Genomic DNA, 56,391 nt, shown 5'->3' on the forward strand with positions numbered 1-56,391 from the left:
GTTCTCGCCGCTGTCGTGTCGTCGCACCGGCGGGGTCCTAGGGTCGCGGTGTGGCCGACCTCGCTCTCGCAGCCGACGACACCCTGCACGTGCTCGTTCCCTCGCGCGCGCTCACAGCCGCGGTCGAGGCGGTCTCGCCGCGGGTGCGCGCGCACCGCTGGGCAGCGGCCGACGGGCCGCCCACCGGCGACGCCACCCGTTCGGCGGTCTGGGTGCCGCGGTCCGGTGGCGCACCGTTGCCAGGCGAGGAGTTCTTCGCCGCGCTGCCCGACCTGCGCGTCGTCCAGCTGCTCAGCGCCGGAGCCGAGCGCTTCGCCGGCCAGCTGCCCGAGGGCGTCGTCCTGTGCAACGCCCGCGGCGCGCACACCCCGTCGACGGCGGAGTGGGCGGTGGCCGCGACGCTCGCCGCCCAGCGCGGGCTGCCCTTCTTCGTCCGCGAGCAGGACGCCGGTCGCTGGACGCCGCGCACCCACCACAGCCTCGTCGGCGCGAACGTCCTCATCGTCGGCGCGGGCGACATCGGCCGCCGCATCGGCCGGATGCTCGCCGGCTTCGACGTCGAGCTGACCTACGTCGCGCGCACCGCCCGTGACGACGTCCGCCCGACCAGCGACCTGCCCGAGCTGCTCCCGCGGGCCGACGTCGTGATCGTCATCGTGCCGGTGACCGAGGAGACGATCGGCCTGGTCGACGCCGGCTTCCTCGCCGCCATGCGCGACGGTGCCCTGCTCGTCAACGCCGCGCGCGGTGTCGTCGTCGACACCGACGCGCTGCTCGCCGAGCTGACCGCGGGCCGGCTGCGCGCAGCGGTCGACGTCACCGAGCCGGAGCCGCTGCCCGAGGGGCACCCGCTCTGGTCGGCGCCCGGACTGCTCATCACCCCGCACGTGGGCGGGGACGTGCCCGGCACGAACGAGCGCGCCGCCGCGGCGGTCACCGACCAGCTCCGCCGCATCCTGGCCGGCGAGCCGCTGGAGAACGTCGTCGACGCCTATTGAAGGACCCTCGTCCCCCCACCCCTCGCACGCTCGGGGCGGGACCCTGACGAGGGCCGTTCCAGTCCCTTCAGAGGAGGGGGATGCGGCCGTCGGAGGCGCGTCCGATGGCCGGCAGGTCGCGGGCGCGCACCGCGGGCAGCCGCACCTCCGTGCCGACGGTGGTGACCAGCCAGAGGTCGGCGCGCTCGCCGACGCGGACGCCGGCCACCTCGGTCCACGGCACCCGGCGCCGGCCGAGCAGCGAGCGGACGGTGACCGCCTCGCCGTCGATGTCGAAGCCGGTGCGCAGCACCCAGGCCGCGATCAGGGCCGGCACGACGAGCACGAGCAGGAACCAGGGCGAGGCCGCCGACAGCGTGGTCAGGCAGAGGGCGAACGCGAACACGGCCAGCAGCGTGGTGCGGTTCATGCGGAAGCGGGCCGGGGTGTCCACGACTCCCGATCCTCCCAGACGGCTCAGCCGGCCAGCCGGGCCAGCTTGGCGGCGCTGCCGGCCTGGGCCGCGGTGTAGACCACCAGCTGCAGGCCGGGAGCGTCGGCCGGGGTCAGCTGGTGGTGCTCGAGCACCAGGCTGCCGACCGCCGGGTGCTCGAACCGGCGCTCGGTGGAGGTGAACCGGTCGACGTCGTGGCTGGCCCATCCCGCGCGGAAGGCGGGGCTGGCCGCCTGCAGCCGGGTCACCAGGTCCACCACGGCGGGGTCGGCCAGCCGGGGGCCCACCTCGGCGCGGAACTGGGCGAGGAAGCGCCGGCTGTCGGCGTCCCAGTCCCCGAGCAGGGACCGCACGGCGGGATCGGTGAAGACGACCCAGAGCAGGTTCCGGTCGTCCGGCGCCAGGTCGGCCACCCCCGGGTAGAGCTGCTCGTAGGCCCGGTTCCAGCCGACGATCGACCAGCTGGAGGTGATCGCGTACGCGGGGGAGGAGCCGAGGGCGTCCATCAGCCCCTGCAGGTGCCCGGGCATCGCGTCCGGTGCCTCGACCGCCGCGAGCGGGTCGTTGCCAGAGAGCCGCAGGACGTACTCGCGCTCGGCCGTCGACAGCTGCAGCGTGCGGGCCAGGGCGTCGACCACCTGGCGGGAGGGCCGGATGTCGCGGCCCTGCTCCAGCCACGTGTACCAGGTGTGGCTGACCCCGGCGAGGAGCGCGACCTCCTCCCGTCGCAGCCCGGGCGTGCGGCGGTTGCTGCCGGCGGGGAGCCCGACGGCGGCCGGTGCCAGCTGGCGACGGCGCGAGCTGAGGAAGTCGGCCAGTTCGCGACGTGCGGAGACGGTCATCGGTGTCCTCGGTCGGTGGTGGTGTCGATACCAGTATCAGCACCGTCTCGGACACGTCTTCGGAGCGGCCTAGGCTCCTGTCCCGTGACGATCGGCGAGGACCTCATCCCAGGCAACGACTCCGCCAGCGCGACCCGCAGCTCGATGAAGCCGCGCAGCTACGAGGTGACCGACGGGGATGCCAAGGCCCCCGCCCGCGCGATGCTGCGCGCCGTCGGCATGGGCGACGAGGACATGGTCAAGCCGCAGATCGGCGTCGCCTCGTCGTGGAACGAGATCACCCCGTGCAACCTCTCGCTGGACCGGCTGGCCAAGCGGGCCAAGGACGGCGTCCGCGCCGCCGGGGGCTTCCCGATGGAGTTCGGCACCATCTCGGTCTCCGACGGCATCTCCATGGGCCACGAGGGCATGCGGGCCTCGCTGGTGTCCCGCGAGGTCATCGCCGACTCGGTCGAGACCGTCATGTTCGCCGAGCGCCTCGACGGCTCGGTGCTGTTGGCCGGCTGCGACAAGTCGCTCCCCGGCATGCTCATGGCCGCCGCGCGGCTCGACCTCGCCAGCGTCTTCCTCTACTCCGGCTCCACGATGCCCGGGAAGCTCGACGACCGGGACCTCACGATCATCGACGTCTTCGAGGCCGTCGGCGCCTGCGCCCGCGGGCTCATCAGCCGCGACGAGCTGACCGCGATCGAGAAGGCCGCCTGCCCCGGGCAGGGGTCCTGCGGCGGCATGTACACCGCCAACACCATGGCCAGCGTGGCCGAGGCGTTGGGCATGGCGCTCCCGGGCAGCGCCGCTCCGCCGGCGCCGGACAGCCGGCGCGACGACTACGCCCTGGCCTCCGGCGAGGCGGTCGTGAACCTCCTGCGCCAGGGCATCACCGCCCGGCAGATCATGACCAAGAAGGCGTTCGAGAACGCGATCACCGTCGTCATGGCGCTCGGTGGCTCCACCAACGCGGTGCTCCACCTCATGGCGATCGCGCACGAGGCGCAGGTCGACCTGTCGCTCGAGGACTTCAACCGGATCGGCGACCGCACGCCGCTGCTGGCCGACGTGAAGCCCTTCGGCCGGTTCGTGATGACCGACGTCGACCGCGTCGGTGGCGTGCCCGTCGTCCTCAAGGCGCTGCTGGACGCCGGCCTGCTGCACGGCGACGTGCTCACCGTCACCGGGAAGACGATGGCGGAGAACCTGGCCGAGCTCGGCCCCACGGACCCCGACGGCGCGATCATCCACGCGATGAACGACCCGATCCACCGCACCGGCGGGCTGGACATCCTGCACGGCTCGCTCGCCCCCGAGGGCGCGGTCGTCAAGTCGGCGGGCTTCGAGTCGACCACCTTCGAGGGCACCGCCCGCGTCTTCGACGGCGAGCAGGGCGCGATGGACGCTGTCACCGACGGCACGCTGAAGCCCGGCGACGTCGTCGTCATCAGGTACGAGGGCCCGCGCGGCGGCCCCGGGATGCGGGAGATGCTCGCCGTCACCGGCGCGATCAAGGGCGCCGGGCTGGGCAAGGACGTCCTGCTGCTCACCGACGGCCGCTTCTCCGGCGGCACCACCGGCCTGTGCATCGGCCACGTCGCCCCGGAGGCGACCGACGGCGGACCGATCGCCTTCGTCCGCGACGGCGACCGCATCCGGCTGGACCTCAGCACCCGGACGCTGGACCTGCTGGTCGACGACGACGAGCTCGCCCGCCGCCAGGACGGCTGGGCGCCGCTGCCCCCGCGCTACACCACCGGGGTGCTCGGCAAGTACGCCAAGCTGGTCGGATCGGCCGCGAAGGGGGCGATCTGCGGCTGACGCCGGCGCGGGCGGGCCCCCTCCCAAGGGGTGAGGTCCGCCGCGTCGGGCTTGGCCCTCCCCACCCCCGCTGCCGAGACGATCGGTGTGGACCCGCGTCGCTGGTGGTTGCTCGCGGTGGCCGTGCCGGCGTTCCTCGCCTGCACCGCTGCCGCCGCGACGCCTGCCCTGCAGAAGCTCGGTGACCTCTCCGTCGTCCTCGTCGGACTGACCATCTCGGCCGTCCTCTGGACGGTCGGGAGGCAGTCGGGGCGGTCCGCGGCGTGGCGGTTGTTCGCCGCCGCGCCGCTCTTCCCGGTGATGGGCGCCGTCCTGGAGGCGGCGCTGGCCCCCGGCGAGCCGGCGGACGTGGTCGTGGTCCGCTGGCTGCCCAGCGTGCCGGGCTACGCGATCGCGGCCGTGGCGCTGCTCGCCCTGGTTGGCCGGTCGCGGCTGCGCACCGGCCGCCGAGCGGCCGTCGAGCCGGCCCTGTTCCTCACCGCGAGCCTGGTGACGGTCCGCCTGCTCGTCGGCGGACTCGGTGACGAGTGGTCCGGCATGGCTCCGGGCGAGCGCCTGGTCCTGGGCGCGGCCGTGGTCGCCACCTCGGTCACGATGACCGCGGCCCTCCTGCTGCTCTGCGTGGTGGAGCCCGCCCGACGCTGGATGGCCGCGGTGCTCCTCGTCGGCACGGTGCTGCTCACCAGCGGCCGCGGGCTGGGTACGTCCGGCGTCCTCACCGAAACCGTCGCGCTGTCCGCGGTCGCCCGCTTCCTCGTGGTCGGCGGGCTGCTGCTGCTGGGCCTGGCGGTGCTGCTCGACCCGGGCCGGGAGGCCCCGGCGCCCGCGGCCCGCGGTCCCCGGCGCACCGTCGAGGTGGGCCAGGTGCTGCCGATGGCCGCCCTCCTCGTCGCCGTGACCTCCGCCGGCGTCGTCCGGTTCACCGGCCATCACCTCGACCTGGTCACCTGGACCGGGCTCGTGCTCGCCGTCCTGCTCGCCGCCGCCCAGCGGTGGATCTCGGCGTGCCAGGAGCAGCACCTCTGGGCGCGGCTGCGGCGCAGCGAGGCCTACTTCCGCTCGCTGGTGCACTCCGGCGTCGACGCGGTCGTGATCCTGGACGACGCGCTGCGGGTCACCTGGGCCTCGCCGGCCCTGGAGCGGGTCCTCGGGCCCGCCGCGGCGCAGCTCGTCGGGCGGCCCCTGCTCGCCGCCGTGCACCCGGAGGACCAGGCCCCCCTCGCCGAGGCGCTGGCCGCCGGCGCGGGAACCTCCGCGCTGCTGGGTCTGCGCCTGCGGGACGCCGACGGCGTCTGGCGCGCCCTGGAGGCCGGCATCGCCGACCTCCGGAACGACGGGGACGTCGGTGCCGTCGTCCTCCAGTGCCGCGACATGACCGAGCGGCAGGCGCGCGAGCGCTCGCTGCAGAGCGTCGCGTACACCGACCCCATGACCGGCCTGCCCAACCGCGCCGGCGTGCTCCAGCTCCTCGACGAGCGGCTCGCCGCCGCCGCGTGCGGCGCGGAGCCGGGCACCCTGCTGATGGTCGAGCTCGACGGCATCCTGGCCGCCCGCCGGCACGCCGGCCGGGACGTCGTGAGCACCGTCGTGGCCGAGATCGGGCGTCGGCTGCGCTCCACCGTCCGCGGTGACGACGTCGTCGCCCGCATGGGCGGCGGGGCGTTCGCCGTGCTGGCCGAGGGCCGCGGCGCCGACGCCGACCGGCTCGCCGGCCGGATCCTCTCGGTCGTCGAGCAGCCGATCCTGACCGCCGCCGGCATCGTCGACCTGACCGCCAGCGTGGGCCTCGTCGAGCTCGAGGACGGGCTCGCCGTCGAGGACGTGCTCGTCCGGGCCGACCTGGCGCTGCGCGCGGCCACCGATGCCGGAGCCGGCATGGCCCAGCGCTACCGGCCCGCCCTGGGCGAGGCCGCCGCGCGCCGCGAGCAGCTGCGCGAGGACCTCCGGACCGCGCGGAGCCGCGGGGAGCTGTTCCTGCTGTTCCAGCCCGTCGTGTCCCTCGCCGACCAGCGGATCGCCGGGGTCGAGGCGCTGCTGCGGTGGCGCCACCCGACCCTGGGTGAGGTGCCCCCGGCGGAGTTCCTGCCGATCGCGGAGCAGTCCGGCCTGATCGGGGAGCTCCAGCGGTTCGCCCTGGAGGAGGCCGCGCGTGCCGGCGCCGCCCTGCCCGAGGCCGCGGCCGACGTGCGCATCGGGGTGGACGCACCGGCCGGGTACGTCGCCACCGGCGCGATGATCGCCGACGTCGAGGCCGCCCTGTGCGCCTCCGGGCTCGCCCCGGAGCGGCTGGTGCTCGAGATCGGCGACGGCACCGTGTGCTCCAGCGAGGAGCGCGGCGCGCTCGACGTCTCGACGCTGCGGCTCATGGGCGTGCACGTCTCCCTGGCCGGCTTCGGTGGCGACTCCTCGATGCTCACCCACCTCACCAAGCTGCCCATCGACATGGTCAAGCTCGACCGCGCCTTCGTGTCGCGGATCGACCGGGACCCGAAGACCCGCGCGCTGTGCGAGTCGATCGTCGGCATCGGCCGGGCGCTGGGCATGTCCGTCGTGGCCGAGGGCGTGGAGACCTCCGCGCAGCTCGCCGTCCTGAATGGCTTCGGCTGCCACTACGCGCAGGGCTTCCTGCTGGCCCGCCCGATGCCGCTGGAGCAGCTGAGGGCGCTGCTCTCGGACGGCGCGGGTGCCGCGTGGCCGGTCCTGGTCGGCTCCAGCAGCCGGCGGTGACCGGGCGCGCGGTGGCCACGGCGTCCCGTGCGCCTCGCGCTCGCCGGGCCGGCGCTCGGGGGAGCGGCCGTGCGAATCTGGACACACCCGTCCACACAGTGGGACGGGTCGGTTGACGGCCGCCCGGGTCGAGGCGCACAGTGTGCGGGTGCCCCACGCCCGTCTGCTCGTCGGCGCCTGCTCCCGCAGCGTCCTCGTAGTTCCGTAGCGCGCCGGTCCTCCCGACCGACGCGCTCACCCCTCCGTGCCTGCGGCACGAGGGGTTTTTTGTTGCCCGACTCCGGTCGACGACCCGACGCACCCGCACCGCACGGCCCAGGAGAGACGCCGAGATGACCACCAGCCAGAGCGAGTCCGCCACCCGCGAGGCCGCCGCCGCCCTCACGGGCGTCGAGACCACGGCCCGCTCGATCGAGGAGGCCGCCGTCGAGCCGGCCTCGGGCATCACCGGGGCGCAGAGCCTCGTCCGCTCGCTGGAGGCGATCGGCGTCGACGTGGTGTTCGGCATCCCGGGCGGCGCGATCCTCCCGCTCTACGACCCGCTGTTCGACTCGAAGGTGCGCCACGTCCTGGTGCGGCACGAGCAGGGCGCCGGGCACGCCGCCACCGGCTACGCCCAGGCCACCGGCCGGGTCGGCGTCTGCATGGCGACCTCCGGCCCGGGCGCGACCAACCTGGTCACCCCGCTGGCCGACGCCTACATGGACTCGGTCCCGATGGTGGCCATCACCGGCCAGGTGCCCAGCGGCTCGATCGGCACCGACGCCTTCCAGGAGGCCGACATCCGCGGCATCACGATGCCGATCACCAAGCACAACTTCCTGGTCACCGACGCCGCGGACATCCCGCAGCGCATCGCGGAGGCGTTCCACCTGGCCGCCACCGGGCGCCCGGGACCGGTCCTGGTCGACGTCCCCAAGGACGTGCTGCAGGCGACGACGGACTTCGCCTGGCCGCCGCGGATGGACCTGCCCGGCTACCGGCCCACCACCCGCCCGCACGGCAAGCAGGTCCGCGAGGCCGCCGCGCTGATCGCCGGTGCGAGCCGGCCGGTGCTGTACGTGGGCGGCGGCGTGCTCAAGGCCGGCGCCACCGCGGAGCTGGCCGAGCTGGCCGCGCTCACCGGCGCGCCCGTGGTCACCACGCTGATGGCCCGCGGTGCGTTCCCCGACAGCAGCCCCCAGCACCTGGGCATGCCGGGCATGCACGGCACGGTCGCCGCGGTGACCGCGCTGCAGAAGTCCGACGTGCTCGTCGCCCTCGGCGCCCGGTTCGACGACCGGGTGACCGGCCAGCTGTCGACCTTCGCGCCCGACGCCCTCGTCGTGCACGCGGACATCGACCCGGCCGAGATCGGCAAGAACCGCAAGGCCGACGTCCCGATCGTGGGCGACGCCAAGGAGACCATCGCCCAGCTGGTCACCGCGCTGCGCGCCGAGCACGAGGCCGGGCGCACCCCCGACCTGGCCGACTGGTGGGCGCAGCTGGACGACTGGCGCAACCGCTACCCGCTGGGCTACGACGAGCCCGAGGACGGCGCGCTCTCGCCGCAGTACGTCATCGAGCGGCTGGGCGCGATCGCCGGCCCGGACGCGATCTACACCTCCGGCGTGGGCCAGCACCAGATGTGGGCCGCGCAGTTCATCAAGTACGAGAAGCCCGGCACCTGGCTCAACAGCGGGGGCCTGGGGACGATGGGCTACGCGGTGCCCGCCGCCATGGGCGCCAAGCAGGGCATGCCCGGCACCACGGTGTGGGCGATCGACGGCGACGGCTGCTTCCAGATGACCAACCAGGAGCTGGCCACCTGCGCCATCGAGGGGATCCCGATCAAGGTCGCCGTCATCAACAACGGCAACCTCGGGATGGTCCGGCAGTGGCAGACCCTGTTCTACGAGGGCCGCTACTCCAACACCAAGCTGCACGCGCAGAACGCGGACGGGACGCCCAAGCCGGTGCGGATCCCCGACTTCGTGACCCTCGCGGAGGCGCTGGGCTGCGTCGGCCTGCGGTGCGAGTCCAAGGACGACGTGGACGCCGTCATCGAGAAGGCCATGGCGATCACCGACGCCCCGGTCGTCATCGACTTCGTCGTGGGCTCCGACGCGCAGGTGTGGCCGATGGTGGCCGCCGGCGCGAGCAACGACGACATCCTGGCCGCCCGCGACGTGCGGCCCGTCTTCGGAGAGGGGCAGGTCTGATGCCACGCCACACCTTGTCGGTGCTGGTCGAGAACAAGTCCGGTGTGCTGGCCCGGGTCTCGGCCCTGTTCAGCCGCCGCGCGTTCAACATCGAGTCGCTCGCCGTCGGGCCCACGGAGAACCCGGGGCTGTCGCGCATGACGATCGTCGTGGACGCCGACGCCTCGCCGCTGGAGCAGATCACCAAGCAGCTGAACAAGCTGGTCGAGGTGATCAAGATCGTCGAGCTGGAGTCCGGTGCCGCGGTGCAGCGCGAGCTGCTCCTGGTCAAGGTGCGCGCACCCATGGCCGAGCGCACCCAGGTGCTCCAGACCGCCGAGCTGTTCCGCGCCCGCGTCATCGACGTCAACCCCGAGACGGTGACCCTCGAGGCCACCGGCACCCCCGACAAGCTGCAGGCGCTGCTCGCCGTCCTCGCCCCGCTGGGGATCAAGGAGATGGCGCAGTCGGGCACCGTGGCGCTGGGCCGCGGCCCGAGGTCCATGTCCGGCACGGGTACCTTGCGCCCGGTCGAGCGCACCGCCTGACGAACCCGTTCCACCCTCCCCGTTCCACCCCGCTAGAGCACAACCGAAGGGAACAGCACGCAGATGGCTGCCGAGATCTTCTACGACGACGACGCCGACCTCTCGATCATCCAGGGGCGCACCGTCGCCGTCCTGGGGTACGGCAGCCAGGGGCACGCGCACGCGCTGTCGCTGCGTGACTCGGGCGTCGACGTCCGCGTCGGCCTGCCCGAGGGCAGCAAGAGCCGCGCCAAGGCCGAGGCCGAAGGCCTGCGGGTCGTGACGCCGGCCGAGGCGTCCGCCGAGGCCGACCTGATCATGATCCTGGCGCCCGACCACGTGCAGCGCGGGCTGTACAAGGAGTCGGTCGAGCCGAACCTGCAGGACGGCGACGCGCTGTTCTTCGGCCACGGCTTCAACATCCGGTTCGGCTACATCAAGCCCCCGGCCGGCGTGGACGTCGCCATGGTCGCCCCCAAGGGCCCCGGCCACCTGGTGCGCCGCGAGTTCGAGAACGGCAAGGGCGTGCCCTGCCTCATCGCCGTCGAGCAGGACGCCAGCGGCAACGCCCAGGCCCTCGCCCTGTCCTACGCCAAGGCCATCGGTGGCTCGCGCGCCGGCGTCATCAAGACGACCTTCGCCGAGGAGACCGAGACCGACCTGTTCGGCGAGCAGGCCGTGCTCTGCGGTGGCGCCAGCGCGCTAATCACCGCCGGGTTCGAGACCCTCACCGAGGCCGGGTACCAGCCCGAGGTCGCCTACTTCGAGTGCCTGCACGAGCTGAAGCTGATCGTCGACCTCATGTACGAGGGCGGCATCGCCAAGCAGCGCTGGTCGGTCTCCGACACCGCCGAGTACGGCGACTACACCTCGGGCCCGAAGGTCATCGACGCCCGCGTCAAGCAGTCGATGAAGGAGGTCCTCACCGCGATCCAGGACGGCTCGTGGGCCGCGGCCTTCATCGCCGACCAGGACGCCGGCGCGCCGGACTTCAAGGCCAAGCGCGCCGCCGCCGAGCAGCACCCGATCGAGGAGACCGGGCGCAAGCTGCGCGGCCTCATGAGCTGGGTGTCGGCCTCCGACGACTACACCGGTACCGCCGCCCGCTGAGGAAACACCTCGTTCCCCCCACCCTTCGCAGGCTCAGGGCGGGCCCCTGAACGAGGCCGGGCCCCGTCACCGCGAGGTGACGGGGCCCTTTCCGTTCCGCTCAGTACCCGTAGCCGCCGGCGGCCTGGTACTTCGGCGAGGGACCGTGCTGGTTGGGGCCCGGGTCACTGTCGAGGCACTGGAAGACCAGCGTCACGATGCCGCCGAACGGGATGAGGTTCAGCAGCAGCCACCAACCCGAGCGGCCGGTGTCGTGCAGTCGGCGGACGCTGACCGCGAGGTAGGGGACGATCGTGCCCAGGATGAAGAGGAGGGTGAAGATCGGTGCCCCGATCAGCTGATCGACGACCACTGCGACGACGTACATGAGGGCCCAGGCGAGCACGAACCACCAGAACTCCGACCGCCGCGCGCGACCGCTGAACGTGGCGTACTGGGTGAACACGCTGCGCACCGCCGTGGCGATGTCCACCTGCGGCGCGGCGGGAGGCGGGGCGGAGTAGCCGGGGGCGGCGGGGTAGCCCTGGCCGTACCCGGGCTGCTGGCCGTAACCGGGCGCCTGGCCGTAGTCGGGCTGCTGGCCGTAACCGGGGGCCTGGCCGTACCCAGGCTGCTGGCCGTAGCCGGGGGCCTGGCCGTACCCGGGCTGCTGGCCGTACCCGGGCTGCGGGGGAGTGGCGCCCCAGCCCGGCTGGTCCTCAGGGGGCAGGTTGGAACCGCTGCCGGTCGGGTTCGTCACGAGGCGTCATCCTTCGGGTCAGGTGGCTCCGCCGAGGCGGCGGAGCGCTGGCGCGCGGAGTCTAGGGCGCCGGGGTGGCCGGCGAGGGCGATAGCGCGAAATCGCAACCCTTCGAGGGCGGCGCAGTCCCTAGGCTGCTTCTCCGTGACAGCCACCGTGCCGCACAGCCCGCCCGTCGTCCTGATCACTGAGGAGCTGGCCCCGAGCGTGCTGAAGGTGCTGGGCGACGACGTGGAGGTCCGGCATGTCGACGGGACCGACCGGTCCGCGCTGCTGCCCGCCCTCGCCGGGGCGGCCGCCGTCCTGATCCGCAGCGCCACCCGGATCGATGCCGAGGCCCTCGCCGCGGCCCCGAACCTCACGGTGGTGGCCCGCGCCGGCATCGGCCTGGACAACGTCGACGTCGAGGCCGCCACCGCCCGCGGCGTGATGGTGGTCAACGCCCCGACGTCGAACGTCGTCAGCGCCGCCGAGCACGCCGTCGCCCTGCTGCTGGCCGCCGCGCGCCAGATCCCCGCCGCCGACGCCACGCTGCGCGCGGGCCGGTGGGAGCGGTCGTCGTTCATGGGTGTCGAGCTCGCCGGGAAGACCGTCGGCGTCGTCGGCCTCGGGCGCATCGGCGTCCTCGTCGCGCAGCGGCTGGCGGCCTTCGGCGTCGAGCTCGTCGCCCACGACCCCTACATCCAGCCCGGCCGGGCTGCCCAGCTCGGCGTCCGGCTGGTGTCGCTGGAGGAGCTGCTCCGGGAGTCGCACGTCATCTCCATCTACCTGCCCAGGACCCCCGAGACGCTGGGCCTGATCGGGGCGGAGCAGCTGGCCATGACCCGGCGCGGCGTGATCGTCGTCAACGCGGCCCGCGGCGGTCTGGTGGACGAGGAGGCGCTCGCCGACGCCGTGAAGTCGGGGCAGGTGGGGGCCGCCGCCCTGGACGTCTACGCGACCGAGCCCACCACCGACAGCCCGCTGTTCGGTCTGCCCAACACCGTGGTCACCCCGCACCTGGGCGCCTCGACCACCGAGGCCCAGGACAAGGCCGGCACCGCCGTGGCCCACTCGGTGCGGCTGGCGCTGCGGGGTGAGTTCGTCCCCGACGCGGTCAACGTCCAGGCCGGCGGCGTCGTCGCCGAGGAGGTCCGCCCGGGCCTTCCGCTGGCCGAGAAGCTCGGCCTGGTGTTCACCGCCGTCGCCGGGGGGCTGGCCCAGTCGGTCACCGTGGACGTCCGCGGCGAGCTCGCCGAGTTCGACGTCGCCGTGCTGCAGCTGGCCGTGCTCAAGGGCGTCTTCTCCGACGTCGTCGAGGAGCAGGTCACCTACGTCAACGCCCCGCTGTTCGCCGAGCAGCGGGGCCTGGAGGTGGCGCTGACCAGCGATCCGGAGAGCCCGACCTACCGCAACCTCGTCACGGTGCGGGGCGCCATGGCCGACGGCCGCCCGGTCACCGTGTCCGGCACGCTGTACGGCAAGAACAGGGTCGCCCGCCTCACCGAGGTCGCCGGCTTCGAGATCGACCTCGCCGCCAGCGGCCGGCTGCTGTTCTTCACCTACGCCGACCGTCCCGGCGTCGTCGGTGCCGTCGGCGCAGCGCTGGGGGAGGCCGCCGTCAACATCGCCGGTGCCCAGGTCAGCCGCACGACCGACGGCGGCGAGGCGCTCATGGCCGTCACCGTCGACAGCCCGGTGAGCGCGGAGCTGCTCGAGGAGATCGCGGGCCGCATCGGCGCGCGGGAGGCCCGCGCCGCGGACCTCGACACCCTCTGACCTAGGGTCGTTGCCCATGCGCCTGGCAGTGATCCCCGGAGACGGCATCGGCCCCGAGGTCGTGGCGGAGGGCCTGAAGGTCCTCCGCGAGGTCGCCCCCGACCTCGAGACGACGTCCTACGACCTGGGCGCGGCCCGCTGGCAGCGGACCGGGGAGCTGCTGCCGGACACCGTGCTCGACGAGCTGCGCGGGCACGACGCGATCCTGCTGGGCGCCATCGGCGACCCGAGCGTGCCGCCGGGCATCCTCGAGCGCGGGCTGCTGCTGCGCCTGCGCTTCGAGCTCGACCACCACGTAAACCTGCGGCCGGCCCGGCTCTTCGACGGCGTCCGCAGCCCGCTGGCCGCCGAGGGCCCGATCGACATGCTCTGCGTGCGCGAGGGCACCGAGGGGCCCTACGTGGGCAACGGCGGTGTGCTGCGCAAGGACACCCCGCAGGAGATCGCCACCGAGGTCAGCATCAACACCGCGTTCGGCGTCGAGCGCGTCGTGCGGTACGCCTTCGAGCGGGCCGTTGCCCGCCCGCGCAAGCACCTGACCCTGATCCACAAGACCAACGTGCTCACCCACGCGGGCGGGCTGTGGTCGCGGATCGTGGAGGAGGTCTCGGCGGAGTTCCCCGACGTGCAGGTCGCCTACCAGCACGTGGACGCCGCCTCGATGTTCTTCATCACCGACCCGGGCCGGTACGACGTCATCGTCACCGACAACCTGTTCGGCGACATCATCACCGACGTCGCCGCGGCCGTGACCGGTGGCATCGGGCTGGCCGCCAGCGGCAACCTCGACGCCTCGGGTACCAACCCGAGCATGTTCGAGCCGGTGCACGGCTCGGCCCCCGACATCGCCGGCCAGGGCATCGCCGACCCCACCGCCACGGTCCTCTCGGTCGGGCTGCTGCTGGAGCACCTCGGCCGCACGGAGCAGGCGAAGAAGGTCACCGCCGCCGTCGCCTTCGACGTCGCGACGCGGGACCCGCAGCAGCAGCTCCGGACCGCCGAGGTCGGCGACCGGCTCGCGGCGCTCGCCGGCGGCTGAGCGGCGCTAGCTGGAGCGCCGGGAGACGTCCGCGACGGCGTCCACCCACTCCTGCACGCCGGCCTTGACCCGCTCGGACGAGTACACCCGGTTCCAGGGCTCCCAGGTGAAGGTCCCGAGGTCCAGGCGCTCGCCGTCGAGCACGAGGGCCACCCCGACCCGGTCCACGTCGACGGAGGTCCCCCGCGGGCCGGAGGGGATGAGCGCCTGCCGGCTGGACGGGTCGGAGAAGCCCAGCAGCGACCACGGCAGCCGCAGGGTGACGGTGCGGCCGGAGACGGCGATGGTGTTGCGGCTGTCGTAGCCGGGGTCCGCGGGATCCATCGGCCCGGCCTGCAGCCGGCCGACGTCGAAGAACTCGGCCGGCAGCTGCTCCCCGGTCGTCGGCACCGTGAGCGGGCGGTTCGTGGTCAGCTGCGCGGGAACCCACGGGTCGGCGCCGCGGTCCGGCTGCTCGCCGGCAGGGAAGTCGAGCAGCACCGGGTCCAGCTCGCGGCGGACGAGCACCTGCCCGGTGCCGGCGGCCGGGTCGAGGTGGACGGCGGCGTCGCTGACGGCGTCCGCGGTGCCGTCGGGGAGGACGCTGGCGCCGCCGGGCACCACGTCGAAGGCGAGGTCGAGCGCGCCGACGGGCTCCTCCGGCAGGCGGAGCTCGAGGTGCACCCAGCCCGGGTCGGTCCGCACGGTCAGCTCCACGTCGTCCACGGCCAGCCGGATCGGGACGGCGTCCGGGGACGGCTCCGGGTCCTGGGCGAGCAGGCCGAACCACTGCTCGTTGGTGAGCGGGTCGTGCCAGAGCTGACGCCGATCGGCGGGCACGTGCCGTTGCCGCGTGTTCCAGGTGAACTTGAACCACTCGTCGGTCCAGGAGAACAGCAGGCCGCCCGCGAGGCCCGCGTCGGCGATCGTGCGCAGCATCGCCGCGTCGGTCCGCACCGCCTCCTGCTCGGAGTGATCGCCCTGGTCGCGGCCTCCGGGGCCGGTGTGCGCCGACCCCAGCGACGAGGGCACCCCGAACTCGCTGATCACCACCGGCAGGCCGGCGTGGTGCTGCTTCAGCGCCCGCAGGTAGCCCGCGTAGGCGTCTCCGTTCCCGGCGGCGGCCAGCGCCGGCTCGTACCGCAGGAAGTCCGGGAAGTACGGGTAGGCGTGGTAGCTGGCGAAGTAGCCGCCCTGCCAGGCGGCGGTCGGGCGCGCGGCGTTGGCGTCGATCTGGGCGAGGTCCTCCTCGGGGATGGGCTCGTCCGGGTGCCGCAGCGGGTCGGTCGTCGACCAGTTGACGAACGCCACGGGGGCGACCGCGCCGCGGCTCACCTGCGCGGCGGCCAGCGTCTCCAGCCGGGCGGTGATCCAGCGCTCGGTGGGCGTGGCCTCGGCGCTGCTGGTGAACCACCGGCCCGCGACGGGAGGAGCACCGGGGTTGCGGGTGTCCGACGCCGAGCTCGCCACCGGGTCCCACTCCGCGCCGACGATCCAGCCGGCGGTCCAGGCCGAGACGTCGGCGTCCCACGTGCCGGAGGCGTGTCCGGGCGTATCCGGACGGCTGAGGTCGCCGTGCACGGCGGCGACGGCGTCCACGAGCTCGGCGTCGAAGGCGGCGGTCGGGCCGGGGAGGTGCAGGTTCCTCGTCTGCACGTACGACTCGTCCGGCAGGTAGACGCCCGCCATGAGGTACAGCGGCGCGTCGGGGTGCGCCAGGTTGTAGGTGCGCAGCTCGCGGTAGAAGTCCGGCCGGTGGACGGCGTAGATCCGCACCACACGGATGCCCATGTCGCCCATCAACGCGAACCAGCGCCGGTAGGTGGCCGCATCGATCGCGAGTTCGCCCGGCTGGTGGCCGGGGATCGTCGGGCCCAGGTTCACCCCGGGGAGGAACGTCACGTCGCCGTCGGCCGTGTGCAGCCGGTACTCGTCGCCCACCGTGCCGGCCACGGCGGTGAGGCCGTCCAGCTGCACCGGCGCCGGCGCCCAGGAGGTGCCGTCGGACGCCGCCGGCGTGAACGGCGGCCCGGCCTCCGCGGGCGGCGCGGCCGGTTCCGCTGTGTCGCAGCCGGCGGCGGCGACCGCCAGTCCGCCGGCGAGCAGGGCGGCGAGCAGGCGGCGCGGAGTGGTCACCCGGCTGGTTTCGGCAACCGTGAGCCACCGCACAAGCCGGGCCCGTGTTTTACTCGTGCCGATGGACGCCACCGGCACGATCATCATCGAATAGCGCGCAGTCACCTCCCCGACTGCGCGCAGACCTCCCGTACCCGGGGGGTCTTTTTCGTGTTCGGGCCGGCAGCAGCACCCACCCGGGAGATCCCATGACCACCAGCGCGACCGACTTCCACGTCTTCGACACCACGCTGCGCGACGGCGCCCAGCGCGAGGGCGTCAGCTACTCCGTGGCCGACAAGCTCGCCGTCGCCCGGCTGCTGGACGAGATCGGCGTGGGGTTCATCGAGGGCGGCTGGCCGGGAGCGCTGCCCAAGGACACCGAGTTCTTCTCCCGCGCCCGCACCGAGCTCAAGCTGCAGCACGCCCAGCTGGTCGCGTTCGGGTCCACCCGCAAGGCCGGTGTCCGGGTCGAGGACGACCCGCAGGTGCGCGCGCTGCTCGATGCCGGGACGCCGGTGGTGTGCCTGGTCGCCAAGTCCGACGTCCGGCACGTCCGCGAGGCGCTGCGGACGACGCTGGAGGAGAACCTGGCGATGGTGGCCGACACTGTCGCCTTCTTCGTCGGCCACGGCCGGCGGGTGTTCCTCGACTGCGAGCACTTCTTCGACGGGTACGCGACCGACCCCGACTACGGCGTGGCCGTGCTGCAGGCGGCCTTCGACGCCGGCGCCGAGGTGGGCGTCCTCTGCGACACCAACGGCGGGATGCTGCCCTCGGGCGTGAGCCGGGTTGTCGCCGACGTCCGGGCGCGGGTGAGCGGGCGGCTGGGCATCCACTGCCAGGACGACACCGGGTGCGCGGTGGCCAACACCCTCGCCGCCGTCGAGGCCGGGGTCACCCACGTGCAGGGCACCGCCAACGGCTACGGCGAGCGGGCCGGCAACGCCGACACCTTCGCGCTGATCGGCAACCTGGTCACCAAGATGGGCCTGCCCGTGGTGCCGGCCGAGTGCCTGCCCGAGCTGCAGCGGGTCAGCCACGCCATCGCGGAGCTCGCCAACATCGCCCCCGACGACCACCAGCCCTTCGTCGGCGCCTCGGCCTTCGCGCACAAGGCCGGCCTGCATGCCAGCGCCATCAAGGTCAGCCCCGAGCTTTACAACCACCTCGACCCCGCCGTCGTCGGCAACGACATGCGCATCCTGGTCACCGAGATGGCCGGCCGGGCGTCGGTCGAGCTCAAGGGCCGCGAGCTCGGCGTCGACCTGACCGGCCAGTCCGACGCCATCGGCCGGGTCGTCGACAAGGTCAAGGTGCTGGAGGCCGACGGCTGGTCGTTCGAGGCGGCCGACGCCTCCTTCGAGTTGCTGCTGCGCGGCCAGCTGCCCGACGCGCCGGCGCCGCTGTTCGAGCTGGAGAGCTACAAGACGTCGGTCGAGCACTGGGGCAACGGCGTCGTGGTCAGCGAGGCCACGGTGAAGGTGTACGTGGACGGCGAGCGGCTCATCAGCACCGCGGAGGGCAACGGCCCGGTGAACGCGCTGGACAACGCGCTCCGGCAGGCGCTGGTCAACCGCTACCCGCAGCTGGCCGACGTCGCGCTGGCCGACTACAAGGTGCGCATCCTGGGGTGGCGCGGCGGCACGAGCGCGACCACCCGCGTGCTCATCGACACCACCGACGGCGTGGGGGAGTGGACCACCGTCGGCGTCCACGCCAACATCGTCGAGGCCTCCTGGCGCGCGCTGGTCGACGCCCTCACCTACGCCGTCCTCCGCCGCCCGGCCGCGGGCTGAATCGTGGCGACGATGTGCGCCGGTGGCGCATCCCGAGCCCAGGATGCGCCGCCGGCGCACATCGATCCCGGGACGGCGGGAGGCCGCGGGGTCAGCGGGGCTGGATCTCGCCCATCGGGCCCCAGCCGGAGACGTCGGGGGCGTCGACGTAGATGATCTGCGGCTGCGCGGCGACCAGCTCCGGCGCCTGCTCGACGAAGCGCTTGAACGCGTCGGTGCCCACGTGGGCCGCGCCGGCGTCGGCGTCGCGGAAGCCCTCGACGCAGACAAAGGTCTCCGGCTCCTCGAGGCTGCGGGACCACTCGAAGAACAGGCTGCCCTCCTCGGCGTTGACCGACCGGGCGTAGTCGGCGGCCAGCGCCACCCACTCGTCGGCGCGCTCGGGGCGGACGGGGAACTTCACGACGATGAGGATCATGGCGCCATCGTCGCGTCGGGACGCATCCCACCGCCACCCCGTCCTCCCTCACCGCGCGGCGTCCTCCCTCATCGTGGGACGTGAGGTAGGACGCTCTGGGATCAGGTGACCTGATCCCAGCGGCGGTCAGAGGGGGTCGAGGCGGCTCCGGAGGAGGCAGAACTCGTTCCCCTCGGGGTCGGCGAGCACGTGCCAGCCCTCCTCGCCGGTCTGGCCCACGTCCGCGGGGACGGCGCCCAGGTCCAGCAGCCGCTGCAGCTCGGCGTCCTGGTCGCGGTCGGTGGGGTTGACGTCGATGTGCAGCCGCCGCCGTCCGGGGGTCGGGTCGGCGACCGGGCCGAACACCAGCGTGGGTGCCGCACCGCCGAACCCCTCGGCCGGGCCGATCTCGACCGAGCCGTCCTCCTCCCGGCCGAGGACCCGGTAGTCGAGCACCGCGGCCCAGAACGCGGCGAGTGCCTCGGGATCACGGCTGTTGACGACGAGCTCGGAGAAGCGGCAGGCCATGGGCGCAACGGTAGGGCTCACCGTGGCCGGACTAGCCTCGGGGCGTGCGCATCGTCCGTTTCGCCTCCCCCCAGGGCATGTCCTTCGGCGTCCTCGACGGAGACGGGCAGGTGGCCCAGATTGAGGGGCACCCGTTCGGCCAGATCTCCTTCACCGGCGCCCGCTACGAGCAGGCCGACATCCGGCTGCTCTCGCCGATCCTGCCGAGCAAGGTCGTGTGCGTGGGCAAGAACTACGCCGACCACATCGCGGAGATGAAGGGCACCACGGGCGACGCCCCGAAGGAGCCGCTGCTGTTCCTCAAGCCGTCGACGTCGGTCATCGGTCCGGGCGACGCCATCCGCATCCCGCCGGGCAGCACCAACGTCCACCACGAGGCCGAGCTGGCCGTGGTCATCGGCGCCCGCGGCGCCCGCAACGTCTCCCCGGAGCAGGCGCTGTCCAGCGTCTTCGGCTACACGATCGGCAACGACGTCACCGAGCGGGACATGCAGAAGAGCGACGGGCAGTGGACCCGCGCCAAGGGCTTCGACTCCTTCTGCCCGCTGGGCCCCTGGATCGAGACCGACCTCCCCTCCGTCGGCCTGGACGCCGCGGACCTCGAGGTGACCTGCACCGTCGACGGCGAGCGCCGCCAGCACGGCCGCACCAGCGCGCTCATCTTCGGCATCCCGACCCTCATCTCCTACATCTCGCGGGTCATGACGCTGCTGCCCGGCGACGTCATCCTCACCGGCACCCCCGCCGGGGTCGGGCCGATCCGCGCCGGCCAGCGGGTCGAGTGCACGATCGAGGGCCTGGGCACCCTGGCCAACTCCGTCGCCGACGCGGACGCCGTCTCCACCGCCGGTGGCGCCCGATGAGCGTGCCCGGCCCGGTGCGCACGCGGTTCTGCCCGTCCCCGACCGGGATGGTGCACGTCGGCCTGATGCGGACGGCGCTGTTCAACTGGGCGCACGCCCGGCACACCGGTGGCGCCTTCGTCTTCCGCATCGAGGACACCGACGCCGCCCGCGACTCCGAGGAGTCCTACCGGCACCTGCTCGACTGCCTGCGCTGGCTCGGGCTGGAGTGGGACGAGGGCCCGGAGGTCGGCGGACCGTTCGGCCCCTACCGGCAGTCGGAGCGCTTCGAGATCTACCGCGACGTGGCGGCGAAACTGCTCGAGTCCGGCCACGCCTACGAGTCGTTCTCCACCAACGAGGAGGTCGACGCGCGCCGCCGCGCCGCCGGCCAGGACCCCAAGCTCGGCTACGACAACCACGACCGCTTCCTCACCGACGCGCAGAAGGTTGCTTTCCGCGACGAGGGGCGCGCTCCGGTGCTGCGGCTGCGGATGCCCGACGAGGACCTGGTCTGGACCGACCTGGTGCGCGGCGAGGTGCGCTTCGCCGCGGGCTCGGTGCCCGACTTCGTGCTGGTCCGCGGCAACGGCGCCCCGCTGTACCCGTTCGTGAACCCGGTCGACGACGCGCTGATGCAGATCACCGACGTGCTGCGCGGCGAGGACCTGCTGCCCTCCACTCCGCGGCAGCTGGCGCTCTACGCCGCGCTCACCGACATCGGCGTCGCACAGGGCACCCCGCGCTTCGGCCACCTGCCCTACGTCACCGGCGAGGGCAGCAAGAAGCTCTCCAAGCGCGACCCGCAGTCCAACCTCGACGTGTACCGCGAGCGCGGTTTCCTGCCCGAGGGGTTCGCCAACTACCTGGCGCTGCTCGGCTGGTCGATCGCCGAGGACCGCGACATCTTCTCCATGGCCGAGATGGTCGAGGCCTTCGACGTCACCCGGGTCAGCGCCAACCCGGCGCGCTTCGACCTGAAGAAGGCCGAGGCGATCAACGCCACCCACCTGCGCGCGCTGCCGGTCGAGGAGTTCATCGAGCGGGTGACGCCGTACCTGGCGGCCGCGGGCCTGGTCGCCTCCCCGCCCACCGAGGAGCAGCAGCGCATCCTGACCGCCATCGCACCGATGGCCCAGGAGCGCATGATCGTGCTGTCCGAGGCCGTCGGCCTGCTCGGCTTCCTCTTCGTCGACGACGTCGAGATCGACCCGGCCGCTGCCGAGAAGCAGCTCTCCGGCGAGAACGCCGTCACCGTGCTGGACGCGGCGACGACGTCGCTGCGGGACCTCGGGGAGTGGAGCACGCCGGCCATCGAGGGCGCCCTGAAGTCCGCGCTCGTCGACGGTCTGGGGCTCAAGCCGCGGCAGGCGTTCGGCCCGGTCCGGGTGGCGGTGAGCGGGCGCACCGTCTCCCCGCCGCTGTACGAGTCGATGGAGCTGCTCGGGCGCGAGCGGACCCTCGCCCGCCTCGACGCGGCACGCCGGATCGCCGGCGGATGACCGCCGCGGGGCCGGAGGAGCGCGAGCAGGACGCCGGGCCCTACACGGGGCCGCCGCCCACGCTGCCGCCACCGGCGGAGCTGCGCGCTGACCCTCCGGCGGCCCCGGAGCCGTCCGGGGAGCAGCCGGCGGCCGCACCGACGCCGTACCTGCTGGCCATGCGCGACGCGGGGTGGGCGTGGTGGCGGCCGCTGGCCGGGCTGGCGGTCATCGCCTTCCTCCTCGGCATCGCCCTGGTCCTCACCCGCATCGCCGACCTGCTCACCGGCACCGGCGCCGACCTGTCCCCGGCGCCGCTCACCTGGCCGGGGCTGCTCGTCACGGACCTGTTCCTGGCCGTCGCGCTGCCGGCGGTGCTCCTGGCCTGGCCGATCGCGCACGGCGTGGGTCCGGGCCGCGGCCTGTCGGAGGCGGGCCTGCTGCGGCTGCCCCTGCTGCGCCGGCTGCTGCTCGTCGCCCTCGCCACCGCCGGCGTGGGGATCGGGCTCGGGGTCGCGGGCGCGGTGCTCCTCGCCGGTCGGGAGGCGCCCGGGCCGGTGCCGGAGCTGCCGTGGGTGCTGGTGGTGGGGCTGCTCACGGTGCCGCTGCGCGCCGCCGCGGAGGAGGTGCTGGTCCGCGGCTACCTCGCGCAGGCGGTCGCGGGCTGGATCGGGCGGCCGCGGGCCGGTGTCGTCGTCGCCGCCGTCGTCACCTCGGTGCTGTGGGCCGCCGCGTACGGCACCGACGACCTCACCGGCTTCCTCGGCCGGCTGGCGCTGGGGCTGGCCGCCTCAGCCGCCGTGGCGTCCACCGGCGGCGTCGAGGCCGCGATCGCGCTGCACGTGGTGGTCGCGGTTGTGGTCCTGGTCCTCGGGGCCGTCCTGGGTGAGGACGCCGTGCCGGGGATGGTGCCCGGCGGCCCGGGAGACGCGTTCGCGCTGGTCGGGGCGCTGGCGATGGCGGCGTTCGTCGTCGCCGCCGGCCGCCGGGGCGCGCGCACCTGAGGGGGGTGCACCGGTGCCGTTCCACCGTCGGGTACTGTGTTCTCCGGCGCCGTGAGAACGGCCCATGGGGTATGGGGTAATTGGCAGCCCGACGGTTTCTGGTTCCGTTAGTCTAGGTTCGAGTCCTGGTACCCCAGCGAGGAAGCACCTTCCTCGCTGCAGCACGATCGCAGCACTGCACGGCCCCGTCGTCTAGCGGCCCAGGACGCCGCCCTCTCACGGCGGTAGCGAGGGTTCGAATCCCTTCGGGGCTACGCACACGAGAGCCCCCGACCGGAACCGGTCGGGGGCTCTCGCGCATGCGGCCCCCGTGCGTGCCGTCCGGGAACGGCATGGCAGAATCTCCGGTGTCCGGCCCCGTCGTCTAGCGGCCTAGGACGCCGCCCTCTCACGGCGGTAGCGAGGGTTCGAATCCCTTCGGGGCTACGCACACGAGAGCCCCCGACCGGAACCGGTCGGGGGCTCTCGCGCGTCGCGGGCTCAGCCGCCGAGGTCCAGAGCCGTCTCCAGGGGGAGCTCCACCGCGCTGGTGCCCACGCGCAGCCGGTAGCCGCCCGGCTCGTACACCCAGCCGTCGGCCCAGTGCGCCAGCAGCCGCGTGTGCACCTCGACCGGCACGCGCGCCGTCCCGCCGGCGGGCACCCGCACCGGCGCCGAGCCGACCAGCCAGCGCACCGGCCGGTCGACGGCCGAGCCGGGCCGCTCCGCGTACACCTGCACGACCTGCTTGCCGTCGCGGTCGCTGCGGTTGACCACCTCGACGGTCACCGTCACGACCTCGCCGGCCCGCGCCGCCGCCGGCGCCTCGACGCCGGTCAGGTCGATCTGCGCGTAGCCGCGGCCGCTGCCGAACCAGTACGCGGGCTCGGCGCCCGCCCGCAGCCACGCGCGGTAGCCGATGTGGATGCCCTCCGCGTACTCCAGCGCCCCGTCCACCGGGGTGCACGAGAGCACCGGGACGTCGGCCTCGGCGGCCGGCCAGGTGGTGGGCAGCCGGCCGCCGGGCTCGGCCACGCCCAGAAGGACGTCGGCGATGGTGGTGCCGAACTCCTGCCCGCCGAACCAGCCGAGCAGTAGCGCGGCGACGTCGTCCCGCCACGGCAGGAGGACCGGGGCGCCGGCGTTGACCAGCACCACCGTGCGGGGGTTGGCCGCGACGACGGCGCGCACGAGGTCGTCCTGCCGGCCGGGGAGCGCCAGCGTCGACCGGTCGTAGCCCTCGGACTCCACGACCGGGTTGGTGCCGACGACGACCAGCGCGACGTCGGCCGCCGCGGCAGCCCGAGCCGCATCGGCGATGAGCGCGTCGGCGTCGGCGTCGGTCGGCCGGGTGCCCAGGCGCAGCGACAGGGCGCGGGCCCCGAAGCCCGTGCGGCGGCGCAGGTCGTAGACCAGCCGGAGGTCGACGGGCGTGCCGGCGGTGACCCGCACCTCGGCCGACGCGCTCGGCGGGTTGGTGAACGCCGCCCCCAGCGCGCCGTCGGAGGCCCGGAGGCGCTCGTCGACCAGCAGCTCGTCGTCGACGTAGAGCCGGACCGTGCCCACCAGTCCGACACCCAGCTGCACGACGCCGCTGTCCGACGGGGTCCAGCGGGTGGTCAGCTCGAAGTCCGCCGCCGCCTCGATGGGGGCGTCGCCGCCGAAGTAGACGAGGGTGCTCGAGCGGCGGTCCTCGACGAACAGCTCCGCGCCGTCCTCGTCCAGGAAGCGGGCCTGCAGGCCGGGCTCGCCGCTTCCCGGGTGGGTCAGCTCGCGCAGGGGCAGCTCGGCGACGCCCTCCTGCACCACCGCGCCGACGGAGTACGTCACGTCCACGCCGGGCAGGGCCGCGCGCAGGCCCTCGAGCGGCGAGACGGTGTACGCCGGGATGACGGTGGCGCTGCCGCCGCCCTGCGTGCGGGCCGCCGAGGCGTTGTTGCCGATGACGGCCACCGAGCGCAGCGCCCCGGCGTTCCACGGCAGCTCGCCGCGGTTCTCCAGCAGCACGGTGCCCTCCACCGCGGCCTCCCGGGCGAGCGCAACGCCGTCCTCCACGAGAACCGGCTCGGCCGGCGCCGTGCCGGGCAGCGCCCCGACGCGCTGGGCGAGCAGCAGGATGCGCAGCACCTTGCGGTCGACGACGGACTCGTCGATCTCCCCCGCGCGGACGGCGGCGACCAGGGCATCGCCCCACGGCCCCTGCGGCCCGGGCATGACCAGGTCCTGCGCGGCGCGGGCGCTCTCCAGGCTGCGGACGCCGGTCCAGTCGCTGACCACGACGCCGTCGAAGCCCCACTCGCTGTTCAGCGGCGTCTCCAGCAGCGGGTTCTCGCTGGCCGTCGTGCCGTTGATCGAGTTGTACGAGCTCATGACCAGCCAGGCGCGGGCATGGACCACGGCCTTCTCGAAGGCCAGCAAGTACAGCTCGCGCAGCGTCCGGTCGTCGGCGCGGACGTCGACGGTGAAGCGCTCGGTCTCGAAGTCGTTGGCGACGTAGTGCTTCGGCGTCGCCCCGACCCCGTTGGCCTGCACGCCCTCGACGTAGGCGGCCGCGAGGTCCGCGGTGAGCACCGGGTCCTCGCTGAAGCACTCGAAGTGCCGGCCGCCCAGCGGGGATCGGTGCAGGTTGATGGTCGGGCCGAGGACGACGTCCACGCCCTTGCGGCGGGCCTCGACCGCCGCGGCGGCGCCGTAGCGCCGGGCGATGCCGGGATCCCAGGAGGAGGCCAGTGCAGTCGCCGAGGGCAGGTTCAGCGAGGGGTCGCGCTCGTCCCACGTCTCGCCCCGCACGCCGGAGGGGCCGTCGGACACCAGGATGCGGCGCAGCCCGATGCGCTCCAGCGGCCAGGTGGTCCAGAAGTCGCGCCCGGTGAGCAGTTGGACCTTCTCCTCGAGGGAGAGGGCGGCCAGGGCGTCGCCGAGCCGGGTGTCCGGGGATGCGTCGGTGTGCGTCATGGGCCCGTCTCGTCAGATGTCGGGGAGGTGTGACGCGGAACCTAGCGCGACCGGGTGAACCGGAGCACCGTCCGACGTGGCCGGGGGCGGCGGGGAGGTCTAGCGTTCCCGGAGGCCGCTCACGCACAGTGATGGGCGGCCTGACCTGTGCGGGAGGCGCTTCCACGGTGATCCGGACGAGTCGTTCCCTCGCGGACGGCCGGGAGATCCTGTACTTCGACGACGACTCGTCGCCGTCGGCACACGACGCCGCCGACACCCGCGACCTGCCGCCGGTCTCCACCCGCTCGCAGCTGCGCTGGGACGCGCTGCTGGGGGAGTGGGTCGTCATCGCCTCCCACCGGCAGAGCCGCACCTTCCTCCCGCCGGCCGACCAGTGCCCGCTGTGCCCGTCGCGGCCCGGGCGGCCCACGGAGATCCCGGACGCCGACTACCAGGTCGTCGCCTTCGAGAACCGCTTCCCCTCGCTGGCCACCGGCGTCGAGCAGGACGTCCCGCCGACCGCAGCGGGCGCGCCGCTGACCCGGCTGCGCCCCGGGTTCGGCCGCTGCGAGGTTGTCGTCTTCACCAGCGACCACGACCGCGACTTCGCCGACCTGGGGGCCGCTCGCGCCCGCCTCGTCGTCGACGTGTGGGCCGAGCGGACCGCCGAGCTGTCGGCCCTCGAGGGGGTCGGGCAGGTCTTCGTCTTCGAGAACCACGGCGAGGAGATCGGGGTGACGCTCACCCACCCGCACGGGCAGATCTACGCCTACCCGTTCGTGACCCCGCGGGTGCAGAAGGTGCTGAGCTCGGTCCGCCGGCACCGCGAGGCCACCGGTGGCGACCTGTTCGCCGAGGTGGTGGCCGCCGAGCGGTCCGGGCCGCGGGTGGTCGCGCAGAACGAGCACTGGACGGCGTTCGTCCCGGCCGCGGCGCGCTGGCCCTACGAGGTGCAGCTCTTCCCGACCCGCCGGGTGCCCGACCTGCCGGCCCTCACCGGCGACGAGCGGGACGCCTTCGTGGCCGTCTACCTCGACGTGCTGGGCCGGTTCGCCCACCGCTTCGACACCCCGATGCCCTACATCGCCTCCTGGAACCAGGCGCCCGTGCGCGCCCGCGACGAGTGGTGGCTGCACCTGCAGCTGTTCTCCCTGCGCCGGGCGCCCGGCAAGCTCAAGTACCTGGCCGGCTCGGAGTCCGGGATGGGCGCGTTCATCACCGACACCAACCCGGAGGACGTCGCCGAGCAGCTGCGGGCGGTGGTGCTCCCGTGACCGATCCGGCAGCCCGGGCCGCGGAGGCCTTCGAGGAGCGGTTCGGCCGCGCGCCCGAGGGCGTCTGGGCGGCGCCCGGCCGGCTCAACGTCATCGGCGAGCACACCGACTACAACGGCGGCTTCGTGCTGCCGATCGCGCTCCCGCACACGACGCGGGCGGCGGTGGCCCGGCGCGACGACGGCCGGCTGGTGCTCCGCTCCCTGCAGCACCCCGACGACGACGCCGACGTGGCGGTGGCCGAGCTGACGCCCGGGACACCGACGGGCTGGGCCGGCTACGTGGCCGGCGTCGTGCACGAGCTGGCCGGGCACGTGCCGGGCGGCCTGGACGTGCTCGTCGACGGCGACGTCCCGGCGGGGGCGGGTCTCTCCTCCTCGGCGGCGCTGGAGTGCGCGGTGGCCCTCGCCCTGCGCGACCTGCTCGGCCTGGACCTCGCTCCCGGCGACCTGGTCGACGTCGCCCGGCGAGCGGAGAACGACTTCGTCGGCGCCCCGACCGGGATCCTCGACCAGTCCGCCTCCGTGCTCTGCGAGGCCGGGGCGGCGCTGTTCCTGGACACCCGCGACCGCAGCGCCGAGCAGGTGCCCTTCGACCTGGCCGCCGCCGGGCTGGCCCTGCTCGTCGTCGACTCCGGCACCGTCCACGACCACGCGGAGAGCGGCTACGGCGACCGGCGCCGGGAGTGCGAGCAGGCGGCCGCGCGGCTGGGCGTAGACCTGCTGCGCGAGGTCGACGACGTCGCCGCTCTGGACGTGCTGGCCGACGGGACGCCCGAGGGCGAGCTCCTGCGCCGCCGCGCCCGGCACGTCGTGACCGAGGACGCCCGCGTGCTGCGCGTCGTCGCCACGCTGCGGTCGGGGGAGGACCCCCGCGCCATCGGCCCCCTGCTGACCGAGGGCCACGCCTCGCTGCGCGACGACTTCGAGGTCTCCGTCCCGCTGCTGGACGCGTGCGTCGAGGCGGCCCTGGAGGCCGGCGCGCACGGCGCCCGCATGGTCGGCGGCGGGTTCGGCGGCAGCGCGCTGGCCCTCGTCGACGCCGACGCGGTCGACGCCGTCACCGCAGCCGTCACCGAGCGCTTCGCCCGCGAGGGCGCCCCCGCACCCCGATCGTTCGTCGCCGTGCCCTCCGCCGGGGCCCGGCGGCTGGCCTGACCCGCTCCGAGAAGAGGACACCCGTGGACGACGCACTACAACTCGATGCGAACGTCGTGGACTACGCGCTGGTCGCGGCGTACTTCGCCGTCGTCCTGGGGATCGGCTTCGCCGCCCGGCGCCGGGTCTCCGACAGCCTCGACTTCTTCCTGTCCGGGCGGTCGCTCCCGGCCTGGGTCACCGGCCTGGCCTTCGTGTCGGCCAACCTGGGCGCGGTCGAGATCGTCGGCATGTCGGCCAACGGCGCCCAGTTCGGCATGGCGACGATGCACTACTTCTGGATCGGCGCCGTCCCGGCGATGCTCTTCCTCGGCGTCGTGATGATGCCCTTCTACTACGGGTCGAAGGTCCGCAGCGTCCCCGAGTACATGCGCCGCCGGTTCGGGCCCGGCGCGCACCTGGTCAACGCGCTCAGCTTCGCCGTCGCGCAGATCCTGATCGCCGGCATCAACCTCTACCTGCTGGCGCGCATCGTCGAGCTGCTGCTGGGCTGGCCGCTGTGGGTCTCGCTGATCGTCGCCGCGGTGGTCGTGCTGAGCTACATCACCCTCGGCGGGCTGTCGGCGGCCATCTACAACGAGGTGCTGCAGTTCTTCGTGATCGTGGCCGCCCTGCTGCCGCTGACGCTCATCGCCCTGAACCGGGTGGGCGGGATCGACGGGCTGATCGACGGCATCCGCGACGCCGGCAACGAGGAGATGCTGAGCTCCTGGCCGGCCACCGAGCTGACCGGCTTCGAGAGCCCGTTCTGGTCGGTCGTCGGCATCATCTTCGGCCTGGGCTTCGTGCTGTCGTTCGGCTACTGGACGACGAACTTCGTCGAGGTGCAGCGGGCGATGGCCACGCACTCGATCTCGGCCGCGCGGGCCACGCCGATCATCGGCTCGTTCCCGAAGATGTTCGTCCCGTTCATCGTGGTCATCCCCGGCATGATCGCCACGATCCTGATCCCGGAGGTCGCCCAGGCCAGGGCGTCGGGGGACGAGGACTTCGACTACAACAACTCGATCCTGTACCTGATCAGCGACGTGCTGCCCAACGGCCTGCTCGGCGTGGCCCTGGCGGGCCTGCTGGCCGCCTTCATGGCCGGCATGGCGGCCAACATCTCCGCCTTCAACACCGTCTTCAGCTACGACCTGTGGCAGCAGTACGTGAAGAAGGACCGGCCCGACGAGTACTACCTCCGGGTCGGCCGGTGGGCGACGGTCGGCGCCACGGTCACCGCCATCGGGACGGCGCTCATCGCGTCGGGCTACACGAACCTGATGGACTACCTGCAGACGCTGTTCGGCTTCTTCAACGCGCCGCTGTTCGCCACGTTCATCCTCGGCATGTTCTGGCGGCGGATGACGCCGACGGCGGGGTGGACGGGGCTGGTGTCCGGCACGCTGGCCGCCGTCACCGTCGCGCTGCTGAGCGAGGACGCCTTCGGCGAGCTCTCCCTCGGCGTGCTGCCGCTCGGCGGCCAGGGCGCCAGCTTCGTGGCCGCCGGGGCGGCGTTCGTCGTCGACGTCGTCGTCAGCGTGGTGGTCACGCAGATGACGCGGCCCAAGCCCGCCGAGCAGCTGGTCGGGCTGGTCTACTCCGAGACGCCCAAGGAGCAGCGCACGGACCCGGAGGCGCACCGCCTGCCCTGGTACCGGTCGCCGGTGCCGCTGGCCGGCATCTCGCTGACCATGGTCGTCATCCTCAACATCATCTTCCGCTGAGTCAGGGGCGCATCCGATGAGCACAGCAGGAACCACCGGCGACAAGAAGGAAGCCGGGGCGTTCGACGTCCGCAACGTCATCGCGACCCTGATCGGCCTCTACGGCGTCGTGCTGGTGGTCGTCGGCCTCGTGGACGACGGCGAGGAGGCGCTGGAGAAGGCCGGCGGGGTCAACGCCAACCTCTGGGTGGGCCTGGCGATGGTCGCGTTCGCGCTGGCGTTCGCCCTCTGGGCCCGCCTCCGGCCGATCGTCGTCGCCTCGCCGGAGACCGGGGACCGCGCGGACTGAACTAGCGGGCGGCGCGGGCGATGGCGGCCGCGGCGTCGAGCACCGCACCGACCACCTCCGGGCCGGGCCGGCGGCCGAGCCGCTCGACCGGTCCGGAGATGGAGACCGCGCCCAGGACGGCGCCGGAGCCGTCGCGCACCGGCGCGGACAGCGAGGCGACGCCGGGCTCTCGCTCGGCGATGCTGTGCGCCCAGCCGCGACGACGGACGTCGAGCAGCGTGCGCGCGGTGAAGCTCGCCGACGGCAGCAGGCGGGTGACCTCGTCGGCCGGGGTGAACGCCAGCAGCGCGTGCGCCGCGGACCCCGCGGTCATGGGCAGCCGCGCCCCGACGGGGACGGTGTCGCGCAGGCCGCTGGTGCGTTCGGCGGCGGCGACGCAGATCCGGCTGGCGCCGTCCCGCACGTAGAACTGGGCGCTCTCGCCGGTCGCGTCGCGCAGGGTGACCAGGTGGCGGCCGGCGACGTCCCCCAGGTCGGCGGACCCGCGGCCGAGCTCGGCGAGCGCGGGACCGGGTGCCCAGGTGCCGGTGTCGGTGCGCCGGACCAGGCGGTGCCCCTCGAGCGCGACCGCCAGCCGGTGGGCCGTGGCGCGCGGCAGCCCGGTGCGGGCCACGAGCTCGGCGAGGGTCGCCGGCTCCTCGGCGACGGCGCGGAGGATCGCGACCGCTTTGTCCAGAACGGCGACGGGGTTAGGCTGTCCCACACAGCAATACTTGCATCCCACCCAGTGAGACGCAAGCACAGCGAGGTGCCGGGCGATCCCCGGCGAGAGGACGGACCGTGCCCAAGACCCTGGCCGAGAAGGTCTACGACGCCCACGTGGTGCGCAGCACCGAGGGGGAGCCCGACCTCCTCTACATCGACCTGCACCTCGTGCACGAGGTCACCAGCCCGCAGGCGTTCGACGGTCTGCGCGCCGCCGGCCGCACCGTGCGCCGCCCCGACCTCACCATGGCCACCGAGGACCACAACGTCCCGACGCTGGACATCCTCAAGCCGATCGCCGACCCGGTCAGCCGGGCCCAGGTGGAGGCGCTGCGCCGGAACACCGCCGAGTTCGGCATCCGGCTGGCCCCCATGGGCGACCGCGACCAGGGCATCGTGCACGTCATCGGCCCGCAGCTCGGGCTCACCCAGCCGGGCATGACGATCGTCTGCGGCGACAGCCACACCTCCACCCACGGCGCCTTCGGCGCGCTGGCCTTCGGCATCGGCACCAGCGAGGTCGAGCACGTGCTGGCCACCCAGACGCTGCCGCAGTACAAGCCGAAGCAGATGGCGGTCACCGTCGACGGCGAGCTGCCCCCGGGCGTCTCCGCGAAGGACATCATCCTCGCCGTCATCGCCCAGATCGGGACCGGCGGCGGCCAGGGCTACGTCATCGAGTACCGCGGCAGCGCCATCGAGAAGCTCTCGATGGAGGCCCGCATGACCATCTGCAACATGTCGATCGAGGCCGGGGCCAAGGCGGGCCTCATCGCCCCCGACCAGACGACCTTCGACTTCCTGAAGGGCCGCCCGCACGCCCCGCAGGGCGCCGACTGGGACGCCGCCGTCGCGTCCTGGTCGACGCTGCGCACCGACGAGGACGCCGTCTTCGACGCCGAGGTGCACCTCGACGCCAGTGCGCTGACCCCGTTCGTCACCTGGGGGACCAACCCCGGTCAGGGGCTGCCCATCGACGGCCGCGTCCCCGACCCGGCCGAGTTCACCGACGAGGGCGACCGCCGCGCCGCCGAGCAGGCGTTGGAGTACATGGGCCTCACCCCCGGCACGCCGCTGCGCGAGATCGAGGTGGACACCGTCTTCCTGGGCTCGTGCACCAACGGCCGGATCGAGGACCTGCGGGTCGCCGCGGAGCTGCTGCGCGGGAAGCGGATCGACGCCTCCACGCGCATGCTCGTCGTCCCCGGGTCGGTGGCGGTCAAGGCGCAGGCCGAGACCGAGGGCCTGGACCGGGTGTTCACCGAGGCCGGTGCCGAGTGGCGCGGCGCGGGCTGCTCGATGTGCCTGGGCATGAACCCCGACCAGCTCAAGCCGGGGGAGCGCTCGGCCTCCACCAGCAACCGCAACTTCCAGGGCCGTCAGGGCAAGGGCGGGCGCACCCACCTGGTGAGCCCCGCCGTGGCCGCGGCGACCGCGCTGACCGGCCGCCTCACCGCCCCTGCCGACCTGATCGGAGCCTGAGACATGGACGCCTTCACCACCCACACCGGCACCGCCGCCCCGCTGCGCCGCACGAACGTCGACACCGACCAGATCATCCCGGCCGAGTACCTCAAGCGGATCACCCGCACCGGCTTCGAGGACGGCCTGTTCGTGGCCTGGCGCACCAACGAGCCCGACTTCGTGCTCAACCGCCCCGAGTACGCGAACGCCTCGATCCTCGTGGCCGGCCCGGACTTCGGCACCGGGTCCTCGCGCGAGCACGCCAACTGGGCGCTGCTCGACGGCGGGTTCCGGGTGGTCATCAGCCCGCGGTTCGCCGACATCTTCCGCAACAACTCGACCAAGGCCGGGCTGCTGACCGTCGTCCTGCCCGAGGCCGAGGTCGAGGCGCTGTGGGCGGCGATCGAGGCCGACCCCGCGCTGCCGGTGACGGTCGACCTGCAGGCCGAGCAGGTGACCTACGGCGACACGACCGTGCCGTTCCAGATCGACCCGTACACCCGCTGGCGGCTGCTCGAGGGGCTCGACGACGTCGGCCTCACCGAGCGGCACCTGGACGACATCGAGGCGTTCGAGGCCACCCGGCCCTCCTGGAAGCCGACGGCGCTGCCCGCCCGGTGACGTGATGGAACGGCGGTCCTTCCGCTAGGCCCTCGCGTCGGGATCCGCCTCGAAGTCGCGGTAGTAGTCGGCGACCAGCGCTCCCGGCCGGCCGCCCAGGGCCCACACGCTGCCCTTGGCGGCCGGCGGGAGCAGCCCGGTCACCCCGTGCCCGTGCACACCCAGCGCCTGCAGCACGGCGGGGATCGTCCCGCCCTGGCTGCAGACGACCTCGGCACCCGGCTCGCCGAGCGCGCGCAGCACGGCGTCGTAAGCCTCCTGCGGGTCGCCGCCGAACTCCGGCTCGCCGAACTCGCGGCGCTCGGCGACGGCCAGACCGATGCGCCCGGCGAGCGGCGCCACGGTCTGCCGGCAGCGCAGCGGGGTCGCACTGGCCACCGACACCGGGCCGAACAGCGCCAGCACCTCGGCCAGCCGCCGGGCCTGGGCCTCGCCCGCGGCGGTGAGCGGGCGCTCCTCGTCCGGCCCCTCCCACCGGTCGCTGCTGCCGGCCTTGCCGTGGCGGACCAGCAGCACCGCCACCTCGCGCGGCAGGTCGCCGCGGGCGGCGTCGGCGATCACCTCGCGGTCGGGCTCGTAGCTGCACAGCGTCGCGGCGTCGGCCGGGGGCAGCCAGCGCAGCTCATCGGCCTCGGAGTTGGGCACGAATGCGCCGCCGGTGCAGCGCATGAGCCAGTAGTCGACCCGCTTGGGCAGGCCGTCGACCTCGTACCGGGTGGTGAGGCCCCGGCGGCCGGCGACGACGGCCAGCCCGGTCTCCTCGACCACCTCGCGGCAGGCCGTCTGCACCGGGTGCTCGCCGGCGTCGACGTGCCCCTTGGGCAGCGACCAGTCGTCGTGCCGCTCCCGGTGGACGACGGCGATCTCGATCCCGTCCCCGGCGGGCCGCCAGATGACCCCGCCCGCTGCAGCGATCACGCGGCGCTCAGTTCGCGATCTCATGGATGCGCTCCATGAGCTCCGCCTGGTAGTCCCGTCCCTCGTGCTGCTCCCAGCTGCCGTCGCTGCGCAGCTCCCAGCAGCGGACCCCGGGTGCCAGGGCCGGCGCCAGGGTCGCCTCCAGCTGGGCGCGGGCGCGCTCGTCGCAGACCCGCAGCAGCACCTCGACGCGGCGGTCGAGGTTGCGGTGCATGAGGTCGGCGCTGCCCAGCCACCACTCGGCCTCGCCGCCGTTCGCGAACGAGATGACCCGCGAGTGCTCGAGGAACCGGCCGACGATCGAGCGCACCCGGATGTTCTCCGACAGCCCCGGCACCCCCGGCCGCAGCGCGCAGATCCCGCGCACGAACAGCTCCACCGGGACGCCGGCCCGCGAGGCCTCGTACAGGGCGTCGATGATCCGCTCGTCGACGATGGAGTTGGCCTTGATGCGGATGCCGGCCGGGCGCCCCTCGCCGGCGTGCCGCACCTCGCGGCGGATCTTCTCGATCAGGCCGTTGCGGATGCCGTGCGGCGCCACCATCAGCGTCCGGTAGTTCGTCTGCCGCGAGTAGCCGGTGAGCACGTTGAACAGGTCGGTGAGGTCCGCGCCCACCCGCGGGTCGGCGGTGAGGACGCCGAGGTCCTCGTAGATGCGCGCCGTCTTCGGGTTGTAGTTGCCGGTGCCGATGTGGCAGTAGCGGCGGATCACCCCCTGCTCCCGGCGCACGACCAGCGCGGTCTTGCAGTGCGTCTTCAGGCCCACGAGGCCGTAGACGACGTGGCAGCCGGCGCGCTCCAGCGAGCGGGCCCAGCTGATGTTGGCCTCCTCGTCGAAGCGGGCCTTGATCTCCACGAGGACGACGACCTGCTTGCCGGCCTCGGCGGCCTCGATGAGCGCGTTGACGATCGGGGAGTCACCCGAGGTGCGGTAGAGCGTCTGCTTGATGGCCAGCACGTTCGGGTCGGCGGCCGCCTGCTCGATGAAGCGCTGCACGCTGGTCGCGAACGAGTGGTACGGGTGGTGCACCAGCACGTCGCCCTCGCGCAGCGTCGCGAAGACGCTCATCGGCGTCTCGCCCTCGCTCAGCCGCGGGTGGGTGGTCGGGACGAACGGCTCGTCCTTGAGCTCGGGGCGGTCCAGGTCGTACAGCGCCATGAGCGAGGCCAGGTCGAGCAGCCCGGGCACGTGGACGACGTCGTCGGGGGAGACCTCCAGCTCGGAGACGAGCACCTCGAGGATCCGGGGATCCATCGGCTCGGCGACCTCCAGCCGCACCGCGGGGCCGAACCGGCGGCGTGCGAGCTCCCGCTCCAGTGCCTGCAGCAGGTCCTCGTCGCGGTCCTCCTCGACCTCGACGTCGGCGTTCCGGGTGACGCGGAAGAAGTGGTGGTCGAGCACGTCCAGCCCCGGGAACAGCTGGTTGAGGTGCGCGGCGATGAGGTCCTCGAGCGGCAGGAAGGTCGCCGTGGCGGCGGAGTCCGGCGAGCCCACGGGGACGAACCGCGGCACGTTGTTGGGCACCTTGAGCCGGGCGAACCGGGGTGCGTTCGTGTCCGGGTCGTGCACCGACACCGCCAGGTTCAGCGACAGCCCGCTGATGTAGGGGAAGGGGTGCGCGGGGTCGACCGCCAGCGGGGTGAGCACGGGGAACACCTGGTCGCGGAAGTACTCGCGCAGCCGCACCGCCGCGCCCTCCTCCAGGTCGTCCCAGCGGACGATCCGGATGCCGGCGTCCCGCAGGCGGGGCAGCACGTCGTGGTTGAAGACGTCGGAGTGCCGCTGCACCAGCTCCTGCGTGCGGGCGGTGACCCGTTCCAGCTGCTCCCGAATGGTCAGCCCGTCGGGGGAGCGGACGGTGAGGCCGGTGCTCTGCCGGCGCTTCAGACCTGCGATGCGGACCATGTAGAACTCGTCGAGATTGCTGGCGAAGATCGCCAGGAACTTCACCCGCTCGAGCAGCGGCAGGCTCTCGTCCTCGGCCAGTTCGAGCACCCGGGCGTTGAAGTCCAGCCAGGACAGCTCGCGGTTCAGGAAGCGGTCGGCCGGGAGGGGCGCGGAGTCGGGGGTCGGCACCCGATCATCGTGCCGCACCGAGCTGGACGGCGAGAGTCGGCGAGGCGGCCAGCAGCTCGGCCGTGGCCGGTCCCACGCCCAGCGCGACCGCTGCGCGCAGGTCCTCGAGTGCGTCGACGTCGCGCAGCAGCCCGGGCCACGCGCCGGTGAGGGCCCGCGCGCCGTCGTCCCGGTGGGCCTGCGCCGACCCTGCACCGAACCGGGGGCGCAACGGCGTCCCGACCGCGGTCAGCAGCGTGGTGCCCGTGCCGTGCACGTCGGCCACGAAGGCGCGCGGCGCCGTTCCGGCGGCCCGCAGCGCGGCGCCCAGCTCGGCCGGGCGGAGCGCCGGCAGGTCCGAGGAGAGTGCGGCTACCGCGTCGCCCGCCGCCGCCCGCGCGCCGTGCTCGAGGGCGGCGTTGAGACCGCTGTCCGGGTCGTCGCCCACGGTCCGGGCGCCGAGCCGCCGGACCAGCCCGGCGGCGGCCGGCTCGTCGGTGACCACGACGACCTCCGCGACGCCGGGGCCGGCCAGGGCGGCGGCGACGGTGTCGGCCAGCAGCGCCAGGACCAGCGCCTCGTGGGCGTGCGCGGGACGGTCGGCCCGGTCGGTCAGCGGCCGGAGCCGGGTCTTGGCCACGGCGAGCCGCTTCGCCGGGACGACGACCGACCAGGCAGGCACGCCGACCATGTCAGCACACCCGCGGCGCGCCGGCGGTGTCACCCTTCCGGGACCCGGTGATCGTCGGACGGCGGTCCAGGGTCGATCATGGGACGGATCACACAGAAGGAGGCGATCCGGTGGCGGAGGAGAGGTCCTGGGCGGACCCGGCGTCGGCCGGTGCACCCCCGGCGGTGCAGTCGGTGCGGCCCCCGGGGAGCCGCCGCCCGGGCAGGTGGCGGACCCGCGGCCGGATCGGTTGGGCGTTCTGGCTGTGCATCGTGGTCGTCTTCCCCGCCACGAAGCTGATGTTCGCCATCCGCTACCGCCACGGCGAGCGGTTCCCCACCCGCGGGCCGGTCCTCCTGGTGGCCAACCACGTCTCGATCCTCGACCCGCTGGCCTGCGCGCGGCTGGTGTTCGACCACGGCCGCATGCCGCACTTCCTGGCGAAGGAGTCGGTGTTCAAGGGGCTGGCCGGCACCATCCTGCGCTCGGCCGGCCAGATCCCGGTCGCCCGTTACTCGTCCGACGCCGTCGGCGCGCTCGCCGCCGCGCAGGAGGACCTCGCCGCCGGCAACGTCGTGGTGATCTACCCCGAGGGCTCGGTCACCCGCGATCCGGACTGGTGGCCGATGCAGGCCCGCACCGGGGCCGCCCGGCTGGCCCTCACCACCGACGCCACCGTGCTGCCGGTCGCCCAGTGGGGCCCGCAGCGGCTGCACGACTACCACGCCAAGAAGCTGCACCTGCGGCTGCGCACGCCGACCGAGTACTACGTCGGCGAGCCGATCGACCTGTCCCGCCAGCGTGCCGAGCTGCGCGCCGGGCGCCCGCTGACCACCGAACTGCTCCGGGAGACGACCGACCTCATGATGGGCCGCGTGCGCGACCAGCTGGCCGAACTCCGCGGGGAGCCGGCGCCCGCGCTGGTCCACCCGCGCCCGCAGCGCGAGCTGCCCGGCGACCTGCCCGGTGGCGCCGCGTGAGGCGCGCCGCCGTCCTGGGCGCCGGCTCCTGGGGGACGACGTTCGCCAAGGTCCTCGCCGACGCCGGCTGCGAGGTCGCGCTGCACGCCCGCCGCCCCGAGCTGGTGAAGACGATCACCGAGGACGGGGAGAACCGCGACTACCTGCCGGGCATCCGGCTGCCCTCGGCCGTGCGCGCCACCGGAGACGCCGCCGAGGCGCTCGACGGCGCCGAGGTCGTCGTCCTCGCCGTGCCGTCGCAGTCGCTGCGGGACAACCTCACCGCCTGGACCCCGCTGCTGCCGGCCGACGCCACGCTGCTGAGCCTGATGAAGGGCATCGAGCTCGGGACGACGAAGCGGATGAGCGAGGTCATCTGCGAGGTCACCGGAGCCGGCTCCGACCGCGTCGCCGCGCTCTCGGGCCCCAACCTCGCGCGCGAGATCGCCGAGGAGCAGCCGGCGGCGACGGTCATCGCCTGCAGCGACGCCGGCCAGGCCGAGGCGCTGCAGGCGGCCTGCCACACCCGGTACTTCCGGCCGTACACGAACACCGACCTGGTCGGCTGCGAGCTGGGCGGTGCCCTGAAGAACGTCATCGCGCTGGCCTGCGGCGTCGCGGAGGGCCTCGGCTTCGGCGACAACACCCGCGCCTCGCTCATCACCCGCGGCCTGGCCGAGACCGCCCGGCTCGGCCTGGAGCTGGGTGCCGAGCTGACCACCTTCGCGGGGCTGGCCGGCCTCGGGGACCTCGTCGCCACCTGCAGCTCGCCGCTGTCGCGCAACCGCACCTTCGGCGAGAAGCTCGGCCGCGGGATGACCGTGCAGGAGGTGCAGGAGAGCACCCGCCAGACCGCCGAGGGCGTGAAGAGCTGCCGATCGGTGCTCGACCTCGCCCGCGCGCACGGCGTGGACGTCCCGATCACCGAGGCCGTCGTGCGGGTCTGCCACGAGGGCGAGTCGGCGGCGCAGATGGTGCGGGAGATCATGTCCCGCGAAGCGAAGCCCGAGTGACGGACGGCGACGGCACCCGGTCGGTGCGGGCGGGGGAGCACCCCGCCGTCCCGGGCGCGCCGCTGCGGCCCTCGCCGGTCTTCGCCGCCCCGTTCCACCTCGGGGACCTGCCGCCCCGGGCGGGCGGCGCGGACGCCTACGCGCGGACGGAGCAGCCGAGCCTGCGCGACTTCGAGGCCGCCGTCGGCGAGCTCGACGGCGGCCGGTGCCTGTCCTTCGCCACCGGGATGGCCGCGCTCACCGCGGCGGTGCTGTCCTGTGCCGGCAGCGGCGACCGCGTCGTCCTGCCCTCGGACGGCTACTACGCCACCCGGCTGCTGGGCGCCCAAGAGCTGACCCGGTTCGGCATCGAGGTCGTCCAGGTGCCCACGCCGGAGATCGAGCGGTTCGCCGCTGACGGCGGTCTGGACGGCGTTCGGCTGGTGCTGCTGGAGACCCCGAGCAACCCGCTGCTCGACGTCTGCGACATCGCCGCGGTGACCGCCGCGGCCCGGGCGGCCGGTGCGCTGGTCGCGGTCGACAACACGACGGCGACGCCGCTGGGGCAGCGGCCGCTCGCGCTGGGCGCCGACATGACGGTCGGCAGCGACACCAAGGCGCTGACCGGCCACAGCGACCTGCTCCTCGGGCACGTCAGCGTCACCGACGACGAGCTGCACGCCCGGCTGAAGGGCTTCCGCGACCGCACCGGCAGCACGCCCGGCCCGTTCGAGGCCTGGCTCGGGCACCGGTCGATGAGCACCCTGGACCTGCGGCTGGCTCGCCAGGCGGCCAACGCCGCGGCGGTCGCGGAGCTGCTGGCGTCCTCGCCCGCGGTCACCGGGCTGCGCTGGCCCTGGCGCGCGGGCGACTCGTCCTACGAACTCGCGTCACGGCAGATGCTGCGGCCGAACGGTGTGCTGTCCTGCGAGCTCGCCGACGAGGACGCCGTCGCCCGGTTGCTGGGCGCCAGCCGGCTGTGGGCGGCGGCGACCAGCTTCGGCGGGGTGCACAGCACGATCGACCGCCGGGCGCAGTGGGGCGGGGACGCCGTCGCCCCGGGCTTCGTGCGGCTGTCCTGCGGCATCGAGGACACCGCCGACCTGGTGGCCGACCTGTCAGTCGCCCTGGCTGCCCTGGACTGAGCGGGCGGCCCGGCGGGCTCCGGCGCCGCGGGCGGTCAGCCAGAAGCTCAGCCCCCAGTAGTAGGCGACGTAGGCCAGCGACGCCGCGACGACCCACGGCTCCGGGTCGGGCAGCTGCACCACCAGCACCGCGTAGGTGACCAGCCAGACCAGGGTGAAGGCGAGCGTCACGCCCCGGAGGGCACCCATGCGCGAGGGGTACAGGTAGCGGATCGGCACGAACACGAGCACCGCGAAGACCAGCAGCGCGACCGTCGTCACCCGCTCGCCGGTGTCGAGCACGATCACGTAGAAGGCGACGACGTTCCAGTAGCTGGGGAACCCCAGGAAGAAGTGGTCGGAGGTCTTCGCGTCCACCCGGCAGAACTGGTAGCAGGAGGCCAGCAGCGGGATCGAGGCGACCACCCAGCCGGCCGCGCCCTCGGGCAGGTGGCCGGTGGTCCACAGCAGCACGATCGGGGCGAAGACGTAGGTCAGGTAGTCGACGATGTTGTCGAGCAGCGCGCCGTCGAACCAGGGAATCGTCTCCTTCACCCGGAAGCGGCGCGCCAGCATGCCGTCGGTGCCGTCGATGAACAGCGTGGCCAGGCCCAGCCACAGGGCGGCCTCCACCTCGCCCTCGAGGGCGGCGAGCACGATCATCAGGCCCAGCACCGAGCCGCTGGCCGTGTACAGGTGCACCGCCGCGCCGGCCAGCCGCTGGCCTCGCGAGAACGTCTCCGCCGGGGGAGCTGCCTGTTCGTGCACGCGACGAGGCTGCCACACCACCGGGAACACGGCGGGACGACGCGGGGCCGCGGACCCGGCAGCTAGGGTCGACGCGATGAACGGGCAGGCAGGCAAGGTGCGCGTCGCGGTCGTGTTCGGAGGGCGCAGCGCCGAGCACGCCATCTCCTGCGTCTCGGCGGGGAGCGTGATGGCGGCGCTGGACCCCGAGCGCTACGAGGTGGTGCCCGTCGGCATCGCCAAGGACGGCCGCTGGGTGCTCGCCGATCCCGGCCAGCAGCTGGCCATCACCGACGGTGCGCTGCCCGAGGTCTCCGGCGGGACGGCGGTGTCGCTGGTCGGCGATCCCGAGGGCCGCGGCCTGGCGGTGCTGGACCCGGGGGAGGCGGTCGGCCAGGTGCTGACCGAGGTCGACGTCGTCTTCCCGGTGCTGCACGGCGCCTACGGCGAGGACGGGACGATCCAGGGCCTGCTGGAGATGACCGGGCTGCCCTACGTCGGCTCCGGGGTGTTCGCGAGCGCGGCGTCCATGGACAAGGAGTTCACCAAGAAGCTGCTGGCCGCGGCCGGTCTGCCGCAGGGCGACCACGTCGTCCTGCGCGACGCCGACGGCGCGATCAGCGCCGACCCCGACGTGCTCGACGAGGCCGCCCGCCAGCGGCTCGGGTTGCCGGTGTTCGTCAAGCCGGCCCGCGCCGGCTCGAGCATCGGCATCACCCGCGTCACCGACTGGTCGCAGTTCCCCGCCGCGGTCGCCGAGGCCGCCGCCGTCGACGAGAAGGTCATCGTCGAGGCCGCCGTGCCCGGCCGCGAGATCGAGTGCGGGGTGCTCGCCGCGCGGGGCACCGGTCTGCCGGAGGCCAGCCTGCCGGCGGAGATCCGGCTGCGCGAGGGCGTCGACTGGTACGACTTCGCGGCCAAGTACCTCGACGACGCCGCCGAGTTCGACATCCCGGCCGACCTCACCCCCGCCCAGACCGCGGCGGTGCAGGCGGCCGCGCGCCGCGCCTACCTGGCCCTGGACTGCCGCGGCCTGGCCCGGGTGGACTTCTTCCTGGGCACCGGTGCCGACGGCGCGGACCTGCTGGTCGTCAACGAGGTGAACACGATGCCGGGGTTCACGCCGATCTCGATGTTCGCCCGGATGTGGGCGGCCACCGGCGTGGACTTCGCCGAGCTGGTCGACCGGCTGGTGACCGGCGCCCTGGCGCCGCGGTGACCCGCGGACGGCGGTCCCGCGGGTCCCGGGTCGCCGTCCTGCTCGCCCTGCTGCCCGTCCTGACCGCGGCCGCCGGGTGCGGGGACGAGGGCGGCGAGGCGGCCGTCGCCGAGGCGGCGCCGTCCGGGCCGGCCACCCCCGGGGAGCTGGAACGCCTGGTCGTCGACGAGGTGCCCTCGGGCCTCCCGCGGGTGCCCGACGAGGCGATCGAGCCACCGGCCGGTGAAAAGTCCGTGGCGGACGTGGCCGGATACTCCGACGACCCGGAGCGGGAGCGGGCGGTCCTGGAGGACTACGGCTACCGGCACGGCTGGGAACGGTTCTGGGGCGCCGGGACCGGCCCGGGCCCGCAGACGGGGGTCTTCGTCGACCAGTTCGAGGCGCCCGCGGGCGCCGACTCCTACGCCGAGGACCTCGCGCGCAACGACGCCGAGCAGTACGGCGGGCTGCTCAGCGAGAGATCACCCGGCCTGCCCGACGGCTGCCGGCGCCTGCTCGTCGACGAACCCGACCCCGACGACGGGCTGTGGGGCCCGGCCGCCTTCGCCTGGTGCACCCACGGCCCGTTCAGCGTGGCGGTCAGCGCGGTCGCCGGTTCGCTCGACGACGCGACGGAGGAGGTCGGCGCGGTCGCGCGCGACCAGCTGGCCCGGCTCTCCGCCGCGTGAGGCGGCGGCGCGGGTCAGCCTCCGGGCACGGGCTCCTGGTAGGGCAGCGCCTGCGCCAGGGCCGTGGTCAGGGCGGTCACCGGGGCGCTGTCCACGCTGGCCGGCAGGGCGATCTCGACGTACACCGGCCGGTCGACGGTGGTCCAGCGCGTGGTCTCGGGATCGGCGGTGTCGACGTACCACTGGACGCCGTTGATCTGGATGGCCGAGGCGCCCACCACCCAGCCGGCCGGACGGTCGACGCCGCAGACCAGGACGACCGGCGGCTCGCCCCACGCGTAGGCGAAGGGGGAGTCCGACTGGACCGGGCGCGAGGGCTCACCGGCCAGCTCCAGGGGGAGGCCGCTCATGACCGCGGGGCAGTACTCGTCGGCCTCGGGGGTCACCGGCGGCACCGCGACGGGCAGGGGCGGGAGGTCGGCGCGCTCGGGCGCGGTCGTGCCCTCGACGTCGGCCGGACCCTGCCCCGTGGAGCCGCCGTCGTCCTCGCCGTCGCCGCCGCCGCCGCCCAGGACGTTGACCAGGACGACGAGCGCCACCACCACCGGGACCAGGACGGCGGTCGCGATCAGCGCGATGCGCCGGAGGGGGTCGTCGACCGGCTCGGGCGCGGGCGTGGGCTCGCTCAGGGGATCAGCGCTCGCGGTCGGGCCGTCAGATGTTGACGACGGGGCAGGTGAGCGTGCGGGTGATGCCGTCGACCGACTGCACCCGGGCCACCACCAGCCGGCCGAGCTCGTCGACGGTCTCCGCCTCGGCGCGCACGATCACGTCGTAGGGGCCGGTGACGTCCTCGGCGCGGGTCACCCCGCTGATCTCGCTGATCGTGGAGGCGACCTGGGCGGCCTTGCCGACCTCGGTCTGGATGAGGATGTAGGCGTGGACCACGGGAGATCCTTCCTCCGGCAACTCGGCCGATACGTCGTCCCCGCCGGGTGGCGGACAGTTCGGCAACCTACCGCAGTGACCGGAGGCACCTCGTGAGTCGGCCCCGTCCGCTCGTCCCGCGCCCCGACCCGGCGGACACCGTCCGGACCGTGGGCGAGTTCGGCGTCATCGCCCGCGTGCTCGCCCGCGCGGGGTCCGCCCGGCTCACCGAGGTGGGGCCCGGCGACGACGCCGCGGTGACGGTCACCCCCGACGGCCGGGTCGTCGCGACCACCGACGTCCTCGTCGAGGGCCGCCACTTCCGCCGCGACTGGTCCTCCGCCGAGGACGTCGGGCACAAGGCCGCGGCCGCCAACCTGGCCGACGTCGCCGCGATGGGCGGCACCGCGACCGCGCTGCTGGTCGGGCTGGCGTGCCCGGGGGACACGCCCACGAGCTGGCTCGAGGGCGTCGCGACCGGGCTGGCCGACGAGTGCGCGCCGCTCGGTGCCGCCGTCGTCGGCGGGGACACCGTCGAGGCCGCACCGGGCAGCAACGCCGTCGTCCTGTCCGTGACGGCGCTGGGTGACCTGGGCGGGCGCCGTCCGGTGCTCCGGTCCGGAGCTCGGCCCGGGGACGTCGTCGCGCTCGCCGGGCGGCTGGGCTGGTCGGCCTGCGGCCTGGCGGTGCTGCGCCGCGGCTTCAGCAGCCCGCTGGCAGTCGTGGCCGCGCACCGGCGGCCCTCGCCGCCCTACGCCGCCGGCCCGGCCGCGGCGGAGGCCGGCGCGACCGCCATGTGCGACGTGAGCGACGGCCTGCTCGCCGACGCCGGGCACATCGCGACCGCGAGCGGGGTGGTCCTCGACCTGGACCGGGCCGCGCTCGTCGCCGCCTGTCTGGTGCCGGACGGCCCGCTGCAGCAGGTGGGCGCGGCCCTGGGCGCCGATCCGCTGGCGTGGGTGCTCACCGGCGGCGAGGACCACGCCCTCCTCGCGACCTTCCCCGGGGACACCCCGCTGCCCGCCGGGTGGACCGCGATCGGCGCGGTGCGCGCGGGCAGCGGCCCGGCGCCCGCTGTCCTGGTGGACGGCGAGGCCGGCGACGCGGTGGCGTCCGAGCTCGGCGTGGGAGGGCCCGGCCATGCCCACTTCGGCTGAGCGGCTGCCCGACGGCACGCCGGTGCTGCTGCGCGCGCTGCCCTACGACCACCCGGTCGTGCAGGACCTCGTCGAGCGGGTGCAGCAGGAGTACGTGCTGCGCTACGGCGGGCGGGACGCGGCGGTGGTGGTCCCGTCCGAGTTCGAGCCACCGGCGGGGGTCTTCCTGGTCGCGGAGGTGGACGGGGAGGCCGCCGGCTCCGGTGCGTGGCGCCTCCTGCCCTCCGGTGACGTGGAGATCAAACGGGTGTACGTGGCGCCCGCCCACCGGCGCCGGGGCCTGGCCCGGGTGATCATGGCCGCGCTGGAGGACAGTGCCGCCCGCGCGGGCCACCGCAGGGTCGTGCTGAACTCCGGCCGGGAGCAGCCCGAGGCGCTGGCCCTGTACGACCGGCTGGGCTACCGGCCGGTACCGGGCTACGGGGTGTACGCATGTGCGCCGGATGCGGTGTTCCTGGGCAGGAACCTGGGACGGCGCGACGGGACCGAGAACGAGAAGGGGAAGCCATGGGCGTCGTGACGCTGTCCGCCTCCTACGGAGCGGGCGGTCCGGAGGTCGCCGCGGCCGTCGCCGAGCGGCTGGCACTGCCGTTCCACGACCGCGTGATCCCGGTGCAGGTCGCCGGCCGGCTCGGGGTGCCGGTCGAGGAGGCCGAGGCCAACGACGAGACCGTGGTGACCGGGCTCTGGCGGATGGTGGCCAACCTCGGCACCATGCCCGACGCCGTCGGCGGGGTGCTGCCGTCGGCGAACGTCCCGGACGCGCGCGCCTTCCGCGAGCAGACCGAGCGGGTGCTGACCGAGATCGCCGCGCCCGGCGGCCCCGGCGGGGTGGTGCTGGGCCGTGCCGCGGCGCTGGTGCTCGGCGAGCGGCCCGACGTGCTCAACGTGCGCCTCGGGGGACGGCGCGAGCGGCGCCTGGAGGCGGCGGTGGCGCGGTACGCCCGGCCGGCCGAGGAGCTGCGCCGCGAGATGGAGGCCAACGACCGGGCGCGCGAGGCCTACGTCCGGCACTTCTACCGGGCCGACGCGTCCTCGCCCAAGCACTACCACCTGGTGGTCGACAGCACGGCGCTCCCGCTGGAGACGGTCGTGGAGCTCGTCGTCGTCGCGGCCCGCAGCCGCGGGATCGGCAGGGTCTGACCCACCACGCGACGGACCCCGGAGGCCTCAGGCCTCCGGGGTCCGGTGGTGCAGTGCTGGAAAGGCCGCCCTTCAGGGGCCCGCACCGAGCGTGCGAGGCGTGGGGGAAGGGTGGTCCTTCTATCAGGCGCGGACGACCTTGCCCGCGCGGATGCACGAGGTGCAGGCGTTGATGCGCCGGCGGTTGCCGGGGGCGATCAGCGCCCGCACGGACTGGATGTTCGGGTTCCAACGGCGCGGCGTGCGGCGGTGCGAGTGAGACACCGACATACCGAAACCGGGGCCCTTGCCACAGACATCGCACACGGCAGCCACGGTGGATCACTCCCAGAAAGAATCGTTCACAGACGGCGGGACACGACAGCACCCGCAACAAGACCGTCCAGGAGTCTAACCGCTCCCGGGACGACGTGCCGCCACCGCCCCGGTTCCCGGGTCGCGGGCGGCGGTGCTGTCGGCCCCCACGGGTACCCTCCGCCCGTGCTGCAGGCGCTGGACGAGGCCGCGGTCGGCCGGTGGTGCCGCACCGCTGTCGCGGCGCTGTCCGAAGCCCGCGGGCGCCTGGACGCGATGAACGTCTTCCCGGTGCCCGACGGCGACACCGGCACGAACCTGCTGCTCACCGCGCAGGCCGCCCTGGCCGCGCTCGAGCGGGACGGCGTCCGCACCACCGAGCCGGCCTGGTCGGTGCTCTCCCGGGGCGCGGTCCTGGGTGCCCGGGGCAACTCGGGGACGATCCTCGCCCAGCTGATGCGCGGCCTCGCCGACCAGCTCGCCGGTCAGCCCCCGGCCGACGGCCCGGCCCTCGCCGCGGCGTTGCTCAGGGCCGCCGACATCGCGTACACCGCCGTCGCCGACCCGGAGGAGGGGACCTTCCTCACGGTGGCCCGGGGCGGTGCGGAGGCCGCCACGGCGTGCGTCGCCGAGGGCAGGACCGCGCTGGCCGACGTGGTCACCGCGGCCGCGGACGGTGCCCGGGCCGCGCTGGAGGGCACGCCCGAGCAGCTGGCGGCGCTGCGCGAGGCCGGCGTGGTCGACGCCGGGGGAGCAGGCCTGTGCGCCGTCCTCGACGCCCTGGTCACCACCGTCACCGGCGTCGAGCCGGCCCGTCCGCCGCTGGCCGCCTCCCGCGAGGCCGGGCACGCGCACGCCCACCGCGCGGACTCCCGGCACGTCCCGCACCAGCCCCCGCCCGGGCCGGGCAGCGAGGTGCAGTACCTCCTGGCCGACGCCGACGAGGAGTCCGTCGCCCGGCTGCACACCCGGCTCGCCGCGCTCGGGGACAGCCTCGTCGTCGTCGGCGTCGACACCCCCACGGGGCGGGAGTGGAACGTGCACGTGCACGTCTCCGACATCGGCGCGGCCATCGAGGCCGGCATCGAGGCCGGCCGGCCCTACCGGATCTCGGTGGAGCCGCTGGCGCCCGTCCTCCCGCCCGAGCCCGAGGCCGGCACCCGGGCGCTGGTCGCGGTCGTGTCCAGCGACGGGCTGGCGGAGCTGTTCGCCGGGGCCGGCGTCCGCGTGGTCACCTGCGGCCCCGACGGCGTGACCGAGGACGACGTCCTGGACGAGATCGTCGCCTCCGCGGCGCACGAGGTCGCGGTCCTGCCCAACGACGCCGGCCTGATCCCCGTCGCGTCGCGGGCCGCCGCCCGGGCCCGCGAGCTCGACCGCGAGGTGGGGGTCGTACCGACGCGCGCGCTGGTCCAGGGCCTGGCCGCCTGCGCGGTCGCCGACCCCGGCCGGCGGTTCGGCGATGACGTCATCGCCATGGCCGAGGCCGCCGCCGCCACCCGCTGGGCCGAGGTGACCGTCGCCGAGCAGGAGGCGCTGACCTCCGCTGGCCGCTGCCAGCCCGGGGACGCCCTGGGCTCGGCCGAGGGCGACGTCCTGCTCATCGGCCACGACCTCGCCGAGGTGGCCCGGGACCTGCTCGACCGGCTGCTCTCCGCCGGCGGGGAGATGGCCACGCTGGTCGTGGGCGAGGACGAGGAGCTCGGCGAGGCCGTCTGCCGCCACCTCTCCTCGCGGCACCCGACCATCGAGGTCGTGCGCTACGACGGTGGACCGGCCGGCATCCCCCTGCAGGTGGGTGTCGAGTGACCCGGCGAGGCTGACGTGGCCGTGACCATGGGGACGCCGCTGACCCGCGTGCTCGGCCCGAAGACGGCTGCGAGCATGGCCGACCAGCTCGGCCTGCATACCGTGGGCGACCTGCTCCGGCACTACCCGCGCCGCTACGCCCGGCGCGGCGAGCAGGCCGACCTCGCCGACGTCCAGGTGGGCGACCGGGTGACCGTGCTGGCCCAGGTCCGCAGCGTGACCACCCGGCCGATGCGCAACCGGCGGGGCTCGCTGACCGAGGTCGTGGTCGGCGACGGCAGCGGGCGCATGAAGCTGGTGTTCTTCAACCACCGGCACGCCCAGCTCAAGCCCAACGCCTGGGGGATGTTCGCCGGGACCGTGGGGGAGTGGCGCGGCGAGAAACAGTTCGCCCACCCCGACATGCACCTGCTGGAGGGTGTCGACGACGAGGACGACTGGGCCCGCGCGCTCGTGCCGATCTACCCGGCGAGCAAGGACGTCTCCAGCTGGGTGATCCAGAAGTCGGTCAAGCTGCTGCTCGGTGCCTCCGGAGGGCTGGAGGAGCTGGTGGAGGACCCGCTGCCGGAGGAGATCCGGGCCCGGCACGGCCTGCTCCCGCTGGCCGGGGCGCTGCTGGACATCCACCGGCCCACCACCCTCGAGGACGTCGAGCGCGCGGAGTCCCGGCTCAAGTGGGACGAGGCCCTGGTCCTGCAGCTCACCCTCGCCGCCCGCCGCCGCGCGGCCGCCCTCGAGCCCGGGATCGCGCGGCCCCGCCGGTCCGGCGGCCTGCTCGACGCCGTCGACGCCGCCCTGCCCTTCGCACTCACCGAGGGCCAGCGCGAGGTGGGGGAGGAGCTCGCCGCGGAGCTCGACCGTGACCAGCCGATGCACCGGCTGCTGCAGGGCGAGGTGGGGTCGGGCAAGACGGTGGTCGCGCTGCGGGCGATGGCCCAGGTGGTCGACGCCGGCGGCCAGGCCGCCCTGCTCGCCCCCACCGAGGTGCTCGCCGCGCAGCACGCGCGCGGCATCCGCCAGCTGCTCGGCCCGCTGGGCCGGGCCGGCGAGCTGGACGGCGACCCCGCCGGCACCCGGGTCACCCTGTTGACCGGGTCGCTGAAGGCCGCGGTGAAGCGGCAGGCGCTGGCCGAGGTCGCCGACGGCAGCGCGGGCATCGTCATCGGCACCCACGCGCTGCTGCAGCAGGGGGTCGACTTCGCCGACCTGGGCCTGGTCGTCGTCGACGAGCAGCACCGCTTCGGCGTCGAGCAGCGGGACGCCCTGCGCGCGAAGGGGAACCGGCCCCCGCACGTGCTGGTCATGACCGCGACGCCGATCCCGCGCACCGTCGCGATGACCGTGTACGGCGACCTGGAGACCTCCACCCTGCGGCAGCTGCCCAGCGGCCGCGGCGGGGTCTCCAGCTCCGTCGTGCCGGCGGTCGAGAAGCCCGGCTGGGTGGACCGCGCCTGGGCCCGGCTGCGCGAGGAGGTCGCCGCGGGCCGGCAGGCCTACGTGGTCTGCCCGCGCATCGGGGACGTCCCGGGCGACGAGCCCGAGGACGCCGACGGCTCCCCGCCCGAGGACGACGGCCCGCGTAGCGACCGGCGCCCCCCGCTCGCCGTCCTCGACGTCGCCGAGCTGCTCCGCGACGGCCCGCTGGCCGGGCTGCGGCTCGACGTCCTGCACGGTCGGATGACCCCCGACGAGAAGGACGCCACCATGCGCGCCTTCGCGGCGGGGGAGACCCAGGTGCTGGTGGCCACCACCGTCGTCGAGGTGGGCGTCGACGTCCCGAACGCCACCGTCATGGTCGTCATGGACGCCGACCGGTTCGGCGTCAGCCAGCTGCACCAGCTGCGTGGTCGCGTGGCCCGGGGGAAGCACGCGGGGCTGTGCCTGCTGGTGACCGATGCGCCCACCTCGTCGCCCACGGGGCAGCGGCTGGCCGCCGTCGCCGCCACCTCCGACGGCTTCGAGCTCGCCCGGCTGGACCTGGAGACCCGCCGGGAGGGCGACGTGCTGGGCGCCGCGCAGTCGGGACGGCGCTCGGGCATCCGGCTGCTGTCGCTGCTCGAGGACGAGGAGCTCATCGCCACCGCCCGCACCGAGGCCACCGCCCTGCTCGCCACCGACCGCGGCCTGGCCGACCACCCCGGGCTGGCCGCGGAGGTCGCGGCCCTGGCCACCGACGAGCGCGCCGACTACCTGGAGAAGGCGTGACCCGGGTGATCTCCGGGCTGGCCCGGGGGCGGAAGCTGGCGGTCCCGCGGACGGGGGTGCGGCCGACCGGCGACAAGGCCCGTGGGGCGCTGTTCAACAGCCTCGCCTCGATGCTCGACCTCGACGGTGCCGCCGTCCTCGACCTGTACGCGGGCTCCGGCGCGCTCGGTCTCGAGGCGCTCAGCCGCGGCGCGCGCTCGGTGCTCTTCGTGGAGAACGGGGGCGGGGTGCTGCCGGTGCTGCGTGCCAACCTCGCCGCCGTCGGGCTCCCGGGCGGGCGGGTGCAGGCGGGGTCCGTGCCCACCGTGGTCGCCGGTCCGGCACCCGAGGCGTTCGACCTGGTGCTCGCCGATCCGCCCTACGCGACGCCGGTCGAGGAGGTCCTCGCCGTCCTCGATTCGCTCGTCACGGGCGGCTGGCTGGCGCCCGATGCAGTGGTCGTCGTCGAGCGCGGCCGGCGCGAGGACCCCTGGGAGTGGCCGACACCCCTGACCGCTGTACGCGATCGGCGGTACGGAGAGGCCGTGCTCCGGTACGGTCGGCTGTCGTGAGACGTGCCGTGTGCCCCGGTTCGTTCGACCCGGTCACCAACGGCCACGTCGACGTCATCAACCGCGCCGCCGCCCTCTACGACGAACTCGTCGTGGCCGTGCTGGTCAATCCGGGCAAGGCGGGGTTCTTCCCGGTCGAGGAGCGCATGGAGCTGCTCCGCGAGGCCGTCGCCCACCTGCCCAACGTGCGCGTGGACAGCTTCCAGGGCCTGCTCGTCGACTACTGCGGCGCCCACGACATCCCGGTGATCGTCAAGGGCCTGCGCGCGGTCAGCGACTTCGAGTACGAGCTGCAGATGGCCCAGATGAACCGCGAGCTGGCCGCGATCGAGACCCTGTTCGTCCCGACCGCGCCGCAGGTTGGCCACCTCTCCTCCAGCCTGGTCAAGCAGATCGCCACCTTCGGCGGGGACGTCTCGCGGCTGGTGCCGAAGGTCGTCGACGACCGGCTGCGCGAGCGCGCCGCCCAGGACCCGTCGTGACGCGCCCCGGGCGCACGCACACCACCGAGGTCGTCTACCGCCTCTACGAGACCGTCGACGAGCTCACCACCGTCATCGAGAACGCGCGCAGCGTCCCGATGTCGAGCTCCTGCATGGTCCCGCGCGACCACGTCCTCGACCTGCTCGACGACCTGCGCGAGTCCCTGCCCGAGGACGTGCAGGCCGCCGGCGCCATCGTCGAGCAGCGCACGGAGATCCTCCAGCAGGCCCAGGCCGAGGCCGAGCGGCTGACCACGCAGACCCGCGAGGAGGCCGAGCGGCTGCTCGAGGCCGCCCGCCGCCAGCGCGACGAGGTGCTCGGCGCCGCCCGCCGGCAACGCGACGAGGTGCTCGCACAGGCGCAGGCCGACACCGAGCAGCTGCTGCTCGAGGCGGAGTCCGAGGCCGAGGTGCTCCTCGCCGACGGCCGGCACCGGCGCGAGGCGATGATCGCCGAGGCGCTGGGCGAGCACGAGCGGTTGATCACCGAGACCGAGGTCTACCGCACCGCGGTCGACCGGGCCGACGAGCTCGGCGCGCGGGCGCACGCCGACGCCGCCCGCATGCGCGCCGAGGTCGACGAGTACGTCGACACCCGGCTGGCCGACTTCGGCACCGCGCTCGAACGGATGCTCCGCTCGGTCGAGAAGGCCCGCACCACCCTGCGGGAGTAGCGGCGGTGGCCGTGGACCTGCCGCTGCTGGAGTTCGACGGGGACTCGCCCGCGCTCATCGATCCCGAGCCGGTCCCCTCCCGCGGCGAGGTGCCCGAGCGCGCGGTGGTGTGCTTCTTCCGCGACGTGATCGACGAGGTCTGCGGGGACGGCCGGGCCGACGTCGTGGCCGAGACCACGTGGGAGAGCGGGGTGCACCGCCTCTACCGGCTGCCCGTGGAGGGGGGCCACGTCGGGGTCTTCCACCCCGGTGTCGGCGCCCCGCTCGCCGGCGGTGTGCTCGAGGAGATGATCGCGACCGGCTGCCGCACGTTCGTGGCCTGCGGCGGCGCCGGAGCGGTGATACCGGGCCTGGCGCTGGGACACGTCGTCGTCCCGGACGCCGCGGTCCGGGACGAGGGGACCTCGTTCCACTACCTCCCGCCCGGCCGGGAGGTGGCCGCGGACCCGGCGGTGACCGCCGTCCTCTCCGCCGTCCTGACCGAGTGCGACGTGCCGCACGTCGTGGGCAAGACGTGGACGACCGACGCGCCCTACCGGGAGACGCAGGCGAGGATCGCCGCACGCCGGGCCGAGGGGTGCGTGACGGTGGAGATGGAGGCGGCGGCGTTCTTCGCGGTCGCCCGCCACCGGGCGGTGACGTTCGGCCAGTACCTGTACGCGGGCGACGACGTCGGCGGCAGCGTGTGGGACAGCCGCCGGTGGCAGACGTCGTCCGCGCGACTGGACCTGTTCTGGCTCGCCGTCGAGGCGGTCCAGCGGCTGTAGTCCGCCGGCCGGCGCCGGTCGGGTAGTCTGGTCCACTGGTTCGATCGCCGGCGGCTCCGCCCCGGGTCGGGCCGCCCCCCGCTGCCTACCGCGAGTACCGACATGCCTTCCGCTCCTGCGCCCCGCCGCGACGCCACGCCCTCTCCGGGCCGGCGTCCCTCCGCCAACCCCTGGCGGATCGACCTGCGCGAGCTCGGGCGCCGGGCGGGCTCCATGCAGGAGCTCGAGCGCACGATCCCCGCGCCCGAGGAGTGGAAGGTCGAGCTCATCGGCGTTCCCGCCGGCGCCGACGTGCAGCTGCGGCTGCGCCTGGAGTCGGTGATGGAGGGCGTGCTCGTCTCCGGGGAGATCCAGGTGCCGCTGGTCGGTTCCTGCGCCCGCTGCCTCGAGCCGATCGAGGACACCCTGACCCTCGACGTGCAGGAGCTCTACGCCTACGAGGGCAGCACCACCGAGGCCACCAGCGAGGAGGACGAGGTCCGGCTGGTCGACGGCGACTTCCTCGACCTCGAGCCCATGGTCCGCGACACCGTCGTCCTCAGCCTGCCGCTGTCGCCGGTCTGCGACGAGGACTGCTCGGGCCTGTGCGTCGACTGCGGCCAGCGCCTCGACGACCTGCCCGCCGACCACGCCCACGAGATCACCGACCCCCGCTGGGCCGGCCTCGCAGAACGTTTCGCCTCCTCATCGGGCACCCCCGGTGACGACACCACCAAGGAGAACTGATCGTGGCCGTTCCGAAGCGGAAGATGTCCCGCGCCAACACCCGCATGCGCCGCTCGCAGTGGAAGACCACCGCCACGCAGCTCGCACCGTGCCCCAACCGCGCGTGCGGTGAGCTCAAGCCGCCGCACATCGCGTGCCCGAACTGCGGTCAGCACGCCGGCCGCCAGGTCCTGTCGGTCTGATCGACCACCGCACCGCCGGAGGGAGGACGGCCGCAGTGACGCACCCCGACGAGGGGAGCACCGCCGGCCGTCCCCCCGGCGGTCCGGAGCACGCCGCACGCGCCGCCGCCTGGGCGCGCGCCGCCCTCGAGGTCGAGGTGCCCGGCGATCTGCTCACCCTGGCGCTGACGCACCGGTCGTTCGCGTACGAGAACGGCGGCCTGCCGACCAACGAACGCCTGGAGTTCCTCGGCGACTCGGTGCTCGGCCTGGTCGTCACCGACGAGCTCTACCGCAGCCAGCCGGACCTCCCCGAGGGCCAGCTGGCCAAGCTGCGTGCCTCGGTCGTGAACATGACCTCGCTGGCCCGGGTCGCCCGGCGGCTGGGCGACGGCGGCGTCGGCCCGCACCTGCTGCTCGGCCGGGGCGAGGAGACCACGGGCGGCCGCGAGAAGGACTCGATCCTGGCCGACGTCGTCGAGGCGCTGATCGGCGCGGTGCACCTGGGCCGCGGCCTGGACGCCGCGTCGGCCCTGGTGCACCGGCTCTTCGACCCGTTGCTGGCCGAGTCCGCCACCCGCGGCGCCGGCCTGGACTGGAAGACCAGCCTGCAGGAGCTCGGCGCCGCGCTGGGGCTGGGCGCCCCGGGCTACGAGACGCAGGACGAGGGCCCCGACCACGCCAAGACCTTCACGGCCAGCGTCGTCCTGGCCGGGACGGTGCACGGCCGCGGCCGGGGCCGCACCAAGAAGGCGGCCGAGCAGGAGGCCGCCGAGGCCGCCTGGCGCGCGCTGTCCGCCGAGGCCTGACGCCGTGCCCGAGCTCCCCGAGGTCGAGGTGGTGCGCCGCGGTCTGGATCAGTGGGTCACCGGCCGGACGATCGCCGCGGTCGAGGTGCACCACCCCCGCGCGATCCGCCGCCACCTCGAGGGCACCGAGTCCTTCGTGCAGGCGCTGACCGGCCGGACCCTGGTCGCCGCCCACCGGCGCGGCAAGTACCTGTGGCTGCCCGTGGCCGAGCCCGACGGCACGTCCACCGGCCGGGCGCTCGTCGCGCACCTCGGCATGAGCGGGCAGCTGCTCGTGGAGAAGCCGTCGGCCCCGGACGAGACCCACCTGCGGGCCCGGGTCACCTTCACCGACCGCGGCCGCGAGCTGCGCTTCGTCGACCAGCGCACGTTCGGCGGCCTGGCGGTCGAGGACCTCGGCCCCGACGACTCGGTGCCGCCGCGGCTGGCGCACATCGCCATCGACCCGCTCGACGACGCCTTCGACGTCGACGCCTTCTCCGCCGCGCTCCGGCGGCGGCGCACCGAGGTGAAGCGGGCGCTGCTGGACCAGACGCTCATCGGCGGCGTCGGCAACATCTACGCCGACGAATCGCTGTGGCGGGCCCGGCTGCACGGGGCCCGGCCCACCGACAAGCTCACCCGCGCGCAGGTCGCCGACCTCCTCGAAGGGGTCCGCGACGTGCTGGGGGAGGCGCTGGCCCAGGGCGGCACGTCGTTCGACTCGCTGTACGTCGACGTCAACGGGCAGAGCGGCTACTTCTCCCGGTTCCTCGCCGTCTACGGGCAGCAGGACCGGCCCTGCCCCCGGTGCGGGACGCCGATCCGCCGGGAGTCGTTCATGAACCGGTCCAGCTACAGCTGCCCGGTCTGCCAGCCCCGGCCACGCGCGACGGCGGCCCGCCCGCGCCGGTCATGACCCGGCGCGCCGTCGCCGTCGTCTCGGGCCACGTGCAGGGCGTCGGGTACCGCTGGTTCGTGCGCGGGCTGGCCGCGGACGCCGGGCTGTCCGGCTCGGCGACCAACCTCCCCGACGGACGGGTCGAGGTCGTGGTGGAGGGGGCCGACGAGGCCGTGACCGCCCTGCTGGCCGCACTCGACGGGCCGGGGGCGCCCGGCAGCGTCCGGCGGGTCGTCGTCCACGACGAGCCGGAACGCGGGGTGCACGGGTTCACCACGGCGTGACGAACGCGACATCTCCCGGACATGGTGCGCCCGATGGGGGCGTTGACCTGCGTCGGCCCGCCTGTCACGCTTGTACCACCACAGCCGCGCCGGCCGGATACCGGGGCGCCGGCTCACGCTCCCGCTGTCTGAAAGGCCGTTCCAGCCATGGCCAAGGCCCTGTTCGGTCACGTCGTCGCCCCCGCGCAGCTCCGGCTGGTAGAGGAGAACGCCGTCCTGCGCACCCGGGTGCGACGTCTCGAGCAGGAGCTCGCGGAGCTCCGCGCCCAGCGCGACGCCGCCATTGCACACGAGCTGCTGTCGCTGACCGGCTCCGGCGAGCCCGCGCTCGCCTGATCGCCCCACCCGCACCACCGGCCCCGATGGGCCCCTGCCGGGCGGATCGCGGCACTACGCTCCGGTATTCGTGCACCTCTCCAGCCTGACGCTCAAGGGCTTCAAGTCCTTCGCGTCCGCGACGACGCTCCGGCTGGAGCCCGGGATCACCGCCGTCGTCGGCCCCAACGGGTCGGGCAAGTCCAACGTCGTCGACGCCATCGCCTGGGTGCTCGGCGAGCAGGGCGCCAAGAGCCTGCGCGGCGGCAAGATGGAGGACGTCATCTTCGCCGGCACCGCCGGCCGGCCCGCGCTGGGCCGGGCCGAGGTGACGCTGACCATCGACAACACCGACGGTGCGCTGCCCATCGCGTACACCGAGGTGTCGATCACCCGACGCATGTACCGCTCCGGTGAGAGCGAGTACGAGATCAACGGCGACAAGGTGCGCCTGCTCGACGTGCAGGAGCTGCTCAGCGACTCCGGCATCGGCCGGGAGATGCACGTCATCGTCGGCCAGGGTCAGCTCGACGCCGTCCTGTCCGGCCGCTCGGAGGACCGTCGCGCCTTCATCGAGGAGGCCGCCGGCGTCCTCAAGCACCGCAAGCGCAAGGAGAAGGCGCTCCGCAAGCTCGACGGCATGCAGGCCAACCTCGACCGGCTGGCCGACCTCACCGCCGAGCTGCGGCGCCAGCTCAAGCCGCTGGGCCGTCAGGCCGAGGTCGCCCGTCGCGCCGCCGGCGTCCAGGCCGATCTGCGCGACGCCCGGCTCCGGCTGCTCGCCGACGACCTGGTGCAGCTGCGCGACGCCCTCGACAAGGACGTCGCCGACGAGACCGCCGCCCGCGAGCGCCGCACCGTGGTCGAGCAGACCCTCGCCGTCGTCTCGCGGCGCGAGGCGGAGCTGGAGTCCGGGCTGGCCGAGAGCGCCCCGCGACTCGCCGCCGCCTCGGACACCTGGTACCGCCTGTCGGCCCTGACCGAGCGGTTCCGCGGCGTGGCGTCGCTGGCCGCGGAGCGCTCCCGGCACCTGTCCGCCGCCGCCCCCGCCGCGGCTGCCGGCCGCGATCCCGACCAGCTCGAGGCCGAGGCCGACCGGGTCGAGGCGAACGAGACCGAGCTCGCGGCCGGGCTCGAGGCCGAACGCACGAGGCTGGCCGGCGTCGTCGCCGAGCGGGGCCGGCTGGAGGCCGCGCTCACCGAGGCCGAGCGCGCGTGGGTCGCCGCCGCCCGGGCCCTGGCCGACCGCCGCGAGGGGCTCGCCCGGCTCTCCGGCGAGGTCGCGGCCGCGCGCTCGCGGGTCACCGCGGGTCAGGCCGAGATCGAGCGGCTGGCCCTCGCCGCGGCCGAGGCCGCCGAGCGCGCCGAGCAGGCCGCGGACCGGTTGGCCGAGCGCCGCTCGTCGGTGGCCGAGCAGGAGGACTCCGACGTCGTCCTAGTCACCGCGCACCAGGACGCCGTCGCCGCGCACG

55 protein-coding genes and 3 tRNA genes (2 of these 58 cut by a window edge) are annotated in these 56,391 nt (G+C 74.3%); 42 read left to right on the forward strand and 16 right to left on the reverse strand.

Annotated features, from left to right (window positions below):
- On the reverse strand, positions 1-27 hold the beginning of the coding sequence (locus tag DQ239_RS11125; RefSeq protein WP_233489086.1) for a PQQ-dependent sugar dehydrogenase. The gene continues 1,197 nt to the left of window position 1, outside the view; only the first 27 of its 1,224 coding nucleotides appear in the window; it begins with the start codon at positions 25-27; the stop codon falls past the left edge of the window.
- 23 nt (positions 28-50) lie between these two features.
- Between DQ239_RS11125 and DQ239_RS11130 the strand changes: the two genes are divergently transcribed.
- Entirely contained in the window at positions 51-998 is a 948-nt protein-coding gene (locus tag DQ239_RS11130; protein ID WP_113834475.1) for a 2-hydroxyacid dehydrogenase, read from the forward strand.
- Between the two features lie 67 nt (positions 999-1,065).
- On the opposite strand, the gene DQ239_RS11135 is transcribed toward DQ239_RS11130, so the two are convergent.
- Together DQ239_RS11135 and DQ239_RS11140 are read right to left on the reverse strand one after the other, a co-directional pair.
- A complete protein-coding gene (locus DQ239_RS11135) occupies positions 1,066-1,431 on the reverse strand; it encodes a PH domain-containing protein (RefSeq protein WP_233489087.1) in 366 nt (121 codons plus the stop codon).
- A 23-nt stretch (positions 1,432-1,454) separates the two neighbouring features.
- Positions 1,455-2,273 carry a helix-turn-helix transcriptional regulator gene (locus DQ239_RS11140; RefSeq protein WP_113834476.1) on the reverse strand — a complete coding sequence of 273 codons (819 nt, stop codon included), beginning with the start codon at positions 2,271-2,273 and terminating at the stop codon, positions 1,455-1,457.
- A gap of 144 nt (positions 2,274-2,417) precedes the next feature.
- Between DQ239_RS11140 and ilvD the strand changes: the two genes are divergently transcribed.
- From ilvD to ilvC, 5 genes are all read left to right on the forward strand, one after another.
- Positions 2,418-4,082, forward strand: coding sequence for a dihydroxy-acid dehydratase (gene ilvD / locus DQ239_RS11145; protein ID WP_113834608.1), 1,665 nt, complete (start codon positions 2,418-2,420; stop codon positions 4,080-4,082).
- A 51-nt stretch (positions 4,083-4,133) separates the two neighbouring features.
- On the forward strand, positions 4,134-6,809 hold the full coding sequence (locus DQ239_RS11150; RefSeq protein ID WP_147252084.1) for a GGDEF domain-containing phosphodiesterase: 2,676 nt from the start codon (positions 4,134-4,136) through the stop codon (positions 6,807-6,809).
- Positions 6,810-7,141: 332 nt separating this feature from the next.
- Positions 7,142-9,010 carry an acetolactate synthase large subunit gene (locus DQ239_RS11155; RefSeq protein ID WP_113834478.1) on the forward strand — a complete coding sequence of 623 codons (1,869 nt, stop codon included), beginning with the start codon at positions 7,142-7,144 and terminating at the stop codon, positions 9,008-9,010.
- Positions 9,010-9,537, forward strand: a complete 528-nt coding sequence (gene ilvN / locus DQ239_RS11160; RefSeq protein WP_113834479.1) for an acetolactate synthase small subunit — start codon at positions 9,010-9,012, stop codon at positions 9,535-9,537. The genes DQ239_RS11155 and ilvN overlap by 1 nt, the downstream gene beginning before the upstream one ends.
- Before the next feature lie 63 nt (positions 9,538-9,600).
- Positions 9,601-10,626 (forward strand): ketol-acid reductoisomerase, encoded by a 1,026-nt coding sequence (gene ilvC, locus DQ239_RS11165; protein WP_113834480.1) that lies wholly within the window; start codon positions 9,601-9,603, stop codon positions 10,624-10,626.
- A gap of 100 nt (positions 10,627-10,726) precedes the next feature.
- Here ilvC and DQ239_RS20915 read toward each other — a convergent pair whose 3' ends face one another.
- Positions 10,727-11,365 carry a DUF805 domain-containing protein gene (locus DQ239_RS20915; protein ID WP_233489088.1) on the reverse strand — a complete coding sequence of 213 codons (639 nt, stop codon included), beginning with the start codon at positions 11,363-11,365 and terminating at the stop codon, positions 10,727-10,729.
- A 144-nt stretch (positions 11,366-11,509) separates the two neighbouring features.
- Here DQ239_RS20915 and serA point away from each other — a divergent pair, with 144 nt between their 5' ends.
- Together serA and DQ239_RS11180 are read left to right on the forward strand one after the other, a co-directional pair.
- A complete protein-coding gene (gene serA / locus DQ239_RS11175; RefSeq protein WP_233489089.1) occupies positions 11,510-13,123 on the forward strand; it encodes a phosphoglycerate dehydrogenase in 1,614 nt (537 codons plus the stop codon).
- Positions 13,124-13,139: 16 nt separating this feature from the next.
- Entirely contained in the window at positions 13,140-14,162 is a 1,023-nt protein-coding gene (locus DQ239_RS11180) for a 3-isopropylmalate dehydrogenase (protein ID WP_113834482.1), read from the forward strand.
- 6 nt (positions 14,163-14,168) lie between these two features.
- On the opposite strand, the gene DQ239_RS11185 is transcribed toward DQ239_RS11180, so the two are convergent.
- Positions 14,169-16,277, reverse strand: a complete 2,109-nt coding sequence (locus tag DQ239_RS11185; RefSeq protein ID WP_147252086.1) for a hypothetical protein — start codon at positions 16,275-16,277, stop codon at positions 14,169-14,171.
- 188 nt (positions 16,278-16,465) lie between these two features.
- Here DQ239_RS11185 and cimA point away from each other — a divergent pair, with 188 nt between their 5' ends.
- Positions 16,466-18,055, forward strand: a complete 1,590-nt coding sequence (cimA, locus tag DQ239_RS11190) for a citramalate synthase (RefSeq protein ID WP_113834484.1) — start codon at positions 16,466-16,468, stop codon at positions 18,053-18,055.
- A gap of 91 nt (positions 18,056-18,146) precedes the next feature.
- Here the strand turns inward: cimA and DQ239_RS11195 are convergent, their stop codons facing one another.
- On the reverse strand, positions 18,147-18,473 hold the full coding sequence (locus DQ239_RS11195; RefSeq protein WP_113834485.1) for a putative quinol monooxygenase: 327 nt from the start codon (positions 18,471-18,473) through the stop codon (positions 18,147-18,149).
- Between the two features lie 126 nt (positions 18,474-18,599).
- On the reverse strand, positions 18,600-18,980 hold the full coding sequence (locus DQ239_RS11200) for a VOC family protein (RefSeq protein ID WP_113834486.1): 381 nt from the start codon (positions 18,978-18,980) through the stop codon (positions 18,600-18,602).
- Positions 18,981-19,024: 44 nt separating this feature from the next.
- Between DQ239_RS11200 and DQ239_RS11205 the strand changes: the two genes are divergently transcribed.
- The 6 genes from DQ239_RS11205 (at position 19,025) to DQ239_RS11230 (ending at position 22,733) form a co-directional block, all read left to right on the forward strand.
- A complete protein-coding gene (locus DQ239_RS11205; RefSeq protein ID WP_113834487.1) occupies positions 19,025-19,843 on the forward strand; it encodes a fumarylacetoacetate hydrolase family protein in 819 nt (272 codons plus the stop codon).
- Positions 19,840-21,324 carry a glutamate--tRNA ligase gene (gltX, locus tag DQ239_RS11210; RefSeq protein ID WP_113834488.1) on the forward strand — a complete coding sequence of 495 codons (1,485 nt, stop codon included), beginning with the start codon at positions 19,840-19,842 and terminating at the stop codon, positions 21,322-21,324. The genes DQ239_RS11205 and gltX overlap by 4 nt, the downstream gene beginning before the upstream one ends.
- On the forward strand, positions 21,321-22,307 hold the full coding sequence (locus tag DQ239_RS11215) for a CPBP family glutamic-type intramembrane protease (RefSeq protein WP_113834489.1): 987 nt from the start codon (positions 21,321-21,323) through the stop codon (positions 22,305-22,307). Before gltX ends, DQ239_RS11215 begins: the two co-directional genes overlap by 4 nt.
- A gap of 65 nt (positions 22,308-22,372) precedes the next feature.
- A tRNA-Gln gene (locus DQ239_RS11220) sits at positions 22,373-22,444 on the forward strand.
- Between the two features lie 44 nt (positions 22,445-22,488).
- A tRNA-Glu gene (locus tag DQ239_RS11225) sits at positions 22,489-22,561 on the forward strand.
- 99 nt (positions 22,562-22,660) lie between these two features.
- Positions 22,661-22,733, forward strand: a tRNA-Glu gene (locus DQ239_RS11230).
- A 54-nt stretch (positions 22,734-22,787) separates the two neighbouring features.
- Here the strand turns inward: DQ239_RS11230 and DQ239_RS11235 are convergent.
- Positions 22,788-25,241, reverse strand: a complete 2,454-nt coding sequence (locus DQ239_RS11235) for a glycoside hydrolase family 3 C-terminal domain-containing protein (protein WP_113834490.1) — start codon at positions 25,239-25,241, stop codon at positions 22,788-22,790.
- Between the two features lie 167 nt (positions 25,242-25,408).
- Between DQ239_RS11235 and galT the strand changes: the two genes are divergently transcribed.
- Genes galT through DQ239_RS11255 form a run of 4 tightly spaced genes read left to right on the forward strand, consistent with a single transcriptional unit; the run spans position 25,409 to position 29,652 of the window.
- Positions 25,409-26,497: a galactose-1-phosphate uridylyltransferase gene (galT, locus tag DQ239_RS11240; protein WP_113834491.1), complete on the forward strand. Its 1,089-nt coding sequence runs from the start codon at positions 25,409-25,411 to the stop codon at positions 26,495-26,497.
- Positions 26,494-27,654 carry a galactokinase gene (gene galK / locus DQ239_RS11245; protein WP_113834492.1) on the forward strand — a complete coding sequence of 387 codons (1,161 nt, stop codon included), beginning with the start codon at positions 26,494-26,496 and terminating at the stop codon, positions 27,652-27,654. Before galT ends, galK begins: the two co-directional genes overlap by 4 nt.
- Before the next feature lie 23 nt (positions 27,655-27,677).
- Complete coding sequence (locus DQ239_RS11250; protein ID WP_113834493.1) at positions 27,678-29,363, forward strand: sodium:solute symporter family protein; 1,686 nt, start codon at positions 27,678-27,680, stop codon at positions 29,361-29,363.
- Between the two features lie 16 nt (positions 29,364-29,379).
- Positions 29,380-29,652 carry a hypothetical protein gene (locus tag DQ239_RS11255; protein WP_113834494.1) on the forward strand — a complete coding sequence of 91 codons (273 nt, stop codon included), beginning with the start codon at positions 29,380-29,382 and terminating at the stop codon, positions 29,650-29,652.
- 1 nt (position 29,653) lies between these two features.
- On the opposite strand, the gene DQ239_RS11260 is transcribed toward DQ239_RS11255, so the two are convergent.
- Entirely contained in the window at positions 29,654-30,355 is a 702-nt protein-coding gene (locus DQ239_RS11260; RefSeq protein WP_113834495.1) for an IclR family transcriptional regulator, read from the reverse strand.
- A 77-nt stretch (positions 30,356-30,432) separates the two neighbouring features.
- On the opposite strand from DQ239_RS11260, the gene leuC reads away from it, so the two are divergent.
- Both leuC and leuD read left to right on the forward strand, forming a co-directional pair.
- Positions 30,433-31,839: a 3-isopropylmalate dehydratase large subunit gene (leuC, locus tag DQ239_RS11265; protein ID WP_113834496.1), complete on the forward strand. Its 1,407-nt coding sequence runs from the start codon at positions 30,433-30,435 to the stop codon at positions 31,837-31,839.
- A gap of 3 nt (positions 31,840-31,842) precedes the next feature.
- Positions 31,843-32,442, forward strand: coding sequence for a 3-isopropylmalate dehydratase small subunit (leuD, locus tag DQ239_RS11270; protein ID WP_113834497.1), 600 nt, complete (start codon positions 31,843-31,845; stop codon positions 32,440-32,442).
- Positions 32,443-32,466: 24 nt separating this feature from the next.
- Here the strand turns inward: leuD and DQ239_RS11275 are convergent, their stop codons facing one another.
- From DQ239_RS11275 to cofC, 3 genes are read right to left on the reverse strand one after another with little or no spacing between them, the layout of a single operon-like run.
- The gene (locus tag DQ239_RS11275; protein WP_113834498.1) at positions 32,467-33,360 is read right to left on the reverse strand and encodes a bifunctional NUDIX hydrolase/histidine phosphatase family protein; all 894 of its coding nucleotides are present in this window, start codon (positions 33,358-33,360) and stop codon (positions 32,467-32,469) included.
- Between the two features lie 7 nt (positions 33,361-33,367).
- Complete coding sequence (locus DQ239_RS11280) at positions 33,368-35,437, reverse strand: RNA degradosome polyphosphate kinase (protein WP_233489090.1); 2,070 nt, start codon at positions 35,435-35,437, stop codon at positions 33,368-33,370.
- Positions 35,438-35,441: 4 nt separating this feature from the next.
- Positions 35,442-36,107: a 2-phospho-L-lactate guanylyltransferase gene (gene cofC / locus DQ239_RS11285; RefSeq protein WP_113834500.1), complete on the reverse strand. Its 666-nt coding sequence runs from the start codon at positions 36,105-36,107 to the stop codon at positions 35,442-35,444.
- Positions 36,108-36,217: 110 nt separating this feature from the next.
- Here cofC and DQ239_RS11290 point away from each other — a divergent pair, with 110 nt between their 5' ends.
- The 3 genes from DQ239_RS11290 to DQ239_RS11300 are packed head-to-tail and all read left to right on the forward strand — an operon-like array spanning position 36,218 to position 39,182.
- On the forward strand, positions 36,218-37,066 hold the full coding sequence (locus tag DQ239_RS11290) for a lysophospholipid acyltransferase family protein (RefSeq protein WP_233489091.1): 849 nt from the start codon (positions 36,218-36,220) through the stop codon (positions 37,064-37,066).
- A complete protein-coding gene (locus DQ239_RS11295; protein WP_113834501.1) occupies positions 37,063-38,058 on the forward strand; it encodes an NAD(P)H-dependent glycerol-3-phosphate dehydrogenase in 996 nt (331 codons plus the stop codon). The genes DQ239_RS11290 and DQ239_RS11295 overlap by 4 nt, the downstream gene beginning before the upstream one ends.
- Positions 38,055-39,182: a cystathionine gamma-lyase gene (locus DQ239_RS11300; RefSeq protein ID WP_113834502.1), complete on the forward strand. Its 1,128-nt coding sequence runs from the start codon at positions 38,055-38,057 to the stop codon at positions 39,180-39,182. Before DQ239_RS11295 ends, DQ239_RS11300 begins: the two co-directional genes overlap by 4 nt.
- On the opposite strand, the gene DQ239_RS11305 is transcribed toward DQ239_RS11300, so the two are convergent.
- Positions 39,156-39,929 (reverse strand): CDP-alcohol phosphatidyltransferase family protein, encoded by a 774-nt coding sequence (locus DQ239_RS11305; protein WP_113834503.1) that lies wholly within the window; start codon positions 39,927-39,929, stop codon positions 39,156-39,158. The two genes, DQ239_RS11300 and DQ239_RS11305, sit on opposite strands and share 27 nt — an antisense overlap.
- A 76-nt stretch (positions 39,930-40,005) precedes the next feature.
- Here DQ239_RS11305 and DQ239_RS11310 point away from each other — a divergent pair, with 76 nt between their 5' ends.
- Together DQ239_RS11310 and DQ239_RS11315 are read left to right on the forward strand one after the other, a co-directional pair.
- Complete coding sequence (locus DQ239_RS11310; RefSeq protein WP_113834504.1) at positions 40,006-41,127, forward strand: D-alanine--D-alanine ligase family protein; 1,122 nt, start codon at positions 40,006-40,008, stop codon at positions 41,125-41,127.
- A complete protein-coding gene (locus tag DQ239_RS11315; RefSeq protein WP_113834505.1) occupies positions 41,124-41,795 on the forward strand; it encodes a hypothetical protein in 672 nt (223 codons plus the stop codon). Before DQ239_RS11310 ends, DQ239_RS11315 begins: the two co-directional genes overlap by 4 nt.
- 14 nt (positions 41,796-41,809) lie before the next feature.
- Here DQ239_RS11315 and DQ239_RS11320 read toward each other — a convergent pair whose 3' ends face one another.
- Both DQ239_RS11320 and DQ239_RS11325 read right to left on the reverse strand, forming a co-directional pair.
- Positions 41,810-42,340 carry a DUF3515 domain-containing protein gene (locus DQ239_RS11320; protein ID WP_233489092.1) on the reverse strand — a complete coding sequence of 177 codons (531 nt, stop codon included), beginning with the start codon at positions 42,338-42,340 and terminating at the stop codon, positions 41,810-41,812.
- Between the two features lie 109 nt (positions 42,341-42,449).
- On the reverse strand, positions 42,450-42,683 hold the full coding sequence (locus DQ239_RS11325) for an Lrp/AsnC ligand binding domain-containing protein (protein WP_113834507.1): 234 nt from the start codon (positions 42,681-42,683) through the stop codon (positions 42,450-42,452).
- Between the two features lie 92 nt (positions 42,684-42,775).
- On the opposite strand from DQ239_RS11325, the gene DQ239_RS11330 reads away from it, so the two are divergent.
- The 3 genes from DQ239_RS11330 to DQ239_RS11340 are packed head-to-tail and all read left to right on the forward strand — an operon-like array spanning position 42,776 to position 44,962.
- Positions 42,776-43,819: a thiamine-phosphate kinase gene (locus tag DQ239_RS11330; protein ID WP_113834508.1), complete on the forward strand. Its 1,044-nt coding sequence runs from the start codon at positions 42,776-42,778 to the stop codon at positions 43,817-43,819.
- The gene (locus DQ239_RS11335; RefSeq protein ID WP_113834509.1) at positions 43,803-44,339 is read left to right on the forward strand and encodes a GNAT family N-acetyltransferase; all 537 of its coding nucleotides are present in this window, start codon (positions 43,803-43,805) and stop codon (positions 44,337-44,339) included. Before DQ239_RS11330 ends, DQ239_RS11335 begins: the two co-directional genes overlap by 17 nt.
- Entirely contained in the window at positions 44,327-44,962 is a 636-nt protein-coding gene (locus DQ239_RS11340) for a cytidylate kinase-like family protein (protein WP_113834510.1), read from the forward strand. Before DQ239_RS11335 ends, DQ239_RS11340 begins: the two co-directional genes overlap by 13 nt.
- Before the next feature lie 123 nt (positions 44,963-45,085).
- Here the strand turns inward: DQ239_RS11340 and rpmB are convergent, their stop codons facing one another.
- Positions 45,086-45,277: a 50S ribosomal protein L28 gene (gene rpmB / locus DQ239_RS11345; RefSeq protein WP_029339036.1), complete on the reverse strand. Its 192-nt coding sequence runs from the start codon at positions 45,275-45,277 to the stop codon at positions 45,086-45,088.
- 165 nt (positions 45,278-45,442) lie between these two features.
- On the opposite strand from rpmB, the gene DQ239_RS11350 reads away from it, so the two are divergent.
- The 13 genes from DQ239_RS11350 to smc form a co-directional block, all read left to right on the forward strand.
- The gene (locus tag DQ239_RS11350) at positions 45,443-47,065 is read left to right on the forward strand and encodes a DAK2 domain-containing protein (protein WP_113834511.1); all 1,623 of its coding nucleotides are present in this window, start codon (positions 45,443-45,445) and stop codon (positions 47,063-47,065) included.
- 15 nt (positions 47,066-47,080) lie between these two features.
- Positions 47,081-49,270, forward strand: coding sequence for an ATP-dependent DNA helicase RecG (gene recG, locus DQ239_RS11355; protein WP_233489094.1), 2,190 nt, complete (start codon positions 47,081-47,083; stop codon positions 49,268-49,270).
- Positions 49,267-49,821 (forward strand): 16S rRNA (guanine(966)-N(2))-methyltransferase RsmD, encoded by a 555-nt coding sequence (gene rsmD / locus DQ239_RS11360; RefSeq protein ID WP_113834512.1) that lies wholly within the window; start codon positions 49,267-49,269, stop codon positions 49,819-49,821. The genes recG and rsmD overlap by 4 nt, the downstream gene beginning before the upstream one ends.
- Complete coding sequence (gene coaD, locus DQ239_RS11365) at positions 49,818-50,303, forward strand: pantetheine-phosphate adenylyltransferase (RefSeq protein WP_113834513.1); 486 nt, start codon at positions 49,818-49,820, stop codon at positions 50,301-50,303. The genes rsmD and coaD overlap by 4 nt, the downstream gene beginning before the upstream one ends.
- Positions 50,300-50,977 (forward strand): hypothetical protein, encoded by a 678-nt coding sequence (locus DQ239_RS11370; RefSeq protein ID WP_113834514.1) that lies wholly within the window; start codon positions 50,300-50,302, stop codon positions 50,975-50,977. The genes coaD and DQ239_RS11370 overlap by 4 nt, the downstream gene beginning before the upstream one ends.
- 5 nt (positions 50,978-50,982) lie before the next feature.
- A complete protein-coding gene (locus DQ239_RS11375) occupies positions 50,983-51,744 on the forward strand; it encodes a nucleoside phosphorylase (RefSeq protein ID WP_113834515.1) in 762 nt (253 codons plus the stop codon).
- Positions 51,745-51,846: 102 nt separating this feature from the next.
- Positions 51,847-52,470, forward strand: coding sequence for a DUF177 domain-containing protein (locus DQ239_RS11380; RefSeq protein WP_233489096.1), 624 nt, complete (start codon positions 51,847-51,849; stop codon positions 52,468-52,470).
- 2 nt (positions 52,471-52,472) lie between these two features.
- A complete protein-coding gene (gene rpmF / locus DQ239_RS11385; protein WP_113834517.1) occupies positions 52,473-52,652 on the forward strand; it encodes a 50S ribosomal protein L32 in 180 nt (59 codons plus the stop codon).
- 35 nt (positions 52,653-52,687) lie between these two features.
- A complete protein-coding gene (gene rnc, locus DQ239_RS11390; protein WP_113834518.1) occupies positions 52,688-53,440 on the forward strand; it encodes a ribonuclease III in 753 nt (250 codons plus the stop codon).
- A gap of 4 nt (positions 53,441-53,444) precedes the next feature.
- Positions 53,445-54,338: a bifunctional DNA-formamidopyrimidine glycosylase/DNA-(apurinic or apyrimidinic site) lyase gene (gene mutM / locus DQ239_RS11395; RefSeq protein WP_113834519.1), complete on the forward strand. Its 894-nt coding sequence runs from the start codon at positions 53,445-53,447 to the stop codon at positions 54,336-54,338.
- On the forward strand, positions 54,335-54,604 hold the full coding sequence (locus DQ239_RS11400) for an acylphosphatase (RefSeq protein WP_113834520.1): 270 nt from the start codon (positions 54,335-54,337) through the stop codon (positions 54,602-54,604). The genes mutM and DQ239_RS11400 overlap by 4 nt, the downstream gene beginning before the upstream one ends.
- Before the next feature lie 147 nt (positions 54,605-54,751).
- Positions 54,752-54,940, forward strand: coding sequence for a hypothetical protein (locus DQ239_RS11405; RefSeq protein ID WP_113834521.1), 189 nt, complete (start codon positions 54,752-54,754; stop codon positions 54,938-54,940).
- A 70-nt stretch (positions 54,941-55,010) separates the two neighbouring features.
- Positions 55,011-56,391: the 5' portion of a chromosome segregation protein SMC gene (gene smc, locus DQ239_RS11410; RefSeq protein WP_113834522.1), read on the forward strand. It continues 2,186 nt past the right edge of the window; the window shows 1,381 of its 3,567 coding nt (coding positions 1-1,381); it begins with the start codon at positions 55,011-55,013; its stop codon lies off the right edge, out of view.

This window comes from Blastococcus sp. TF02-09 (assembly GCF_003319105.1).
Lineage (GTDB): Bacteria > Actinomycetota > Actinomycetes > Mycobacteriales > Geodermatophilaceae > Blastococcus.

What these genes read in the sequence shown, in the direction of transcription:
- DQ239_RS11200 (WP_113834486.1), bottom strand. Translation starts at nt 18,980, where the DNA reads ATGGCCTGCCGCTTCTCCGAGCTCGTCGTCAACAGCCGTGATCCCGAG.
- DQ239_RS11180 (WP_113834482.1), top strand. Translation starts at nt 13,140, where the DNA reads ATGCGCCTGGCAGTGATCCCCGGAGACGGCATCGGCCCCGAGGTCGTG.
- cimA (WP_113834484.1), top strand. Translation starts at nt 16,466, where the DNA reads ATGACCACCAGCGCGACCGACTTCCACGTCTTCGACACCACGCTGCGC.
- DQ239_RS11380 (WP_233489096.1), top strand. Translation starts at nt 51,847, where the DNA reads ATGCCTTCCGCTCCTGCGCCCCGCCGCGACGCCACGCCCTCTCCGGGC.
- DQ239_RS11215 (WP_113834489.1), top strand. Translation starts at nt 21,321, where the DNA reads ATGACCGCCGCGGGGCCGGAGGAGCGCGAGCAGGACGCCGGGCCCTAC.
- ilvC (WP_113834480.1), top strand. Translation starts at nt 9,601, where the DNA reads ATGGCTGCCGAGATCTTCTACGACGACGACGCCGACCTCTCGATCATC.
- DQ239_RS11310 (WP_113834504.1), top strand. Translation starts at nt 40,006, where the DNA reads ATGAACGGGCAGGCAGGCAAGGTGCGCGTCGCGGTCGTGTTCGGAGGG.
- DQ239_RS11340 (WP_113834510.1), top strand. Translation starts at nt 44,327, where the DNA reads ATGGGCGTCGTGACGCTGTCCGCCTCCTACGGAGCGGGCGGTCCGGAG.
- ilvD (WP_113834608.1), top strand. Translation starts at nt 2,418, where the DNA reads ATGAAGCCGCGCAGCTACGAGGTGACCGACGGGGATGCCAAGGCCCCC.
- DQ239_RS11405 (WP_113834521.1), top strand. Translation starts at nt 54,752, where the DNA reads ATGGCCAAGGCCCTGTTCGGTCACGTCGTCGCCCCCGCGCAGCTCCGG.
- gltX (WP_113834488.1), top strand. Translation starts at nt 19,840, where the DNA reads ATGAGCGTGCCCGGCCCGGTGCGCACGCGGTTCTGCCCGTCCCCGACC.
- DQ239_RS11335 (WP_113834509.1), top strand. Translation starts at nt 43,803, where the DNA reads ATGCCCACTTCGGCTGAGCGGCTGCCCGACGGCACGCCGGTGCTGCTG.
- DQ239_RS11255 (WP_113834494.1), top strand. Translation starts at nt 29,380, where the DNA reads ATGAGCACAGCAGGAACCACCGGCGACAAGAAGGAAGCCGGGGCGTTC.
- DQ239_RS11195 (WP_113834485.1), bottom strand. Translation starts at nt 18,473, where the DNA reads ATGATCCTCATCGTCGTGAAGTTCCCCGTCCGCCCCGAGCGCGCCGAC.
- leuD (WP_113834497.1), top strand. Translation starts at nt 31,843, where the DNA reads ATGGACGCCTTCACCACCCACACCGGCACCGCCGCCCCGCTGCGCCGC.
- DQ239_RS11155 (WP_113834478.1), top strand. Translation starts at nt 7,142, where the DNA reads ATGACCACCAGCCAGAGCGAGTCCGCCACCCGCGAGGCCGCCGCCGCC.
- DQ239_RS11400 (WP_113834520.1), top strand. Translation starts at nt 54,335, where the DNA reads ATGACCCGGCGCGCCGTCGCCGTCGTCTCGGGCCACGTGCAGGGCGTC.
- DQ239_RS11235 (WP_113834490.1), bottom strand. Translation starts at nt 25,241, where the DNA reads ATGACGCACACCGACGCATCCCCGGACACCCGGCTCGGCGACGCCCTG.
- cofC (WP_113834500.1), bottom strand. Translation starts at nt 36,107, where the DNA reads ATGGTCGGCGTGCCTGCCTGGTCGGTCGTCGTCCCGGCGAAGCGGCTC.
- DQ239_RS11140 (WP_113834476.1), bottom strand. Translation starts at nt 2,273, where the DNA reads ATGACCGTCTCCGCACGTCGCGAACTGGCCGACTTCCTCAGCTCGCGC.
- ilvN (WP_113834479.1), top strand. Translation starts at nt 9,010, where the DNA reads ATGCCACGCCACACCTTGTCGGTGCTGGTCGAGAACAAGTCCGGTGTG.